The organism is Azospirillum agricola, from assembly GCF_017876095.1.
Taxonomy (GTDB): domain Bacteria; phylum Pseudomonadota; class Alphaproteobacteria; order Azospirillales; family Azospirillaceae; genus Azospirillum; species Azospirillum agricola.
Genome location: NZ_JAGINM010000001.1, coordinates 395,104 through 451,022, shown reverse-complemented (window position 1 = coordinate 451,022; position 55,919 = coordinate 395,104). Strand labels below are relative to the sequence as shown.

Sequence of the window (55,919 nt, the reverse complement as noted above, 5' to 3'; positions counted from 1 at the left end):
CTGGGGCTGATCGGCACGACCTTCCACGACAACCTCGTCAGCCTCGGCGTGCTGGGCGCGCTGGTCGTGATCGCCCGGGGATTGCCGGCGGCGCCAGCCGGCACCGGAGGAAATCTGCTCGACGGGCCGGCGCCGTCCTCCTTCGGGCGGGTGGCGCTCGCCGGGCTGATGGCGGGGGCGGCGATGGGAGCCAAGAACCCGACGGTGATCTACGCGGTCGGGCTCTGCCTCGCCTTCCTGGCGCTGCCGGCGCGGCCGTGGCGGCGGCTGTGGCTGGCCTTCTTCTTCGGCGTCGGCGTGCTGGGCGGGCTGGCGCTGGCCGGCGGCTTCTGGATGGCGCATCTGTGGATCGAGTATGGGAACCCGGTCTTCCCGCACATGAACCATGTCTTCAAGTCGCCCTTCGCCGCCATCTCCGACTATGTGAACGTCAGCTTCTTCCCGCCGTCGAAGATCGCGCGGATCCTCTTCCCCTTCGTCTTCACGTTCCAGCCGCTGACGGTGGGCGAGGTGCCGTGGTTCGACGCGCGGGTGCTGGCGCTGTTCGTGCTGGTGCCGCTGGGCGCCGCCGCCGCCCTGGCGACGCGCTCCCGGCCACGGGACTGGCTGACCCAAGCCCCGGCGACGCGCTTCCTGCTGGTCGCCCTGACGATCACCTACACGCTGTGGGTGGTCATGTTCTGCATCTACCGCTACCTCGTGCCGGTGGAGATGCTGGCCCCGCTGGCGCTGGTCATGGCGGTCGGGCTGCTGCCGCTGGCCCGGCGGCTGCGCGTCGGGCTGGCCGCCGCGCTGCTGGCCGCGCTGCAACTGACCGTCCAGCCGGCCGACTGGGGCCGGGTCGCCTGGGCCGACCGCTGGGTGAGCGCCGAGGTGCCGCCGATCGCCGATCCGGACAACAGCATGGTGCTGATGGCCGGCTACTGGGCGATCGCCCACGTCATCCCGTCCTTTCCGAAGCGCGTCTCCTTCGTCCGCATCCAGTCCAACTTCCTTCAGCCGGATTCGGTCGGCAACGGCTATCTCGCCATCCTCAAGGACAAGGTCGCCACCCATCGCGGCCCGTATCTGATGCTCAGCACCATTCCCGACACGCCGGGTGCGGCGAAGGCGGCCGCGCTGCTCGGGCTGCGGCTGGACACCGCCTCCTGCCGGCCGATTCCCAACAATCTGGGGGAAACCCTGAACCTGTGCGCGGTCGAGCGCGCGGCGATGGAATAAGCCTCGGCTTTGTGCTGTTTATCCACACATCGCCACACGCGCAAAGCACACGCCCATGACCGTCACGACCTTGGACCGCCCCGTCACCGACACGGCCGCCAGCACCGCGGCCACGCCGGCGGTGGCCGTGCTGATCCCCTGCTACAACGAGGAGGCGGCCATCGCCTCGGTGGTGCGCGACTTCCGCGCGGCGCTGCCCGACGCGACGGTCTATGTCTACGACAACAACTCGTCGGACCGCACGGTCGAGGTGGCGCGCGCCGCCGGCGCCATCGTCCGCCACGAGCCGCTTCAGGGCAAGGGCAACGTCATGCGCCGGATGTTCTCGGACATCGAGGCCGACGTCTATGTGCTGGTCGACGGCGACGACACCTACCACGCCCCCTCCGCCCCGCTGCTGGTCAAGCGGCTGTGGGAGGACCAGCTCGACATGGTCAACGGCGCGCGGGTGACCGACATCGTCGCCGCCTACCGGCCCGGCCACCGCTTCGGCAACCTGCTGCTGACCGGCATGGTCGCCAACATCTTTGGCAACCGCATCGGCGACATGCTGTCGGGCTACCGGGTGTTCTCGCGGCGCTTCGTGAAGTCCTTCCCGGCGCTGGCCAGCGGCTTCGAGACGGAGACCGAGCTGACCGTCCACGCGCTGGAGCTGCGCATGCCGATCGCCGAGATCAAGACCCCCTACAAGGACCGGCCGCCCGGCTCGCACAGCAAGCTCAACACCATCCGCGACGGCGTCCGCATCCTGAAGACCATCCTGATCCTGGTGAAGGAGGAGCGCCCCCTGCCCTTCTTCTTCGCCATCTTCACGGCGCTGGCGGCGGCGGCCCTGATCCTCGCCTGGCCGGTGCTGGCGACCTACATGCAGACCGGGCTGGTGCCGCGCTTCCCCACCGCCCTGCTGTCCACCGGGCTGATGCTGCTGGGCTTCCTCAGCCTGACCTGCGGGCTGATCCTCGACACCGTCACCCACGGGCGGCGGGAGATGAAGCGGCTGCGCTACCTCGCCATACCGGCGCCGGGCAACCACCCGCCGCTGGCCGGCGGTCGCCCGTGAGCACGCCGGGGACCACGCCGGTCAAGACCCTGCTGGACGGCCCGCTCGGGCGGCTGGCGGTCCAGTTCGGCAAGTTCGGCGTGGTCGGCATCGTCGGGCTGCTCGTCGACACCATCGTGCTCTACGGCGGGCTGGCGCTCGGACTCGAGTTCTTCGCCGCCCGCATCCCCTCCTTCCTCGCCGCCGCGACGACGACCTGGGCGCTGAACCGCGCCTTCACCTTCCGTGGCGCGGCCGACGAGCCGCTGCACCGGCAATGGGCCAAGTTCATCGCCGCCAACGCCGTCGGCGGGGTGGTGAACTACGCCGTCTCGGTCGGGCTGGAAGCCAACGTCGCGATGGTCGAGGCGCATCCCGTGCTGGCCGTTGCAGCCGGCTCGCTGGCTGGCATGCTGTTCAACTTCGCGGCCTCCAAGCATCTGGTGTTCAAGGACGCCTGAGAGGACGCGCGAGGGCCGGACGATCGCATCTGGTCTGCGCGCCGGCCTTATGGACTTGCGTGGCCGTCTCGCCATATAACGGCGATCATGACCCGCGAATTCCTGAAGATGCACGGGCTCGGCAACGACTTCGTCGTGATCGACGCCCGCTCCACGCCGTACCGCCCGGCCGCGGCCGAGGTGCGCGCCATTTCCGGCCGCAAGACCGGCGTGGGCTGCGACCAGTTCATCGTGCTGGAGCCGACCGAGCGTTCCGGCGCCGCTGGCTTCATGCGCATCTACAACGCCGACGGAAGCGAAGCCGGCGCCTGCGGCAACGCCTCGCGCTGCATCGGCTGGCTGCTGATGGAAGAGGCCGGCGGCGACCGCGCCTCCTTCGAGACCGCCGCGGGCCTGCTGCACGCGTCCCGCGCCGACAACGGCCGGATCACCGTGGACATGGGACCGCCCCGGCTCGACTGGGCGGCGATCCCGCTGGCCGGGCCGGCCGACACCCTGCGGGTCGAGGCGGTGGAGCATGGCGGCTTCGCGGCCCCCGTCGCCGTCAACATGGGCAACCCGCACGCCGTCTTCTTCGTCGACGACGCCGAGGCGGTGCCGCTGACCGAGGTCGGCCCGGCGCTGGAGCACCACCCGGCCTTCCCCGAGCGCGCCAACATCGAATTCGCGCAGGTGCTGTCGCCCACATCCATCCGCATGCGGGTGTGGGAGCGCGGCGCCGGCATCACCCAGGCCTGCGGCACCGGCTCCTGCGCGACGCTGGTCGCGGCGGCGCGGCGCGGCCTGACCGGGCGCAAGGCCGACATCATCCTCGACGGCGGCACCCTGACCATCGAATGGACGGACGACGACCGCGTCCTGATGACCGGCCCGGTGGCCGTCGCCTTCAGCGGGCGGCTGTCGCCCGAACTGGTCGCGGAATGACCGACGCAGCGGACACGGCCATGATGGACGGGGGGGCCGCCGGACCCGAGATCGTCACCTTCGGCTGCCGGCTCAACACCTACGAATCCGAGGTGATGCGCAACCACGCCCGCAACGCCGGACTGGACGACGTCGTCATCGTCAACACCTGCGCCGTCACCTCCGAGGCCGAGCGGCAGGCTCGCCAGACCATCCGCAAGCTGCGGCGCGAGCGGCCCGGCGCGCGCATCGTCGTCACCGGCTGCGCCGCCCAGATCGACCCGCAGCGCTTCGCCGCGATGCCCGAGGTCGACCAGGTGCTCGGCAACCAGGAGAAGCTGCAACCGGAAAGCTGGGGCCTCGCCCCGGCCGAGAAGGTGCTGGTCAACGACATCATGTCGATCAAGGAGACCGCCGGCCACCTGATCGGCGGCTTCGAGGACCGCGCCCGCGCCTTCGTTCAGGTCCAGCAAGGCTGCGACCATCGCTGCACCTTCTGCATCATCCCCTACGGGCGCGGGCCGTCGCGCTCCGTGCCGATCGGGGGAATCGTCGAGCAGGTCCAGGCACTGGTCAAGGCCGGCTACAACGAGGTCGTGCTGTCGGGCGTCGACATCACCAGCTTCGGCCCCGACCTGCCGGGCTCGCCGACGCTGGGCCAGATGGTGCGCCGCCTGCTGGCGCTGGTGCCCGACCTGCCGCGCCTGCGCCTGTCGTCGCTCGACTGCATCGAGATGGACGAGGATCTCTGGCGCCTGATCGAGACCGAGCCGCGCCTGATGCCGCACCTGCATCTGTCGCTCCAGGCCGGCGACGACATGGTGCTGAAGCGGATGAAGCGCCGCCACGGCCGCGCCGACGCCGTCGCCTTCTGCGAGCGCGTGCGCTCGGTCCGCCCCGACGTCGTGTTCGGCGCCGACTTCATCGCCGGTTTCCCGACCGAGACCGAGGAGATGTTCGAGAACACCCTGCGGCTGGTCGAGGAGTGCGGCCTGACCTGGCTGCACGTCTTCCCCTACAGCCCGCGCCCCGGCACGCCGGCCGCCCGCATGCCGCAGGTCGACGGCGCCGTCCGCAAGGAGCGCGCCGCCCGCCTTCGCGCCGTCGGCGCCGCGGCCGAGACGCGCAAGCTGGCCTCGCTGGTCGGCGGCACCGCGTCGGTGCTGGTCGAGAAGGACGATCTCGGCCGCACCGAGCATTTCGCCGAAATCCGTCTGGGCACGGCCCTTCCCCCCGGTTCGCTGGTCCGCGCCGCCATCACCGGCGTGGCCGATGGCAAGCTTGTCGGCACCCCCCTTTAAAACATCGGACATCCCATGATCCTGCGTTGGTTCGGCCGCAAGAAGCCCGAAGAGGAAGCCCGCCAGGACGAGGCGCCGGTTCCGCCTCCCGCCTCCCCGGAATTGGAAACGGCACCCCCCGCGCCGGAATCGGAACCGGAAGCACCGGCCGTCGAGCCCCCTGCCCCGCAGGCGGTGGAGCCGTCACCCGCTCCAGCGCGGGAGGAGGCGCCTCAGGCCAAGCCGGGCTGGTTCGCCCGCCTGACCGGTGCCGCGCCGAAGGCCGAGGAGACCGCCCCGCCGCCGCCCGCGCCGGAGCCGGAGCCCCCGGTCGCGCCAGAGCCGCAGCCGGTTGCCGAGCCGGTTGCCGCGCCGCGCCCCGAACCGGCGCCTGAGCCCGTTGCCGAACCGGTCGCCACGCTCGAACCGCCGCCCGCGCCCCAGCCGCCCGAACCCCAGCCAGCGGAGCCCCAGTTCGTTCCGGAACCGCTTCCCTCGCTGGAGGAGGCGCCGCCGACCAGGAAGGGCTGGTTCTCCCGCCTGAAGGAAGGCCTGGCCAAGTCCTCCTCCAAGCTGACCGACGGCATCACCGGCATCTTCACCAAGCGCAAGCTCGACGACGAGGCGCTGGAGGAGCTGGAGGAGCTGCTGATCACCGCCGACCTCGGCCCGGTCACCGCCGCCAAGGTCACGGCGGAACTGGCCCGCACCCGCTTCGGCAAGGAGGTCACGCCGGAGGAGGTCAAGACGACGCTCGCCGCCGAGGTGGCGAAGATCGTCGGCCCGGTCGCCAAGCCGCTGGTCATCGACCCGGCGCTGAAACCGCACGTCATCCTCGTGGTCGGCGTCAACGGCACCGGCAAGACCACCACCATCGGCAAGCTGGCCCGCCAGTTCCGCGCCGAGGGCAAGAGCGTCATGCTGGCCGCCGGCGACACCTTCCGCGCCGCCGCCGTCAGCCAGCTCAAGATCTGGGGCGAGCGCACCGGCTGCCCGGTCGTCGCCCGCGAGACCGGGGCCGACGCCGCCGGGCTGGCCTACGACGCGGTGGAGCGCGCGCGGGCCGAGGGCGTCGACGTGCTGCTGATCGACACCGCCGGCCGGCTCCAGAACAAGTCCGGTCTGATGGACGAGCTGCGCAAGATCGTCCGCGTCATCAAGAAGGTGGACGAGACCGCCCCCCACACCACCCTGCTGACGCTCGACGCCACCACCGGCCAGAACGCCCATTCGCAGGTCGAGATCTTCCGCGACATGGTCAACGTCAACGGGCTGATCCTGACCAAGCTGGACGGCTCGGCGCGCGGCGGCGTGCTGGTCTCGCTGGCCGAGAAGTTCAAGCTGCCGGTCCACGCCATCGGCGTCGGCGAGGGCGTCTACGACCTGCGCCCCTTCGACGCCGACGCCTTCGCCAAGTCGTTGATGGGGCTGGAAACGAACTGAGGGCGGCGTTGCCGCCCTCTTCCACGCCCCTCATCGCGCCTGGATGCAAAATGGCCCTTTCAACCGGGTCGTTCGCATGCCATGTGTGATTCCATGACCGATACAGCCCCGCTCCAGCCCGGTTCGGCCGGGCGCTTCACCGATGCCAAAGCCGCCCTGGCCTGTGTGCGCGACATCTACGAGCGCAACACCGCCTATCTGCGGCAGCGCTTCGCCGCCTACACCCAGGGCGACGAGAGCGGCGGCCGCAACCGGGCCTATTATCCCTATGTCCGGCTGACCACCCATTCGGGCGCGGTGGTCGACACCCGGCTGGCCTACGGCTTCGTCGAGGGCACCGGCACCCACGCCACCACGGTGACGCGGCCGGACCTGTTCGAGCGCTACCTGCTGGAGCAGTTCTCGCTGCTGCTGCGCAACCACGGCGTCCCGCTGGAGGTCGGCGTCAGCGAGGAGGCGATCCCCATCCATTTCGCCTTTCCCCAGGGCATGTATGTGGAGGGCGACCTGCCGCCCGACCGGCTGACCCGGCTGCCCGACCTGTTCGACCTGCCCGACCTCGCCCGGATGGACGACACCATCGTCAACGGCACCGGCGACGCCGGCCCCGACGCGGTCAAGCCGCTGGCGCTGTTCACCGGGCCGCGCGTCGATTTCTCGCTGCACCGGCTGCGCCACTACACGGCGACGGCTCCGGAGAGTTTTCAGAACTTCGTCCTGTTCACCAACTACCAGTTCTACGTCGACGAGTTCATCCGCCTGTCGCGCGAGATCATGGAGCCGACCGACGATCCCGATCTCGCCGCCTACCGGCGCCAGTACGACAGCTTCGTCGAACCCGGCGACGTCGTCACATGGAACCGCAACCTCGATTACTCGATCGAGGACGGCGGCGGCGTGAAGCTGGCGCGCATGCCGCAGATGCCGGCCTACCACCTGACGCGGGCGGACGGCAACGGCATCACGCTGGTCAACATCGGCGTCGGCCCGTCCAACGCCAAGACCATCACCGACCACATCGCCGTGCTGCGCCCGCACGCCTGGCTGATGCTGGGCCACTGCGCCGGGCTGCGCCACACCCAGCGGCTGGGCGATTACGTGCTGGCCCACGGCTATGTCCGCGAGGACCATGTGCTCGACGCCGATCTGCCGCTGTGGGTGCCGGTCCCGGCACTGGCCGAGGTGCAGCGCGCCCTCGAGACGGCCGTCGAGCGGGTCACCGGCCTGTCCGGCTACGACCTGAAGAGCATCATGCGCACCGGCACCGTGGCGACCATCGACAACCGCAACTGGGAGCTGCGCGACCACCGCGAGCCGCTGATGCGCTTCAGCCAGAGCCGCGCCATCGCGCTGGACATGGAGAGCGCCACCATCGCCGCCAACGGGTTCCGCTTCCGCGTTCCCTACGGCACGCTGCTCTGCGTGTCGGACAAGCCGATGCATGGCCAGTTGAAGCTGCCCGGCATGGCCGACCGCTTCTACCGCGAGCGGGTCGACCAGCATCTCAAGATCGGCGTGCTGGCCATGGAACTGCTGCGCGAGCACGGCATGGAAACCCTGCATTCCCGCAAGCTGCGCAGTCTGGCGGAGGCGGCGTTCCAGTAACGGAACGGCCCTCCGCTTCCACCACGGGAGCAAGGGGGCGAGACAGCCGTCCGCCACGACAGCGGCCGCCACCGGATTCCCCGCCCGAGTTCCAAAGCGGCCACTCAAGATCGGCGGGGAATGTTTCCTCCTACGGTATGACAGAAGCAATCAAATTTACGATGCACTCAACAAAAAGAAGAACAGGCTTTGAAAAACTTACAATGACCGATGAGAAAATCTGAAAGCATGCTCCACACAGAATGAAAGCAAACCCAACCCTACGGAACTCGGCGCGGGTTCTGCTGCCGTCGATCACCCCTCCGGATTCCAGTATCTCCGTCTGATTTCTGTCTATTCTTACCTGCACATCATACATGAACCCTTTCAATTTCTTGTATGAATAAAAATAAATTGCGTAGCACATGACGACAGAGAAAATCGCAACCCCGCGAAGCACCCAGATTTTCACGCCGGTGTCCGAAGCGGGCGCCCTGTACGTCATGGAACTGACAACTGCCACCGCCAGGACAAAGACAAGAAGCCCCAGGAAGGCCCAGCGCTCTGTCGGGGTCAAATTCCTACGATCCGTCAAATTCCGAAAATGCTCAATCAGAAGAAGATGGTCGTTGTTGGATTCGGCAAAAAGTATATAGGCGCCGACAGCCTGCAAATACACACCAATCGCAGAAACAGAACCCAAGGATTGATCGGCCGAGAAAGCCACGATCACCAAAAGGCCGAGAGCTTTCATCGCTCCGGAAGCGGTCCACACAGCGTATCTCCAGATGCCATCGTTATTGGATTGAAACGGATTTCACATGAAGGGCAGCGGCACCGCCAAGGTCATGCCATCCACCGCCAGCATCAGCCCGACCAACGCCAGTCCCCGGCTGGCCCACAGGATCAGGCCCATGTTCGTGATGGCGAAGACCGAGGCCAGCACGATCGCCAGCTGCAGGAGCCCTTCGGCGAAGTCGAAGTAGGGATCCTGGGCGGCGGCGTGGTCGCGCCGGTCCTCCGCCGCCTTGGCCTTCGCCAGCAGATCCTTGCGGCTGTTCCTGCCGTCGTCGGCCTCCATCCGGTCGGCGGACAGGCGGTATTCGGCGGCGCGCTTCAGCGCCTGTTCCCTCGCCTCGGCCGGCATCCCGGCGCCGAGCAGATCCAGCTGGTCGGCGGCCAGCCGCAGGCTGATCTGGCGCTGCGTCTTGGCCTGATAATAGGCGTAGCCGTCCGAGGCCTCGATGGCGTTGGCCATCAGCTCCTTGCCGGCGTTGGAACCGGCGACGCTGACGATGGCGAGCGCCGCCGCCAGCACCGCGATGTAGATGGCCGTCGAGGTCTTCACCCCGCTGCCTCCCTCGTGGCCGCCATGCTGGTCGCCATCTTGGCCGCCACCATGCCGCCGGCGTTCCCGCTCGTGTGATTCGTCGATCAGATCCTTGACCTCGGTCGCTTCCATCGCCGCCTCCCTTGCCGGTACGCCCCGCCCGTCCGGACGAGCCCGAAAGGGGTAAACGAGCAACGGGTGGAAGAAAAGACCCCGGATACGCGACCACACGAAGTCCACGGCCCGCCCGCTTTCGCCCCTTTCACGACGGCGCGGTTCGGGCTATGTCAGTGGAATGAACCAGTTCACCCGTCTCGCCATCGAGGCCGGCCCGCTCGCCGCCTTCTTCATCGCCAACTCGCAGGCCGGCATCATGACCGGCACCGCGGTGTTCATGGTCGCCATCTCCATCGCCGTGGCGGTGTCGTGGCACCTGGAGCGCAGGGTGCCGATCATGCCGGTGGTCGGCGCCGGCTTCGTGCTGCTGTTCGGCGGGCTGACCCTGTGGCTCCAGGACGACCTGTTCATCAAGATCAAGCCGACCCTGGTCAACCTGCTGTTCGCCACCGTGCTGTTCGTCGCCCACCTGATGCGCCGCAACGTGCTGAAGCGGCTGCTCGGCACCGTGCTGGCGATGACGGACGAGGGCTGGCGGACGCTGGGCATCCGCTGGGCGTGGTTCTTCCTGCTGCTGGCGGTGGTCAACGAAATCGTCTGGCGCAGCATGACCACCGACGCCTGGGTGAACTTCAAGGTCTTCGGCATCATGCCTCTGACGCTGCTGTTCAGCGCCTTCCAGGCGCCGCTCATCATGCGTCACCAGGTTCCGGAAGGGCCGGCGGAAAGCGGCCCGGCCGCGTGACCGCCCCGTCTTCGCCCATCCTGCCACCCGCCCCCTTGTCCGCTCCGGCCGACACCCTCACATAGGGGCGTCGCCCTACCTCCATCGTTCCATCCGACCCGACCACAGAGGTTCTCACGCTCATGGGCAGTTTCAGCATCTGGCATTGGATCATCGTCCTGGTGATCGTCCTGCTCCTGTTCGGCGCCGGCAAGCTGCCTTCGGTGATGGGCGACATCGCCAAGGGCGTGAAGGCCTTCAAGGCCGGCATGAAGGACGAGGACGAGACGCCCGCCGCGCCCCCGCCGGTCGCCGCCACCCAGCCGCGCCCGACAGTGTCCCCGGCGGCATCCGCCACCGCCCCGCAGCAGCCGGCGGCGCTCGACCCGGCCCACGTCAAGCCGGCCCCGGCGACGGACCCGACCAAGCCCAACCAGGGCTGAGGTCCCTTCTTTCTCACCGGTTGCGTTCGCGCAATGGTTTGATCGCGCCGAAAAATACGATAAAAAGGAGGGGTAATCCGGCAGTCCGCGTCCGCGCGGGCGGTTGGGTTGCCCCCGCCTCTTTCGGGATGCTCCGCTCGCCGTGACGTTCAAGGATCAAATGAAGGCCGCCGACAAGCCCGGAAACGCGCCGAATCCGGAGAGCGAGGATATCGCCAAGCTCTTGCGCGCGTTGAACGAGGATTTGAAGGCCGACCCCATCGACGTCGCCGAACTCGACGAGGATGACGAGGACGCGCAGCCGTCCCGCGGCCTGCCGCTGGGCAAGATCGCCGCCGCCCTGCTCGCCGCCGCCGGCATCGGCGTCGCCGTGGTGATGCTGGATCCGGGCGGCGATGCCCCGCCCGCCGACACGGCGACCGCCGCGCTGGCGCCGCCGGCCCCGGCCATCACCCGTGCCCCGCCACCGACCAGCCCGGCCCAGCCGGCACCCGAATCCATGATCGCCCGCGCCCCGGCTCCCGCCGCCGCGCTGCCGTCCAATGCGCCCCCGCCGCCACCGGCGGTCGCCGCTCCGCTCACCCCGCCGCCGGCGCTGCGGGTTCCGGAACCGCCGGCCCTGCCGCCGACCGCATCGGCAACCCGCCCGGCCGCAACCGCCAGAGCCCCCGAAGCGCCGCCGCCCGCCCCGGCTCCGCAAGCCGCGGCCCCCGCGGCGGAAGCCGTCGTCCCGCCGCCACCCGCGGCACCGAGGGCGGCCGATCCCGGTGAACTCCAGGCCATGCTGGCTCCGCCGAAGGAGCCGCGCGAGGCCAGGCGCGCTCCAACCAAGCCCGCGGAAGCCAAACCCGTGGAGGCCAAGCCGGCGGAAGCCAAGGCGGCCGGCTCGAAGCTGGCCGGCGCCGCTCCTCCCCGGCCGGCCGGCGCGTCCCCGACGCCCGCGACCCCCGGTGGGCGCTACGCGGTGCAGATCGGCACCTTCAAGGTCGCCGAGAACGCCGAGAGCCTGACCCGCCGCCTTCAAGGCGGCGGCTTTCCGGCCTACACGCTGGAATGGACCGACCAGTCCAATCAATCCTGGCGCGCGGTGCGTGTCGGCGGCTACGCCGACGCCGAGGCGGCCAAGCGCGCCGCCGGTCAGTTGAAGGCGAAGATGGGCGTCAACTCGGTCGTCGTCACCACCCGCTGATCCGTCGCCGGCATCCCGGCGGCTCCGGGATGCGGTTCGCGGCCTCCCGTCCCTGCGGCATACTGTCCTCCCCTGCCCGCCTTCACGCGAAATCCCCGCTTTGTCTTGGTCGCGCGCCCCCTCTCTTTGGTCGGGGGTGGCTGGGCGGCGGCTTGATCCGGCCTTATGCTTGCTCGTACCCTGGACATTCCAGGGGGCAAGCAACAAGCAAGCCGGCGCCAGACCGGCAAGCCGGAGGACGCTCCACCATGAAGCCGACCATCCTGGTCGCCGACGACGAGCCCAGCATCGTCCTGTCGCTCCAGGTTCTCCTGCAACGCGCCGGATTCGAGGTGCGGATCGCCCGCGACGGCGAGGACGCGCTCCGCTCGGTCGAGGCCTACACCCCCGACCTGATCCTGCTCGACGCCATGATGCCGAAGCGCGACGGCTTCGACGTCTGCCAGACCCTGCGGGCCAACCCGGCCTGGCGCGACCTGCCGATCATCATGCTGACGGCGAAGAGCCGCGACGTCGAACGGCAGAAGGGCATCGCGCTCGGCGCCACCGACTACATCACCAAGCCCTTCTCGACCCGCGATCTGGTGAGCTCCGTCCGCCGCCATCTCGGCATCACGGCCGAACCCGCCGCGGCCGGGGGCGACCGATGACCTCGCCCACCGCCGGCGTCGGACTGTCCGACTGCCCCGGCTCCAGGGGAACCCTGCCGGGCGGAAACGGCACCGCGCCGGCGGCGGCGCCACCCCGGCGGATGATCCCCTTCGCCTTCCGCGTGGTCGGCGGCGGACTGGTCGCCCTGGCGGTCGGGCTGGCGGTCGCCGTCCGCTCCTCCAGCGCCGCCGACCCGCTGCTGACCTACGCCGTGGTCATGACCGGCGCCATCGCCGCCGGGGTCTGGCTGCTGTGGCTGGCGGTCGACCGCTGGCTGCTGCGCGCCGCCGAGACGCTGAGCCGCGAGGCCGGGCTGATCGCCCACGGCAACGCCGAGGGCACCGTCGGCGGGCGGGTGCCGCTGGCCCGCTACGGCGACCTCGTGCCGATCGCCCGCGCGGTCAACGACCTTTCCGACAAGCTGGCCCTGGTCCGCCGCGACATCGCCCGCACCGTCGCCGAGTCGACCGCCAGGGCGGAGGAGCAGAAGACCCGACTTGCCGCGGTGCTGCGCGACCTCCACGAGGGCGTGCTGGTCTGCAACACCCGGCACCAGATCCTGCTCTACAACCAGACCGCCCTCGACATCCTGCACCTGACCGGCGAGCTGGGGCTCGGCCGCTCGCTGCTGCACGTCGTGGTGGCCGAACCGGTCGTCCACACGCTGGAACGGTTGACGCTGCGCGTGCGCGAGGGCCGGCACCGCAACCATGAGCACGGCACCACCGCCCAGTTCATCGGCTCCACAACGGACGGACGCATCCTGCTGCAAGGCCGCATGAGCGCCATCCTCCAGGATCCCGAAGATGGCGCGGATGGGCCGCCGGTCATCACCGGCTACGTCGTCACCCTGTCGGACGCGACGGGGGAACTGGCGGCGCTCGGCCAGCGCGACGCCCTGCTGCGCGAGGCGACCGAGGGGTTCCGCGCGCCCATCGCCAACCTGCGCGCGGCGGTGGAGACGCTGTACGACAACCCCGACATCGGCCCCGGCGAGCGCGCCGCGTTCGAGAGCGCCATGCTGGAATCGACCGACGCCCTGTCCCAGCGGCTGGAGCGGGTCGCCGTCGCCTATCGCGACGTGGTCACCGGCAGCTGGCCGATGAGCGACATCCACTCCAACAACCTGATCAATCTGGTCCGCCACCGGGTGGAAAGCGAGACTGCGGGCGGAGCCGCCGAATCCGGCATCACGGTGACGTTGACCGGCCTGCCGCAATGGGTGCATGGCGACAGCCACAGCCTCGTCCTGCTGCTCGGCCATCTGATCGATTCGGTGCGGGCCCTGACCGGAACCTCCAGCTTCGATATCGGAGCCGAGAGTGGCGACCGCTGGATCTATCTCGATCTCGTCTGGCTGGGAACGGCGGTGCCCAGCGCCACGCTGGACGGCTGGCTCGACCGCCCGCTGCCCGACGCGCCGGGCGGCCTGACCGTCGGCGACGTGCTGCAACACCACCGCAGCACCGCCTGGAGCGAGCCGGTCCCCGGCCGTCCGGGCTTCGCCCGGCTGCGCGTGCCGGTGCCACCGGCCCTGTCGCCCCCCTCGGCCCACACCCACGCAGCCCAGAGCCACGCCAGGGCCGGCGCCCGACCGGAGTTTTTCGACTTCGACCTGCTGCACCAGCCGCTCGCCACCAGCGAGCTGGGGCGGACTCCGCTCGACCGGCTGCATTACGTGGTGTTCGACACCGAGACCACCGGCCTGTCGCCCAGCAGCGGCGACGAGATCATCCAGATCGCCGCGGTGCGTGTCGTCGGCGGCCGCATCCTGACCGGCGAGACCTTCAACGCGCTGGTCGATCCGAAACGGGCGATCCCGCCCGAATCGATCCCCTTCCACGGCATCACCGACGCCATGGTCGCCGGGAAACCAACGGCGGAGACGGTGCTGCCCCAGTTCCGCGCCTTCGTGTCGGGCGCGGTGATGGTGGCGCACAACGCGGCCTTCGACCTGAAATTCCTCAAGATGAAGGAGCGGGCATCGGGCACCGCCTTCGACGGGCCGGTGCTCGACACCATGCTGCTGTCGCGGATGCTGCTGGGCAACGACGGCGACCACACGCTGGACGGCATCGCCGAGCGGCTGGGAATCGCGGTGGTCGACCGCCACACCGCCCTGGGCGACAGCCTCGTCACCGCGGCGATCTTCCTGCGCATGGTGGAGATGCTGCGCGAGCGCGGGGTGACGACGCTGGACGACGCCATCCGCAGCGCCAACATCCTGGTCGAGCTGGCGGCGCGGGAGCGCGCCTTCTGATGGCCCGGCGTGGGGAGAACGGCCGCTCTCCGCGCCGCGACCGCATGGTCGCGCTGTTCCTGCTCGGGCTGCTGCTGTTCAACCCGCCGCTGCTTCGGCTGTTCGGGGTGGAGGGGACGCTGTTTGGCGTGCCGCTGCTCTACGCCTACATCATGGGCGCCTGGGCGGTGGTGATCGCGCTGGCGGCGGTCGCGGCGGAGCGCCGGTGAGCGCCATGCCCTGGACCACCGTCCTCCTCGCCTCGCTCGTCTACCTGTCGGCGCTGTTCGCCATCGCCCATTGGGCCGACCGGCGGGCGGCGGCGGGGCGCAGCGTGATCGCGTCGCCCACGGTCTACGCCCTGTCGCTGGCGGTCTATTGCACGACCTGGACCTTCTACGGCTCGGTCGGGCGGGCGGCCTCGCTCGGCATCGGCTTCCTGCCGATCTATCTCGGCCCCACCCTGCTGATGCTGCTGGCCCCGCTGCCGCTCGCCAAGATCCTGCGCATCGCCAGAACCCAGGGCATCACCTCCATCGCCGACTTCATCGCCAGCCGCTACGGGCGCAGCCCGCTGCTGGGCGGGCTGGTGGCGCTGACCGCCGCGATCGGCGTCACCCCCTACATCGCCCTGCAACTGAAGGCGGTCGCCGTCAGCTTCGACGCGCTGACCGGCGGCGCGCAGGGCAACGCCGCGCTGCTCGACAAGGGCCTGCTGACCGCCGCGATCATGGCGCTGTTCGCCATCCTGTTCGGCACCCGCCGGATCGACACCGCCGAGCATCACCCCGGCATGGTCGCCGCCGTCGCCTTCGAATCGGTGGTCAAGCTGGTCGCCTTCCTGGCCGTCGGGATCTTTGTCGTCTGGGGCCTGCACGACGGGCTCGCCGCCCTGTTCGCCGAATCCGCCCTCCGCCCCGACCTGCAACGCCTGTTCACCGCCGGCCCGGCGCTCGACCAGGGCGGCTGGCTGGCCTCGACCCTGCTGGCGGCGGCGGCGATGCTGTGCCTGCCCCGCCAGTTCCAGGTCATGGTGATCGAGAATGTCGAGGAGCGGCACCTGAACCGGGCGCTGTGGCTGTTCCCGCTCTATCTGCTGCTGATCAACCTGTTCGTGCTGCCGGTGGCGCTGTCGGGACTGCTGCGCTTCGGCGACTCCACCGACCCCGACCTGTTCGTGGTCGCCCTGCCGCTGGCCGGCGGGATGGAGGCGCTGGCGCTGCTTGCCTTCCTCGGCGGGCTGTCGGCGGCGGCCGGGATGATCGTCGTCGAGTCGGTGGCGCTCTCCACCATGCTCTGCAACGACCTGGTGATGCCGGCGCTGCTGCGGCTGCACCCGGCGATGCTGCGGCGCTCGACCGATCTGGCGCCGCTGCTGCTGGCGATCCGCCGGATCGCCATCGCGGCGATCCTGCTGCTCGGCTACCTGTATTTCCGCATCGCCGGCTCGGCCTACGCGCTGGTGTCGATCGGGCTGATCTCCTTCGCGGCGGTCGCGCAGTTCGCCCCCGCGCTGATCGGCGGGCTCTACTGGCGGGGCGCCACCCGCTCCGGCGCGCTGGCCGGGATCGCCGGCGGCACGCTGGTGTGGGCCTACACGCTGCTGCTCCCCAGCTTCGCCCGCTCGGGCTGGCTGCCGCTCTCCTTCATCGAGTCCGGCCCCTGGGGAATCGCCACGCTGCGCCCTTACGCGCTGTTCGGGCTCGAGGGGTTCGACCCGCTGACCCACGCGCTGTTCTGGAGCGCGCTCGCCAACATCGGCCTCTACATCGCCCTGTCGCTGGCCGACCGCCCCGATTCGGCGGAGCGGTCGCAGGCCGCCGCCTTCGTCGACCTGTTCGGGGAATCCGCAGCGCCCGCCCCCTCGCCCGCACCCTCGGCCGACTGGCGCGGCGCCGCCAGCGTCGGCGACCTGACCCGCACCGTCGCCCGTTTCCTCGGGCCACAGCGCGCCGAGCGGGCCTTCGCCGGGGCCGACCCGTCCGAACCGGCCGGGCCGGAGCGGCTGCGGGTCGCCGAACGGCTGCTCGCCGGAGCCATCGGCGGCGCCTCGGCCCGCGTGGCGCTCGCCTCCTCGGTGCCCGGCGGCGCGGTCGAAACGGCGGAACTCCTGCGCATGCTGGACGAGACCAGCCACGTCATCGCCCACAGCCGGCAACTGGAGCTGAAGACCGGCGAACTGGAGCGGGCCGGCGACGCCCTGCGCGCCGCCAACCTGCGGCTGACCGAACTCGACCGGCTGAAGGACGAGTTCCTGTCCACCGTGACGCACGAACTGCGGACCCCGCTGACCTCGATCCGCGCCTTGACCGAGATCCTGCACGACGACCCCGGCATCGACGCCGAGCAGCGCCACGAGTTCCTCGGCGTCATCATCACCGAGAGCGAGCGGCTCACCCGCCTGATCAACCAGGTCCTCGACATGGCGAAGATCGAGGCCGGCGAGGTGCAATGGGACATCGCCGCGATGGATCCGGCAGCCGCGCTGGAGCAGGCCGCCGCCGCCACCTCGGCGCTGTTCCACGACCGCGGCGTCGCGCTGGAGGTGGCGCTGGACGATCCGCTGCCGCCGGTGCTGGGCGACCGCGACCGGCTGGTGCAGGTCGCCGTCAACCTGCTGTCGAACGCCGCCAAATTCACGCCCGCCGGCGGCCGGGTGACGCTGTCGGCGACGGTCGCCGACGGCGAACTGCGGGTCGGCGTCGCCGACGACGGCCCCGGCATCGCCCCCGAGCATCACGAGGCGGTGTTCGACCGCTTCCGGCAGGTCGGCGACCCGATGACCGACAAGCCGGCCGGCACCGGCTTGGGGCTTGCCATCTGCAAACGCATCGTCGAGCATCTGGGCGGCCGCATCGGCGTGGTCAGCGCGGCCGGCGCCGGCGCCACCTTCTGGTTCACCGTGCCCCTGGTCCGCTCCGCGCCGCGTTCGGCCAGCCTCGTCTGAGCGCGTTTCGGTGGCATGGCCGTCTTCCTCCGGCGCGATCCCGTGCTATCATGGTGGGCTTGTGTCGCAAGGGACGGTCTGAAAGGAAGGATTTTGCGGTTTCCCGACGCTTCCCGACCTTTGATGTCTGCAACTCCGGCGGATGGGTGTGCTACGACTTTCTCCATTCGCGCGGTCCGGAGCCGGGATCGGGCCGCGGGTCGCGTGGAACGGCGTTAGGAAGGCGGGATGGGCAAGATTCTGGTGGTCGACGACGAGCGGGACGTCGAAACGCTGATCACGCAGCGCTTCCGCCGTGCCGTCCGCTCGGGCGAGCTGGAGTTCCTGTTCGCCCATGACGGGCAGGAGGCGCTGGCGACCCTGCGTGCCGAGCCCGACATCGACATGGTGCTGAGCGACATCAACATGCCCGGCATGGACGGCCTGACGCTGCTCGACCATCTGCCGCAGGTCAACACCGACATCCGGGCGGTGATGGTCTCGGCCTACGGCGATCTCGGCAACATCCGCGCGGCGATGAACCGGGGTGCCTTCGACTTCATCGTCAAGCCCATCGACTTCGCCGACCTGGAAGCCACCATCCACAAGACACTGGAGGCCTGCCGGACGGTGCGCAAGCTGCGCGCCGCCCTCCAGGAGACCCGCACGGCCGAGGCCGCGTCCCGCGCCCAGGCCGAGCGCCTGCGCCGGGTGCTCGACACCAGCCCGATCGGCGTGTCGATCCTCACCGAGGAGGGCGAACTTCTCTACTGCAACCAGCGTTGCCTCGACCTGTTCGGCACGACCCCCGACGCCATGCGCGAGCATGGCGCGGTGGCCCTGCACCGCCATGTTGAGGCGCGCGGACTCGATCCGGCCGGGTCGGCCGTGGTTCCGGAGAAGGAGCGGGGCGACCTCGAAACGGTCCGCAACGACGAGATCCAGTTCGTCCGCGACGACGGCCGGGCCGTCTGGATGATCGTCTCCTTCGACCACACGGTCTATGAGGGGCGCGCCGTCTACATCGTCTGGCTCCACGACATCACCGAGCGCAAGGTCCAGGCGGAGGCGCTGCGGCGGGCCAAGGATTCGGCGGAAAAGGCCCTGAGCGATCTGGAGCGGATGCAGGGCGACCTGATCCGGGCGGAGAAGATGGCGGTGATCGGCCAGCTCATCGCCGCCGTCGCGCACGAGATCAACACGCCGGTCGGCATCGCGCTGACCGCCGCCACCCACCTCCAGAACGCCTCGGAATCCATCATCCTGACCTTTCAGGGCGGCCTGCTGCGCAAGAGTGATTTCCAGGAGTATGTCGGCACCGCCAGCGAGGTGTCGTCCCTGCTGGTCACCAACATCGAGCGCGCCGCCGCCCTGATCCAGAGCCTGAAGCTGGTGACGGAGGGCAAGGCGTCCTCCCCGCGCAGCCGATTCGACCTGCGCGAGTATCTTGCCGACATCATCCTGGCCGTGCGGGTCCAGCCCGCCGCCGCCGGGCACGAGCTTCGGCTCGACTGCCCGGAGGGGCTGCTGCTCGACACTTATCCGGGCGCCCTGACCGAGGTGTTGATCGCTCTGCTGACCAACGCCTTCGCCCACGCTTTCGACGCCGGGCGCGGGGGCCGGGTGACGGTCACGGCCCGCCTGCTGGACGAGGAGCGGGTGGAGCTCCGTGTTGCCGACGACGGGCGCGGCATTCCGCCGGAGATCCTGCCCCGCCTGTTCCAGCCCTTCGCCACCACCCGGCGCGGCGCCGGCAGCATGGGGCTCGGCCTCTACGCCGTGTTCAATCTGGTCACCGGCAAGCTGGCGGGGGAGATCGACGTCGAGAGCGTGCCCGGCTGCGGAACCGGATTCATCCTGCGGCTGCCGCTCGACGTTCCCTGAGAACCACCCTCCAGGAAAACCCTTCGTTTCCTATCGTATCGATTGCATCGGCGGTTTCCCTGCACGACAATGCCGCGACGCCAACGACAGGTGGATGCGCAACGGTCATGAGCGGCCCGGACGACACCGGCATCAACAGCGGCACCCACAGCGGCGACGGCGTGGCCGTCGACGAGCTGGCGGCCCCGGCGTCGGTGCAGGGCACCATCGACCGGGCCCGCCGCTACCGCGAGCAGGTGCTGTCGGTCATGCCCGGGGTGATCATCCACCAGGGCGGGCAGCAGGGCGGAAAGATCCTGCATTGCACCGAACCGGCGGCGCTCCTTCTCGGCTACGGGTCGGCCGGCGACGTGCTGGCCCTGCCCGGCATCCTGGCGCTGATCCCCGAGGACACCGCCTTCGCCGACCGCCACGCCTACGAGCAGTGCCTGGCCGGCGTCGTGCGCGCCGATGTCCGCCGCATCAAGCGCCGACACGCCGACGGCAGCGTGCAATGGTTCGACCAGCTTCTGGAGCCGGTGGACTGGGGCGGCGCACCGGCGGTGCTGGAAACGCTGGCCCAAGTCCGGCCGCACACCAGCTACGCCCAGATGCCGCATCAGTGGCAACTGCTCCAGGCCGCCATCGACGCGATGCCGAACGGCGTGCTGATGCTCGACCGCGACCGTCGGATGGAGGGGGCAAACAGCGAGTTCCTGCGGCTGTGGGACTATCCGCCCGGCCTGTTCCCGCCCGGCACGCCGATGGACGTGATGCTGCGCTACAACCACGAGCGCGGCGATTACGGCGATGTCCCCGCCGAACCGGTCATCGCCGAGCTGGCCAGCCGCTTCCTGGTCCGCTGCGTCATCAACGCCGAGCGTCAGGTACCGAGCGGACGAATCCTTGACATCCGGACGGCACCGCGCGCCGATGGCGGCTATGTCGTCACCCACGTCGACATCACCGACCGCAAGCGGATCGAAAGCGAACTGCGCGAGGCCAAGGAGCGCGCCGAAGCCATCCTGAAGGAGCTGCGCGACACCCAGCAGCAGCTCATCGTGCAGGAGAAGATGGCGTCGCTCGGCCAGCTCACCGCCGGCATCGCCCACGAGCTGAAGAATCCCCTGAACTTCGTCAACAACTTCGCCGAGCTGTCCAGCGAGCTGCTGACCGAGCTGCTGGCGCTGCTCGCCCCCCTGAACGGCCATCTGGATGCCGACGCGCGCACCGACGCCGACGACCTCGTTGCCAGCCTGACCAGCAACCTGCACAAGATCGCCGACCATGGCCGGCGGGCTGACAACATCGTCAAGAGCATGCTGGCCCATTCGCGGGGCGGCGGCGGGGAATGGCAATCCACCGACCTGAACGCGCTGGTGGACGAGGCGCTGTCACTCTCCTACCACGCCGTCCGCGCCCAGGACCGCGACTTCAACACCGAGCTGGAGCGCCGGTTCGATCCGGCCGTGGCGTCGCTGAACCTCGTGCCCCAGGACATCTCGCGCGTCCTGGTGAATCTGTTCACCAACGCCTTCTACGCGCTGCGCAAACGGCAGCAGGCGGAAACCAGACCCGACTACCATCCAAGGCTGATCGTTTCGACCGTCGATTGCGGATGGAAAGTCGAGGTCAAGATCCGGGACAATGGCACCGGCATGCCCCAAGCGGTGATTGCAAAACTCTTCACGCCCTTCTTTACAACCAAGCCGACGGGCGAAGGCACCGGCTTGGGGCTTTCGCTTAGCTACGACATCGTGGTACATCAGCACAGAGGGCGATTCGACGTGACCAGCGCCGAAAACGACCACACCGAATTCACGATCACGCTGCCACGCGCCGTACCGGCGGTGTCGCTAGGGGAGCGCCGCAAACCATGACCCTGGGTATCCTTGTCGTTGATGACGAGCCGGACGTCGCGGATCTGTTCCGGCAGCGCTTCCGCGCCGAACTGCGCACCGGGCAGTTGGCGCTGCATTTCGCCGCCTCGGCGGAGCAGGCCCTGGCGTCTCTGGCCGCCGGCCTTCAACCGGAAGCGGTGCTTGTGCTCAGCGACATCAACATGCCGGGCATGAGCGGTCTGGCCCTGCTGGAGCGCCTGCGGGCGGAATTGCCCACCGTGCCGGTGGTGATGGTGACGGCCTACGGCGATGACGAGAACCGGCAGCGCGCGCTCGACAGCGGCGCCACCGATCTGGTGACCAAGCCGGTGGATTTCGCCGCGCTGAAGAAGCTGGTCAACTCGGTCCTCGCCGAGAAAACGGCGGCGTAGCGCTCCGTCACCGGCCACCCGCCACACGCTCATCCGCCGCACACCGCCGCGATGTCGGACAGCACCGCCGTGACCCCGTTCGAGCAGGACGGGCAGTCCGGGTCGGCGGGCACCGCGATCTCGTTGAACTCCCCGCGCAGGCCGTCATAGAGCATCAGCCGGCCGGCCAACGGCTCGCCCAGCCCAAGCAGCAGCTTGATGGTTTCCGCCGCCATGATCGTGCCGATCACGCCGGGCAGCACGCCCAGCACGCCGGCCTCGGCGCAGGAAGGCGCGTATTCCGCCGGCGGCGGCTCCGGAAACAGGCAACGGTAGCAAGGCCGCAGGCCGGGTGCCGCCCCACCGAACACCGCGACCTGCCCCTCGAAGCGGAAGATCGCGCCGTAGACGTTCGGCACGCCGAGCCGCAGGCAGGCGTCGTTCACCAGATAGCGCGTCGGCAGATTGTCCGAGCCGTCGACCACCACGTCGTGGCCGCCGAGCAGTTCCAGAACGTTGCCGGCTTCCAGCCGGGTGTCATGGGCCACCACTTCGATGGTCGGGTTGAGATCGAGCAGAGCCGTCCGCCCGCTCTCGACCTTGCGCTGGCCGAGCCGGCTCTCGGCGTGCAGGATCTGGCGCTGCAAATTGCTGCGCTCGACCCGGTCGTCGTCGATCAGGGTCAGCCGCCCCACCCCGGCGGCGGCGAGATAGAGCGCGATCGGCGAGCCGAGCCCGCCCGCCCCGATCAGGGCGACGCGGCTGCGCAGCAGACGGTGCTGACCGGCCTCCCCCACCTCCGGCATGGTCAGATGGCGTCGGTAGCGCTCGCGCTGGGCGGCGTCGAGCTGCGGCGGCACCTCCACCGGCAGGCCCGCCGCCTTCCAGGCCGAGAAGCCGCCGGCGACCGACCGGACGTCGGCGTAGCCGAGCCGGGCCAGATCCTCCGCCGCGAACAGCGAGCGGGTGCCGCCGGCGCACAGCAGCAGCACGGTCCGCGCCGCATCCGGCGCCTTGTCCTCGATTCGCAGCTCCAGGAAGCCGCGCGGCAGGCGCAGCGCCCCGGCCGGGCTGCCGGAAGCGGTCTCCTCGTCCTCGCGGACATCGACCAGCAGGGCTCCGCCGCTCTGCAAGGCCAGGGCATCGGCGGGGCCGACCTCCGGAATGCGGGCGCGCAGCTCGGCCAGACGGCGGTCCTTCAGGCTCATGACGCTCTCCTCAACCGCAGGGCCTCAACCGCCCGCCAGGGCGACCATCAGGGTCAGGGTGGCGCCGGCCGGCAGCGTCGCGTCCAGACCGCCCAGCCGGCGCACGTCGTCGCGGCCGAGATAGACGTTCACGAAACGACGCAGTTCGCCCTCGGCGGTGAACAGCCGGTCATGGAAGCTCTCCTGCCCGGCGGTCAGCGCGGCCAGCGCCTCCCGCACCGTGGCGCCGGGCACCGCCACCTGATCGCGCCCGCCGACGAAGCCGCGCAGCGGCGTGGGGATGCGGATCGTCGTCTCGCTCAAATCGTCTCCTCCTCGGCCTGCTCCGCGGGGCCAAGCGCCGCCTCGGCCTCCCCGGCCAGCTGGCGGAACAGGTCGCGCACCTGCTTGGCGCGCATCAGGTCGATGCGCAGATCATGCACGTCCTTGAAGCCGGCTTCAAACGACCAGACATCGGCCGGCGCGTCCATCAGCGCCTCGCTGTTGGCGAGGTGGTCGGCGATCAGCTCTTCCAGCGTGTCCTTGGGCTGCTGGCCGGCGTCGCCGAAATGCAGCTCCATCACCCGCTCGATCAGCGCCGCCTCCTCGGCGGTCTTCTCGTAGAGGCCGCGCAGGCGCAGTTCGTTCAGCACCGGCTTGGTGGTGCGGGTCAGGAAACGACGCGGGATCAGCCACTGCCGCATCGCCCGCTCGATCGCCAGTTCGGTCGCCAGCGCGGTGAACTCGGCGTCGGTCAGGTCGTTGCGCCGGCACCAGTCGGCCAGTCCGGCAGCGTCGGGAATGCCGCGCGCCGCGCAGAAGCGGCGGATCTCGGCGGCGACCGCCTCCTGGTCCACCGTGACTCCGAGCGTGTCGGCAAGCTGCACCACCAGCAGCCGGCCGAGCGCCGCCGCGTTGATCTCGGCGAAGTCGCGACGGTGCAGCGCCGCGTGGCTGGCGATCTCCGACAGCGGGACGCTGTGCCCGCCATGGGCGACGCGGCGGTCGCGCTCGTACAGCGCCTCGAAATAGTGCGAGGCGTTGAAGGTGAAGGGCGCCGGTCGCGGCGGAGTGATCAGGCTGCGCAGATGGACCAGCAGCGCCTCGGCGTCGAGCCGCTTCTGATCGACCGCTCCGGTCGCCAGGAAGGCGTCGAGCCCGGCCGCCTCCGATTCGCCCAGCCCGGCCCCGGCCCACACGCGGTCGCGGGTGCGCTCGGTGAAGTAGAGCGCCTTGGCGGCGGCGATCAGCCGGTCGTGGCGCTCCCTGTCGATCGCCCCGGCGGCCACTGCGGCGGCAAGGCTGGCGCGCAGGTTGACCAGCGGCTCCGACAGGGGGAAATAGCCGTCCTCCGGCCCGGCATGGGCCAGCGCCACCTCGTCGTCGCCGCTCAGGCGGCCGTCGATGTACTGCCGCGCCACCTCGCCGACCGGCACCATGCCGAAGGGGTGGCATTCGGCGGCGCGCAACGCCCCCATGCTGGAGGCGCCGTAGACGGCGACGCCGCTGTGGAGGGCGAACAGGATCTCCTTGTGCCAGACCGACAGCGACTGGCCGAACACCCCGTCGATCAGGGCGATCACATCCGGCCGGTGGATGGTCATGGCGCTGAGGATGTCGGCCTGGGCGGCGGGCGGCAGATAGACCGCGCCGGGCAGCAGGGCGCGGGCGTCGGCCACCGGCATGGTCGGCCCGAGAAAGACGCAGATTCTCATGACGCCGCTCCCGCCATCTGGCTCCGCAGCGCGTTGGCGAAGGCCACCGGCCGGGCGCCCGGCGCGTAGAAGTCGAAGTTGTAGCCCTCCAGGCCGGGCACCACCACCCGCACCACCGGGATGTCCATCTCCGGTTGGGTCAGGTCGAAGACCAGCGCCTGCTCGACGCCGGTCTGGCGCAGAATGCCGAGCAGCAGGGCAATGTCGCCCTCGAAGGTCGGCGTCGCGCGGTTGACGAAGCGCCGCCCGTCCACCGTCGCCGGCTGGCTCTCCAGCGCGGCGACCTCCGCGGCGCCGTCGGCGTTCTGGTTGCGGATCAGGTCGCGGCGGAAGAAGTCGTCGCGCGACCCGGCGATCAGCACCAGACGTGACTGCACCGCCTCGGTCAGGGCGCGCGCCATGGCGACCGCCGGCTCCAGATGGGTGCCGTAGCCGCGGTGCATGCCGGTCTTGCGCAGGTCGCGGTCGTAGACCATCGCCATGTAAGTCGGCACCCCCATGTCGGAGGTCACGTCGAACAGCAGCGGCCGGATGCCCGCCTCGTCGAAACGGCCCAGCAGATCCCGGATCACCGGACTGTCGATGGTCTCCAGCGCGACGCGCGGGGTGGGCCAGCGCAGCGCCTCGGCGGCGTAGCGCCAGCAGGCGACCGAATCGCGCTCGATCACCTCGTAGAGGCCGGCGGCGACCGCCTCCAGTATATGGTTGCCGCTGGCCAGCCCGTTGGTGCCCATCGCGTAGAAGCTGCGCAGCCCCGGCCGCGCCACCGGGTTGCCCAGCAGGGCCACCGAGGTCCAGGGGGCGGCGATGCTGCGCCCGCCCATCAGATCCCAGCCCCAGGCCCAGAACTCCGGCCGGTCCGGGCGGAAGGAGCCGTTCTTGGTGCCGGGCAGCCGGTCCACCGGGATGCGAGCGGCGGCGGGAAGCTCGTTCCAGCTCGCCTCGATGTAGGGCAGCCGGAGCGTCTCGGCGTGATGGAACTCGATCGCCTCCATCGCTGCCGAGACGGTGGCGGCGGCGAGGCTGAAGCCCTTGCCGGCGCTCCCCGACAGGGTCGGGCTGTTCGGCCGGTGGCCGAGCACCGTGTGGATGCCGAGCCGGTCGAGGCCGGTCACGTCGGCCAGCCGCGTGATGCCGCAGCGGCCGAGATGCGGAGTGATGCGCGCCAGCGTCTCCTCGGGCGTCGCGGTGCGGTGCGTGCCGATGAAGAAGCGCTTGGCGGCGCGGTGGACGGCATCGCCGAGCCGGATTCCCGGCTCGGCATGCCGCGAGGATGCGCTGTCGGTCATGGACAGGATCAGGCCATCCGCGTTCCGCCCGTTCAGGACTGCGAGGGGCCGGTCGTGGTGTTGCCCGTTGCCGGAGTGGCCGCCGCCGGATTCGCCGTCGCAGGCATCGCGGCGGCGGGCAGCGCCGCCGCCGGGTTCGCCGTCGCAGGCATCGCGGCAGCGGGCAGCGCCGCCGCCGGGTTCGCCGTCGCGGGCATCGCGGCGGCGGGCAGCGCCGCCGCCGGGTTCGCCGTCGCGGGCATCGCGGCAGCGGGCAGCGCCGCCGCCGGGTTCGCCGTCGCGGGCATCGCGGCGGCGGGCGTCGCGACGGCGGCAACCGAGGCGGCGGTCGCGATGGATTCGACGGTCACGCCGGCATCGATGCCGTCCTTCTTGCCGGACAGGCTTCCGAACGCCTCGGCGGCGGCCCCACGCACATCGTCGGCGGACACCCCGCCAAATCCATTCTGCTCAAGCAGCGCCTGCTTTCCGGCGGCATCCAGCGCGTTGAGCTGGTCCCGGAACTCGCCGTCGGTGGCGAGACGCTTGATGAGATCGAGTGCGCGTTCGTTGGCCATGGTGCCCCCCTAGGTCAGGCTTCGCCGGATGGATTGCCGCAATCGGACGTGACGCCTAAACCAATAGCATAGGCACTTTTGAAAAATACCACTCAAAAAACGTAGTACCCGCCCCGGCTGATCGAAATCCGATTCCCGCCCGCGCACCGGCCGACCGATGACGCACTCCCGCCGGAAGGTTCGACCAGGGCGCGGCCTCCAACCGGCTGACCGACCGGAAAGAGGCCGCGACTCGAGACATGATGCCCCTTGTGCCAGCGTGGCGGCGTGGGCGATCAGGCGACCGCCGTGCCACCGGCCGCGCTGGCACCGAAAGCCGACGAGCCAAAGGCCGAGGAAGCGAACGCCGAACCGGCGAAAGCGGAGGCCCCGAAGGCCGACGCGCCAAAAGCCGACGCGCCAAAAGCCGATGCGCCGAAGGCGGCGGCGGAGGTGACGGACCCGAACGCGGCGGTGCCGCACACCGCCTCACCGGTCGCCCACGCCTTGTTGCCCTTGGCCGCTCCGGCGCTCCTCGGGACATTGCGCAGGGCGGCACCGGCAGCCCGCAGGTCGTCGACTCCAACCTCACCGAAACCGCTGCGGTCGAGAAGCTCGCGCTTCCCGGCGGCTTCCGTCTGCTTCAAACGGCTGCGGAACTCACCATCGGTGGCGAGACGCCTGATGAGATCGAACGCACGCTCCTTGCTCATGACCGGCCCCTGTCTGTTCGTGTTCGAAAAATCCCACGCAACGGGATCGCCGTGGATATTATTACGCAGATTTTTCGCCATCAATTCCCTCAATCATCCAAAAAAGATATTTTTCTTCGCAGTATTTCTCTAATTTCGCGATCGACGCCGTGCCGACGCCGCCGACACGGCACCGCATGCCGTTGAAAAGCACACATCCCGTGACACGCCATGCGCCGATCGTCTATGACCGTCCTACGAACAACTCCAGCCCGTTGGGCACGGCATCGGCAAATCGACATCCACCCGATGCCAATCGAGCCACCCTTCATCGTCCAATATTCTCTTTTGTCGGGCTTCGCCGGCGCTGCTAGATTGCCCGGGTTCGGGGCAGAGCGGGACCTTCGTGTCTTGGCCATCCCCGGCATCGACGACAGCAGGATTGAGGAAACATGATGGCTCGTTTTGGGATCGCATCGCTGGCCCTCGCCGCCGCCCTGGCCGGCGGCTGGCTGACGCAGGCCGCACCGGCGGCGGCGCAGAGCACGAAGCCCCAGGGCCAGCAGCCGGAATGGTCCGAAGGCCACAACCAACGCCCGACCAAGCGCGGCGACGAAGCCCTGCCGGCCGGGACGCTGACCGTCCGCACCGCCGCCACCGCGCCCGGCGCGCTGGGTGTCTATGTCCGCAACGGCTTCCCCTTCGACGTGGTGCTGACTCGGGTCGACGCGACCGAATGCGTCAACATCGTGCCGACCGACTGCGGCCCGATCGGCCAGAACATCCGGGTCGCCACAGGGGCCGAAACCCTCGTGCGCACGCTGCACCAGGCCGACCCCGCCCGCAGCTTCGGCGCGACGCCGACCTACAGCTGGCAGCCCGCCGTCGCGGCGAAGTAAGCCGCCCGGCCGGCACTCCGGCCTTGACATCGGGCCGGGCGCGGGCTGAATGCCTGAACACCGGCGCCGTTCCCCGGCGGCTTCCCGACAAGGGGCCTCGGCGGGAGCACGGCGCCGGTTTCCACCAGCGGCCGGCACGATGCTCTCCTTTTCCAAGCTTCTCCTTCTGGCACTGATCGTCGGCGCCGTCTGGTTCGGCTGGCGCTGGGTAAGCCGCGTCAACGCCATCGGCCGAGACCGCGTCGCCGCCAAACGCCGCGATTCGGACGCGGCAACACGGCGCGCCTCGGCCTCCCGCGCCGCGCCGCGGGCCGACCCGCAAGGCGCCGAGGCCGAGGACATGGAGAAATGTCCGGAATGCGGTGCCTACGTCGCCCCGCGCTCGGCCGTGTCCTGCGGCCGTCCGGCCTGCCCCTACGGACGCTGACGGCTTGATTCCGCAGGCACGCCCGCCTATCGTGCGGCGCGTTTCAACACTTTTCATTGTGGACCGTCCATGGCCTCCCAGAGCGGGAACTCCGCCGACAGCCGCGGCCTGTCGTTCCAGGCCCTGATCCTCAAGCTCCACCAGTTCTGGTCGGAGCGGGGCTGCGTCATTCTCCAGCCCTACGACATGGAGGTGGGGGCCGGCACCTTCCACCCGGCGACGACGCTGCGCGCGCTCGGCCCCGATCCCTGGAAGGCGGCCTACGTCCAGCCCTCGCGACGCCCCAAGGACGGCCGTTACGGTGAGAACCCGAACCGGCTCCAGCATTATTACCAGTACCAGGTCATCATGAAGCCCTCGCCGGCCAACCCGCAGGAGCTTTACCTGGACAGCCTGCGGGCCATCGGCATCGACCCGTCGCTGCACGACATCCGCTTCGTCGAGGACGACTGGGAAAGCCCGACGCTGGGCGCCTGGGGCCTCGGCTGGGAGGTGTGGTGCGACGGCATGGAGGTCACGCAATACACCTATTTCCAGCAGGTCGGCGGCATCGAGTGCGATCCGGTCGCGGTCGAGCTGACCTACGGGCTGGAGCGTCTGGCCATGTATGTCCAGGGGGTCGAGAACGTCTACGACCTCGACTTCAACGGCCAGGGCGTGAAGTACGGCGACGTCTTCAAGCGCGCCGAGGTCGAATACTCGAAGCACAATTTCGAGTTCGCCAACACCGACATGCTGCTCCAGCATTTCAAGGACGCCGAGGGCGAGTGCCAGGCGCTGGTCGGCCAGGGACTCGCCCTGCCCGCCTACGACCAGTGCATCAAGGCGTCCCATCTGTTCAACCTGCTGGACGCGCGCGGCGTGATCAGCGTCGTCGAGCGCGCCGCCTACATCGGCCGCGTCCGCGCGCTGGCCAAGGCCTGCTGCGAAGCCTGGACGGGGGCCAAGTAAGACCATGACCGAATTCCTCGTTGAGTTCTTTTCCGAAGAAATTCCCGCCCGCATGCAGGCGCGGGCCGCCGACGACCTGAAGCGCCTCGTCACCGAGAAGCTCGCCACCAACGGCCTGAGCTTCACGACCGCCGCCGCCCATTCCACCCCGCGCCGGCTGGCGCTGGTGGTCGACGGGCTGCCGGAGCGCACCGCCGACGTGCGCGAGGAAAAGAAGGGCCCGCGCGTCGGTTCGCCGGAGCAGGCGGTCGCCGGCTTCCTGAAGTCCGCCGGCCTGACCAGCCTCGACCAGTGCGAGCAGCGCGACACCGGCAAGGGCGTCTTCTACTTCGCCGTCGCCGAGAAGAAGGGCCGCGCCACCGCCGAGGTGCTGGCCGAGATCATCCCGGCCGTGATGGCCGAGTTGCCCTGGCCGAAATCGATGCGCTGGGGCACCGGAACGGTGCGCTGGGTGCGCCCGCTGCATTCGATCATCGCGCTGTTCGGCGGCCGAGTGCTCGACGGCGGCTTCGATCTGGGCGGCACGCTGGGCCGCGTCGACTTCGGCAACAGCACGCGCGGCCACCGCTTCCTGGCGCCCGACTCCTTCACGGTCGAGAGCTTCGCCGACTACCGGGAGAAGCTGCGCGCCGCCAAGGTCGTGCTCGACCGCGAGGAGCGCAAGGCCAAGATCAAGGCTGACGCCGAGGCCGTCGCCGGTGGGCAGGGGCTGACGCTCTCCCCCGACGACGCGCTGCTGGAGGAGGTCGCCGGGCTGGTCGAATGGCCGGTCGTGCTGATGGGCTCGATCGACGAAAGCTTCATGGACGTGCCGTCGGAGGTGCTGATCACCTCGATGCGCACCCACCAGAAATACTTCGCGGCGCTGGATTCGGCAGGCCGGATGGCCCCGCGCTTCATCGTCGTCGCCAACACCGAGACGGTGGACGGCGGCAAGGCGGTGGTCGCCGGCAACGAGCGCGTGCTGCGCGCCCGCCTGTCCGACGCCAAGTTCTTCTGGGACCAGGACCGCAAGACCAAGCTGGAGGCCCGCCTCCCGGCACTGGAGAAGATCACCTTCCACGCCAAGCTCGGCACCGTCGCCGAGAAGGTGGCGCGCGTGCAGGCGCTGTCCGCCGAGATCGCGCGGCGCATCGGTGCCGATGCCGGCGCCGCCGGCCGCGCGGCTCTGCTGTCCAAGGCCGATCTGGTGTCGGAGGTGGTCGGCGAATTCCCCGAGGTCCAGGGGATCATGGGCCGCTACTACGCGCTGGGCCAGGGCGAGAGCGCCGAGGTGGCCGACGCCATCGCCGCGCATTACAAGCCGCTGGGGCCGTCGGATTCCTGCCCGAACGCGCCGGTCTCGGTCGCGGTGGCGCTGGCCGACAAGATCGACACGCTGGTCGGCTTCTTCGCCATCGACGAGAAGCCGACGGGCTCCAAGGATCCCTACGCGCTGCGCCGCGCCGCGCTGGGCGTGATCCGTCTGGTGCTGGAGAATGGCTTGCGGCTGCCGCTGTCGGCGGTCTTCGCCGCCGCGCACGGCGCCTACACGGTCGGCGGCTTCGCCCCGGCCGACACGGTGTCGGCTGACCTCACCGCCTTCATCGCCGACCGCCTGAAGGTGGTGCTGCGCGAGCAGGGCGTGCGGCACGATCTGGTCGATTCGGTGTTCGCGCTCGGCGGCGGCGACGACCTCGTCCGGCTGCTGGCGCGGGTCAAGGCGTTGCAGACCTTCGTCGGTTCCGAGGAGGGGGCGAACCTGCTGGCCGCCTACAAGCGCGCCTCCAACATCGTCCGCATCGAGGAGAAGAAGGACGGCGCCAGCTTCGACCAACCGGTCGACGCCGCCCGCCTCGCCCAGCCCGAGGAGCAGGCGCTCTCCGCCGCGCTCAACGAGGCGTCGGCGACCGCCAAGCCGCTGCTCGACGCCGAGGACTTCACCGGCACCATGGCGGCACTCGCCCGCCTGCGCGGCCCGGTGGACGCCTTCTTCGACAAGGTGACGGTGAACGCCGAGGACAAGGACCTGCGCGCCAACCGCCTGCGCCTGCTGACGCAGATCCGCACGACGCTGAACGCGGTCGCCGACTTCTCGAAGATCGAGGGGTAAGAGGCTGCCCATCCCCGGCTCTCCGCACGCGCGGGGCGGCCGGGGATGGGCACGGCTCTCAGCCTGCCCCCTCCTGGGGGGCGACGGCAACAGGGGACCGGCGTCCCCATCCTTCCAAACCCTTCCCCAGACGCACCATCGGCTCCTCCACGAGCCGGTGCAGCAGCGCTCCCAACGCCACCGACAGCACCAACGCCACCGCCATCCAGGGCAGGTCGGCCACGACATCCTCGCTGCGCCCGAACAGGTGATGCAGCACCATCCCCACCACCGGATGGAACAGGTAAGTGCTGTAGGAGGTCCGCCCGAGGAACTCCAGGAACCGCCCCCGCAGCCCCAACCGCAGAGCGCCGATGAACAGCGCGGTATCGAGGATCAGCAGCAGGCCGGACCCGGCGAAATGCGGGTCGGCGAACAGCGTCAGGCTGGCGGTCAGGGCGGCGATCACACCCGCCACCAGCGCCATCGACCGCCCGGTCCAGCCGGCCCGCTCGGCGCGGTGGATGGCGACGCCGACGTAGAAGGCGGGAAAGAAGACGATCAGCGCGCTGCCATGACCGCGCAGCCCCCAGGACAGCCCGTTCAGGGCGATCAGCCCAAGCACCACCAGCGGCAGCCCACGCCCGCCGAGCAGCCGGTGGTAGAGCGCGATGAACACGTAGAATCGCACCTCGATCAGCAGGGTCCAGAACACCCCGCTGACCGCCTCCACCCCCAGCAGGTCGGTGACCATGAAGGCGCTGGCGACGTAGGAGATTGCGGGAAAGCCGCCCTCCCCCGTCTCCGGCCCGACACCCAGCGTGTCGAGCGCCAGGATCGCCGCGATGTTCAGCCAATAGGCCGGCAAAATCTTGAACAGCCGGCGCGACAGGAAGACCGGCAGCGGCTGGCGCTCCAGGTTGCCCTGGATCAGATAGCCGCTGAGCAGGAAGAACAGCAGCACCCCCGCCGTTCCCAGCCCGTTGTTGCCGAGGTCGATCCCGATCGACACCAGATGCGGCCCGGCGACGTGCGACAGGACGACCATGGCGATCGCCAGCCCGCGCAGCGCGTCGAGCGGCGCCAGCCGCGCCATTGCCGGACCGGCTCCGCTCATCGGGCGCCCAGGCGCGACGCCGCCAGCCGCAGATCGGCCTGGAAGGTCGGCAGGTCCACCAACTGGCCGCGCAACAGATAGCTGGGGTGGAAGGTCGGCACCACCTCCACCCCCTCGACCAGCCGGCAGGGCAGCAGCTTGCCGCGCAGGGAGAGGATGCCGTTCTCGCCGGTCAGCGCCCAGGTCGGCGTGCGGCCGAGCGCGACGATGACGGTCGGCGCATAGGCGGCGAGCGTCGCGCGCAGATGCTCGATCTCGCCGGTGTAATCGGCCAGCAGCCGGTCCGACGTGCCGAAGGCGCCCCAGCGTTCATCGATCGCCCGACCCTCCTTCTTGGCGCGGGCGCGCGAAGCGAAGAAATGCCCGACCTTGTTGCCCGGCGGCTGGTAGCGGAAGACGTTGGCGACCAGGCATTCCGCCCGCTCGATCCCGACCGCCGCCAGCGATTCGTCGAGCAGCTTGCCGCTGCGCCCGACGAAGGGCCGGCCGAGACGCGCCTCCTCCGCACCGGGGGCCTCGCCGACGATCGCCATGCGGGGGCCGTCCACCGGCTTGGCCGGGAAGGTGTAATCGGCGAAGGGCAGAGCGTCGGGCGAGGGGATGGGCGGGGTGTCGGTCATCGGAACGTCCGGTGCTGGTGAAACGGGAAAGCGGGTGGCGGGCTTGCCGAACCGGCGCCGCAACCCCAGAGTTCTGCTCCGGACGTTCTAGCGCAGTCCGATCGAGTCGACCAACATGGGAGAACAGGGATGGCAGCACAGGATCTCGCCGGCCGGCATTGCGTGCCCTGCCGGGGCGGCGTCCCGCCGATGGACCGGGCGATGGCCGAGGAGCATCTGGTGCAGGTCCCCGGCTGGTCGCTGAAGGAGGATCCGGAGCGGATCGAGCGCGATTTCCGCTTCCCGGATTTCGCCCAGGCCCAGGCCTTCGCGGTGCGGGTCGGCGATCTGTGCGAGGCCGAAGGCCACCACGCCGAGATCCATTACGGATGGGGCCATTGCTCCGTGACCTTCTGGACCCACAAGATCCGGGGGCTGCACGAGAACGACTTCATCATGGCCGCCAAGGTCGACGGCGTCGCCGACGCGCCCTACGTCGATCCCGAGGTCGGGACGGAACCGCCGCCCTACGTGCATGGCGACGGCCATCCGGCCAAGGCTTGACCGCTCCCCTCAGCCCCACAGCTCCGGCCGGGGCGGCTGGATGGTCGCCCCGTCATAGACCAGCCCCGGCTCACGGTCGCGCGCCAGCAGCAGCGGCCCGTCGAGATCGACGTAGCGCGCCCCCTGCCCCACCAGCATCGCCGGCGCCATGGCGAGCGACGTGGCGACCATGCAGCCGACCATCACTTCGAAGCCCATCGCCTCGGCGGCGCGCTTCATCGCCAGCGCGCCGGTCAGGCCGCCGGTCTTGTCCAGCTTGACGTTCACCACCGCGTAGAGGCCGCGCAGCCGCTCCAGCGACTCGGGCCCATGGCAGGATTCGTCGGCGCCGAGCGGCACCGGGCTGCGCACGCCGCGCAGCGCCTCGTCCTGCCCGGCGGGAAGCGGCTGCTCGATCATCTCGACGCCGAGCCCGGCAAGAACCGGAGCGAAGCGGTCGAGCTGCTCCAGCGTCCAGCCCTCGTTGGCGTCCACCACCAGCCGCGCCGCCGGAGCCGCCGCCCGCACCGCGCGCGCACGGTCGAGGTCGCCCTCCCCGGTCAGCTTCATCTTCAGCAGCGGGTGGCGCGCCGCCCGCTCGCGCGCGGCGTCGCCCATCGCCGCCGGCTCGTCGACGCTCAGCGTGTAGCAGGTGGTCAGCGGACCGGGAGGCGCCGCCAGACCAGCCGCGCGCCAGACTGGAATGCCGGACCGCTTGGCCTCCAGGTCCCACAGGGCGCAATCGAGCGCGTTGCGCGCCGCGCCGGCGGGCATCGCCGCCGCCAGCCCGGCCCGGTCGAGCCCGCCGGCGACCGCATCGGCCATCGTCTCCAGCGCGGCGACGACGCCCTCGACGCTCTCGCCGTAACGGGCATACGGCACGCACTCTCCCCAGCCGCGGTGGTTGCCGTCGCCGACCTCGGCGACGACGACGGCCGCCTCGGTCTTGGCGCCGCGCGAGATGCGGAAGGAGCCGCGAATCGGAAAGCTCTCGCGGCGGACGGTCAGGCGGGGAGCGGACATGGTTGAGCGACCCTGGAAAGCGGAAGCCGGAAACGAAGGCCGGCAATGAACGCCGGACATGGCAAGGGCCGGGAGTGTATCCCGGCCCCGTTCGGCGATCGACTCCGCTTCGCGCGCGGCGTTCAGCGATCCTGGACGATGACCCCGTACCAGCCGAGGCCCTTGTAGGTCTCGTAGCCCGGCGTCAGGGCGTAGCCGACCAGCTTGCCCTGGGCATCGACGTAGTGGCCCATGGTGCCGGCGCCGCGCTTCAACGGCACCGTCTCCGCCAGGATGCCGCGCCCGTCCGAGGAGGCGATCACCCGGTGGCGGGCGTCGAGCAGCAGGCAGCGCGAGCGCTCCCGCTCGGCCTCCTCCAGCCGCACCCCCTGGACCACCGCCGCCGCCTGCGGCTCCCAGTCGAAGAAGATGCCGAGCACGCCGACCGGCTCGCCGCTGGCCTCGCCGCCACGGCGGATCGCCGTCGCGTAGGTCGCCACCACCCGGTCGTCCAGCGTCCGGTTGCGGGCGACGTCGCCCACCGTGAACTCGCCGCCGTCGCGCGTCGCCAGCGCTTGGCGGAACCACGGCTCGTCCGACACGTTGGCGCCGACGGCGTTGCGGTAGCGGTCGGGGCGGCCGTTGGCGATGACGGTGCCGTTGCGGTCGGCGATCCACAGGTCGAGGTAGACGGTGTAGGATTCCAGGATGACGCCCAGCCGGTGCGCGGCGTGGCGGCGCGCCTCCTCGGACGGGGCGGCTGCGCAATCGACCACGGCGCTGTCGGTCGCCCACCAGCGCACGTCGCAGGAGCGTTCGTACAGGTTGCGGTCGATGATCTCGATCATGTTCAAGGACAGGTCGGCCAGCCGCTTGCCGTGCATCTCCTGCACCATGGCGCTGCCGGTGGTGGTCAGGTGATCGACGCGGGCGACGATCTCCGAACGCAGTTCCCTGGTGATGCTGTTGACCTGGGTCGAGATCTCCGAGACCTCGTTGGCCACCACGGCGAAGCCGCGCCCGGCGTCGCCCGCGCGGGCCGCTTCGATCAGCGCGTTCATCGCCAGCATCTTGGTGCGGCGCGTGATGTCCTCGATCAGGGACACCTTCTTCGACGCCACATCCAGCACGCCGCGCGACAACTCGAACAGGTCGGTGCCCGCCATGCTCATCTTCGTGTCCCCCGTCATGACCGTCTCTTCATCCCTGCCAATCAAAAGACGTGCCAACCGTGCCGGACCGTCGGCAACCCGCCCTCAACACAGCAGCTTCCGCCGCGTCCCGACGCGGAAGACCCTGGTGAGCGCATTGTTCTTGTTGGATCGCCGCCGGTTAAGATGCTGAAACAAAGTGCAACTGGTATCCCGGCGGACAATGGCCAGCGAACGGCTGTTCACATTGCTGGCATGTAACACAATTGCCTGGCAAAATCGCAAGAAAAATACGTCAGTCCACGAAACAACGCCACAATCACAACGGGATCATCAAAACACGCCACGCGCGCGTGCCCATTCGCCGGGCAGTTGCCCGGGATCAGGCCACGCGGTGCATCTCGTCCAGAAACTGCTGGACCTCGCGGGTCATCCGGTCGGCCTCGGCGGCCATCCGCTCGGAGGCGGCGAACACCTCGTGGGCGGCGCCGCTGGTGCGGGTGGCGGCGTCGGTGACGTCGCGGATGTCGTCGGAAACGGCGCGGGTGCCGGCGGCGGCCTGCTCCATGTTGGCGACGATCTCGTGGACGGTGGCGCCCTGCTGGGCGATGCCGCTGCTGATGCCGCCGGCGATCTGGTTGATCGACTGGATGGTGCGGCCGATGCCGACGATGGCGCCGACCGCCTCGTCGGTGGAGGACTGGATGCCGGCGATCTGGCCGGCGATGTCGCCGGTCGCCTTCGCCGTCTGGTCGGCCAGCCGCTTGACCTCCTGCGCCACCACCGCGAAGCCCTTGCCGGCCTCCCCGGCCCGCGCCGCCTCGATGGTCGCGTTCAACGCCAGCAGGTTGGTCTGGCTGGCGATGTCGTTGATCAGGGTGACGACGTCGCCCACCGTGCGGGCGGCGCCCGACAGTTCGGCGACCAGGGCGTTGGAGCGCTCGGCCTCGCCGGCCGCCGCCTCGGCCACCGTGGCGACCTGCCGGATCTGGCGGGCGATCTCGGCGATGGAGGTCGACAGCTCCTCGGTCGCCGCCGCGACGCTGCCGACGTTGGAGCCGGTCTGCGCCGCCGACGCCGCCACCGACGACGCCTTGCCGGTGGCGCGGTCGGCGTCGGTCTCCATGGCGCGGGCCGACACCTCAAGCTGATGCGCGGTGCCGGCGACCTCGGTGCAGACCTGCCGGATCTGGCCTTCGAAGCGGACGGTCACGTCGGCGAAGCCGGTGACCTTCTGGGAGATGCTGTCGGTCGCCGCGTTGATGGTGCGGCTGGCGTGCAGGAATCCACCCTGCATGCCGCGCAGGATGATGCGGCGGAAATATTTGTGCTCCGAGACGACGTGCATCGAGGCGGTGGCCTCGCGCACGAAGGCGTCGGTGCGGTCGATGGCGTCGTTGACGGCGTGCATCGCCTCGCCCAGCACCCCGCCCTCGCGGATGCCGATGACGCGGGCCTCGAAATCGCCGCGCGCGACGGCGCGGTTGACCGCCGCGAGCTGCTCGACGGCCGCCGTGGCCCGGCGCAGACAGACGCCCGCCCCGGCGAGCGCCGCGAGAGTCGCGGCACCGAGCCCCAGACGCAGCGCGGTGCCGGCAAGCCCGGCCGCCTCGGCCCCCAGCAGGGCGAGCGTCGCCGCCGCGGCGGCGGCGGCCAGCAGCGTCGCCCTAGAGAGAGAAGACGAATTCGTCATACCCGATCCCCTTCGCGGTCAGCAGGCCGACGACCGTCGCGAACCCCGCCTCCATGCCCTGCTTGCGGTCGGCGTGGCTGTTCTCGATGTCCAGGAGCTGGCGGTAGAGCGGCACGACCTTGTCCACCGCCGACCGTTCCGGCACCCGGCGCGACGAATGGTAGCCGATCACCCGGCCGTTCGCGTCGTAGCTCGGTGTGACATGGGCGAAAACCCAATAATGGTCACCGTTGCGCGCCCGGTTCACCACATAGGCGAAGATTTCCTGGCGGGCGGCCAGCGTGTCCCACAGCAGCTTGAAAACACAGCGCGGCATGTCGGGATGGCGGACGATCGAATGGGGGGCGCCCATCAGATCCGCCTCGCTGTAGCCGGCGACGCGCTGGAAGACCCGGTTGGCGTAGGTGATCCGCCCCTTCAGGTCGGTCTTGGAGACGATGACCTCGTCCGGATCGAAGAACCGCTCCACCCCTGTCAGGGAAACATCGCGTCGTGACATGCTGCCTGCTGGTCCCGGCGGGCGCCGGTCGGCGCTGGTCCGACGGGGCCGTCTGCTGATGTCGGACGGCGGGAGCCGAAGGCGCCGCGCCCTCATCCCCCGCCCGCGCCCCCCGCTTAGCCGGCGGCGCAAGAAACATCAACCTAAAGAGAGCCGCAGACTCAGAAAAGCAAAATGTGTTGCGGCGCTGAAATGTCCCCGCAACGGACTGATGTCCGGTCCGTCATTCGGACCGCCACGCTTATTCCGGCGGATAGGGAACCGTCAGCAGGCGGCCGGCCGGCGGCGACTCCACCACCACCACGGTGCCATCGGGCCAGCGCACCTCGACCTGATCGACCGTCTGCACGGCGCCCAGCCCGAAATGCGCCACCGGCTCACCCTGGCAGAGATAGCCCGAGCCGGCGCAGATCGCCCGGCGCTGCCGCCGCCCGCCGGCGATGCAGCTCACCACCGCGCCGCGCGCCGGGGCGCCGAAGGGGGTGAGCGGCAGGACGCGCAGCCAGCCGTTGTGGTTGGCCGCCGTGCGGTAGACCGACAGCGGCTGGGCCGCGCCGTCGCCATGGGCCAGGACCAGCTCCAGCCGGCCGTCGCCGTCGATGTCCATCGCCACGGCGCCGGTGCCCGAGCCCTTCGGCTCAGCGGCGTCGCCCAGATCGATCTCCTGCCACTGGTCGTGGCGCCAGCCGAACAGGCGGTTGGGCTCGCCCTGGGTGTGGAAGAACAATTCCTCGTAGCCGTCGTTGTCGAAATCGGCGACGACCACGGTGAAGACCCGGCCGGGCATCGACAGGTCGGCGGTGGCCGACTCGACGAAGCCGCCGCCGGAACGCTGCTGGAACAGCCGCTGCGCCCCGTCCCAGGTGCCGACCAGCAGGTCGAACAGCCCGTCGCCGTCATGGTCGAAGGCCGCGACCGCCCGGCCAGAGGGCCGCGAATCGACGATGCCGCGCTCCTCGGCGATCTCCTCGAAGTTGCCGTCGCCGAGGTTGCGGAAAAGCTGGTTGGGGCCGCAGTCGTTGATCGCCACCAGATCCATGCGGTCCGAGACGATCGGCAGCGCGGTCAGGCCGCGCGCGGCGGCGATGACGTCGAGCCCGGCCTCCTCCGCCGCGTCCTCCAGCCGGCCGCGCCGGCTCAGCTCGTACAGGCGCAGCGGCGCGCCGTCGGTCGCCACCACGAAGCCGTAGCGGCCATGCCCCCAGCGGTCGAGCGCCGCCACCGAGCGCGCCGCCATCCGGTTGGCGATCCCGATGTTCTCCGATTGGGCCAGCAGGTCGAGCCAGCGGTCGCCGAAGCAGGCGAACAGCCGGTCGGCCATGTCCTTCGGGCCGCTGGCGCGGTCGGAGTTGACGACATACAGCTCCTCGCGCCCGTCGCCGTCGACGTCGGCGGCGGCCAGCCCGACCGCGTGCCCGGCCGGATCGGCGAGCAGAGGGTCGGCGATGTCGACCAGCCGGCCGTCCCGCCATTTCAGCACGAGGTTGTTGCTGCCATGGCCGGCGACCACCAGTTCGAAGGCGCCGTCCCCGTCGATGTCGGTGACCGCGATCCCGTTCGACTGGCGCGGGGGATTGTCGGCGATCAGCGACGAGCAATCGAGGAACATCGGCACCCTCTCTTCCCGTTGACGGTGCGCCGCGATGCAGCGCCTTGTCGGGATTGGCCTTTCGCGGAGCGTTCCTCCGTTGATACCCCGTCGCGGGCCGGGCGTAAACCCGGACGGAGGGGGAGGATGTCCTATGCCCGCGGGCGGACGGGCGGAGCGCGCCCGCGCCCAAGGGACGTTTCCGCACAAAAAACCCCGCGTCCCTCGACGCCGGGGCGCGGGGATCGCGGGGCCTTCGAACTCATGGCGGTGGACGCTTCGCCGTTCCCTTCGTCATGACCGGGCTTGTCCCGGTCATCCAGGCGGAACCTTGAGGTCTGCTTGTGGATGCCCGTGTCAAGCACGGGCATGACGCGCTGTGTGGACGATGGCGACGCGGTCGCCTCCGCACGCCCTCAGTGACGCTTTTTCACGCCACCGTTGGTCAGCGGACCGTTGGCGGCCAGCTTGCCGTCCTCGCCCTCGCCGGACGCGGCCTTCGGTTCCGGCTTGGCCTGCTTGACCGCGGCCATCGCCGACTTGAGCTGCTCGCGCGCCGGAAGCTCGATGTTCAGCTCCAGGGTCGAGCAGTCGCCGCCACGGTCCAGCTTCACCTCGACCTTGTTCTGGTCGATGTCGATGTACTTGGCGATGACGGCCAGCAGCTCCTGCTGGAGCATCGGCAGGTAATCGGGGCCGGTGCGCCCGGCGCGCTCGTGCGCCATGACGATCTGCAACCGCTCCTTGGCCTGCACCGCCGACGGCCGGGGGGCCGAGCGGAAGAAGCTGAAGATGCTCATGCGCTCCTCCGCAGGAGCCGGCTGAACAGGCCCTTCTTCTGGGGATTGACGAAACGGTGCTCGATCTCCTCGCCGAGGAAGCGGCCGACCGCGTCGGTGTAGGCCTGGCCGGCGTTCGACGCCTCGTCGAGGATCACCGGCATGCCGACGTTCGACGCGCGCAGCACCGCCTGGCTTTCCGGGATGACGCCGAGCAGCGGGATCGCCAGGATCTCCAGCACGTCGTCGACCTTCAGCATCTCGCCCTTCTCGACCCGCTCCGGGTCGTAGCGGGTCAGCAGGAGCTGCTGGGAAACCGGCTCCAGCCCCTGCTCCGCCCGGCGCGAGCGCGAGTTCAGCACGCCCAGGATGCGGTCGCTGTCGCGCACCGACGAGACTTCCGGGTTGGTGACGATGATCGCGTGGTCGGCGAAGTAGAGCGACATCAGCGCGCCGCGCTCGATGCCCGCCGGGCTGTCGCACAGGATGTAGTCGAATTCCTTCGACAGGTCGTTCAGCACCCGCTCCACCCCCTCGCGGGTCAGCGCGTCCTTGTCGCGCGTCTGCGAGGTCGGCAGGATGTAGAGGTTGTCGATCCGCTTGTCCTTGATCAGCGCCTGGCTCAGCTTGGCTTCGCCGTTGATGACGTTGATGAAGTCGAAGACGACGCGCCGCTCGCAGCCCATCACGAGGTCGAGGTTGCGCAGGCCGACGTCGAAGTCGATGACGACCGTCTTGAAACCGCGCAACGCCAGCCCGGTCGCGAACGCGGCGGATGAGGTCGTCTTGCCGACACCGCCCTTGCCGGAGGTCATGACGATGATCTTGCTCAACGGAGCCTCTCCCATAATCCCAAAGTTGCCGTCAACGAAACCCGCGAACCCCGCGCGCTCAACTCCTTAAGCCGTCTTCAGCGGCTCCATGCGCAGGACCCCGTCGCGCAGGAAAACCTGCACCGGCTTCTTGAAAAAGTCACTGCCGATGTCTTCGCTGACGCGGTAGACGCCTGCGACCGAAACGACCTCGGCCTCCAGGCTGTGGCAGAAGATGCGGGCCGTCGCGTCCCCCGACACCCCGGCCAGCGCCCGGCCGCGCAGGGCGCCGTAGACGTGGATGTTGCCGTCGGCCAGCAGCTCCGCCCCCGGCGACACCGAGGCGGTGATGATCAGGTCGGACTTCTCGGCATAGATCTGGGTGCCGGAGCGCACCGGCTCGGTCACCACCATGGCCGGGCGGTGGACCACCTCGACCATGATCTGCGGCGCCGCCGCGCTGGCGGCGCGCGGGTCGGGACCCTTCACCACCTCCTCCAGCTTGGCGACGCGGCCGGTCGGCATCGGCGTCAGCCCGACGGCGAGCGCCGCCTCCTGAACCGGGCGCGGCCCGCCCTGGAAACCGACGGGCAGCAGGTGATGCGCCCGCACCTGGGCGACGAAGGCCCCGAGGTCGAAGACCACCGATTCGGGCAGGTCGTCGAAATCCAGCACGACCGGCGCGTTGCGGAAGAAGTTCGGGGCCTGCCGGACCTTGATGTTCAGCTGAGTGAAGAAATCCGGCGAGGCGGGGGCGTGGACCTTCAACACCATCATGGTGAAGGAATTGCCCCGCAACTGGAACGGCACATCCCGTTCGGCGACCTGACTGGCGCTGCTCACCGTTGCCTTCCCGTTCGTTCCTGCCGGCCCATGCCCGCTCCCCCCGCGATCCGCCCGGCCACCCGGAGCGGCGGCGCGGTGTCGGGCGCCGGTCGATCCGCGCCTTCTAGCCGTCCGCGCCCCTGCGATTCAAGCGAATCCCATGCCGGTGGAAAGTGACATCCGAAGGCCACGGGCCGCAGTGCCGGACCGGTTGCGACACCGGACCGCCCGACAAGGCAACGTGTTGCGTCGGCAATCTCCCCCACCACAGGATATAGTAACCAAAGCCTCAGCTTGCGGCAAAGCCTTTCGCCGGTCCTACGACCTTCGCCGGAGAGGCCGCCCACCGGCCTTTCCGCAAGGACACGCGCATCGGGTTACTCTGTCCGGGCGGCCGGCTCTCCTGCGGCAACCACACCACATCTTGTATGAATATTTTGTTCCGGTCGCAATTTCTCCTGACGCCGGGCGTTGCAGACGATACTGTCGACGTGCGTGGCTTCCACCGACGACGAGGTTCTCTTGCACCTTGTTCCGCCCTTCGCGAACCGCCGACCCGGCCCCTCCGCAGGGGCGTCCGGCGGTGGGCGTCCCGCACCGGCAAATCTGCCCCCGGCAGAGCCGAGCATGGCACACAGCCAGGCCTCCGCCCCGATCCACATCCAGGCGCGCGACCGTTCGAGCCTCCCCCCTGCGGGAGGCTTTTTTGTGTGCGCATTCGGTGCCACCCCACCCTTCGAGGAGATGCGTCATGGCCAAGCGTTCGAGCAAAAGCATCGTCGCCGCAGCGTCCGACTCCACGGTGCACCCGCTGTTCCCCGCCGCGACCGGCTGGGATCCGCTGGGGCGCGAGGAGCGTCGCGACCAGAGCTATCTCCGCAAGGTCAAGCCGCAGAACGCCAACCAGAAGCTGCTGATGGACGCCATCAAGACGCACAATCTGGTGATGGCGCTGGGGCCGGCCGGCACCGGCAAGACCTATCTGGCGATCTCCGCCGCCGTGGAGGCGCTGGAGGAGGGCAGCGTCGACCGCATCGTGCTGTCCCGCCCGGCGCTTGAGGCCGGCGAGAGCATCGGCTACCTGCCCGGCGACATGCACGAGAAGATGGCGCCCTTCCTGCGCCCGCTCTACGACGCGCTGACCGACCGCATGGGGGCCAAGCGGCTGCGCGCCCTGATGGCCGACGGCACCATCGAGATCGCGCCGGTCGGCTTCATGCGCGGCCGCACCCTGAACAACGCCTTCGTGGTGATCGACGAGGCGCAGAACTGCACCTACGCCCAGATCAAGATGCTGCTGACCCGGCTGGGCTGGCATTCCACCATGGTGCTGACCGGCGACCCGGACCAGACCGACCTTCTGGACAATCTGTCGGGGCTGGCCGACATCGCCAACCGGCTCGAAGCCGTCGAGGGAATCGCCGTCGCCCGCCTGACCGAGAAGGACATCGTCCGCCACCCGCTGGTCGCCAGCATGCTGACGGTGCTGTGACCGGAGTCCGTCCGGACTGTGGCGGACGCACGCGGCGGTGACGGAACCCCCCATCGCCGCGTGCGTCCTATGGTCGCATCGCGGATGACCAGCCTGACGGAAGGTTCGCTCAAGAGATATTAAGCTTGACCAATGATTGCGTCCGGGCGAGAAGTCACGAAAATTTTATGGAAATAGAGTTTTCGTGACAGGAGGACTGTCCGCCGTGTTCGAGCGCATCAGCATCAAGGGCAAGATCGGGTTGATTCTCGCCGCCTCCGGGGCCGGGCTGCTCCTGGTGGCGGCCGTCAGCCTGATCGGGCTGCGGGCGGAGATGATGGCAGACCGTCAGGACAAGACCCGCAGCGTGGTCGAGGTCGCCCACACGCTGGTCGCCCATTACGAGGCGCGCGAGCGCGCCGGCGCCCTGACCCGCGACGCCGCCCAGGCGGCGGCCAAGGACGCGCTGCGGGCGCTGCGCCACGACCGGACGGAGTATTTCTTCGTCACCGACCTGTCGCCCCGCATGATCATGCACCCGATCCGTCCGGAGCTGGACGGCCAGGACCTGTCCGGGAACGCCGACCCCAACGGCAAGCGGCTGTTCATGGAGTTCGTCCGTGTCGTCAAGGCCGACGGCGCCGGATTCGTCGATTACCTGTGGCCCAAGCCCGGCTCGGCGGCCCCGGTGGCGAAGCTGTCCTACGTCGCCGGCTTCGCGCCCTGGGGCTGGCTGATCGGCTCCGGCATCTACATCGACGACGTCGACACCGCCTTCCGCGCCGCCGCCCTGCGGCTGGGGGCGACCGGCCTGCTGATCGGCCTTGCCGCCGCGCTGGTGGCGCTGCTGGTCAGCCGCGCCATCGTGCGCCCGCTCGACGGCATGGCGCGGGCGATGCAGGCGCTGGCCGGCGGCGACAGCGCGGTGACGGTGCCCGGCACCGCCCGCACCGACGAGATCGGCGCCATGGCCCGCACGGTCGAGATCTTCCGCGTCCAGCAGATCGACCTCGCCCATCACTGGGAGCGCCAGCGGATCGAGCAGCGGGTCGCCGAGCAGCGTGCCGGCGCGCTCAAGCGGCTGACCGACCGCTTCGACGCGACGGTGGCCGAGACCATCCGCACGATGGGCGGCGCCGTCGGCACGCTGGAGACCACCGCGCGCAGCCTGTCCTCCACCGCCGACCGCAACCGGCAGGAGGCGACCTCCGTCGCCGGCGCCTCGCAGCACGCCTCGCACAGCGTGCAGACGGTGGCGGCGGCGGCCGAGCAGCTCACCGGCTCCATCGCCCTGATCGGCGAGCGGGTGGTCACCTCATCGGCCATCTCGACGCAGGCGGTCGAGGCGTCCAGGCGGGCCGGCGCCGAGGTCGACGGGCTGGGCAACGCGGCGCACCGGATCGGCGAGGTCGCCGGCCTGATCGCCGGCATCGCCAGCCAGACCAACCTGCTGGCGCTCAACGCCACCATCGAGGCGGCCCGGGCCGGCGAGATGGGCAAGGGCTTCGCCGTCGTCGCCGGCGAGGTCAAATCGCTGGCCGGCCAGACGGCGAAAGCCACCGAGGAGATCGCCCACCACATCGCCCAGGTGCAGGACGCGACCCAGACCGCCGTCACCGCCATCCGCGAGATCGGCGCCATCGTGGCGCGCAGCGACGAGATCGGCACCACCATCGCCGACGCCGTCCAGCAGCAGGGGGCGGCGACCGGCGAGATCGCCCGCAGCGCCTGCGAGGCGGCGGCGGACACCCGGCAGGTCTCGACCAGCATCGACGCCGTGTCGGCGGCGGCGCTGGAGACCGAGCGCTCGGCCACCGGCCTGCTCGACGCGGCGGGCGGCCTGTCGCGGCAGGCCGACGCCCTGCGCGGGATGGTCGACGCCTTCCTGGTCAACGTCGAGGCGATCAACGCCGCCCCGCTCACCGCGCTGCACGCGGCGGAGCCGGCGGGCGGCGCCGTCTTCATGGCCTGGACCGACGCGCTGGCGGTCGGCGACGAGGGCATCGACACCGACCACATGATCCTGATCGCGTTGCTGAACGAGGCCGCCGCCCACACCCGCGACCGCGCCGACCGGGCGACGCTCGCCGCCGCCGTCGGCCGCCTGCTCGCCTACACCGTCCTGCATTTCGAACAGGAGGAACGGCTGATGGAAAGCAGCGGATACCCCGATCTGGCCGCCCACAAGGCCGAGCACGACGCGCTGCGCGAGCGCACGGCGGGGTTGAAGCGCCGGCTGGAGGCGGGCGAGGCGGTCGGCGACGATCTGCTGGCGCTGGTCCGCGACTGGCTGTTCGAGCACATCCAGCATTCCGACGAGCGGATCGGCCGGCATCTCGCCGGGCGGCAGCAGGCGGCCTGACCCACGCCAGGACTGCCTCGACCATCGCGGCGAGGAGATCGCCGCGTGGCCAGCCTCCGCGAGACCGGCAGATGGCGGTGCCCACGTCACGTCGCTCGCGGGAGCACCGCTCCCTCGGCCATCGCGATCCCGTCCGGTCCGGCGGCATGGGGCAATCGGTCCTCCCCCGTGCGCGCCGGCCCCCTTGACCTTCGCCGCGTCCGGGCCCATTCCTGAAGCATCATGAAGGCCCGAATCATCCGCATCGCCGTTGCCTCCGTCCTGGCCATCGCCGTGTCCGCCGGCATCGCCTGGTGGCAGGTCCAGAACGCCTCCAGCACGGTGGCGGGCGCCACCAGGAGCGCCGTGCCGATCGGCGGCCCCTTCACCATGACCGACAGCGACGGCAAAACGGTCACCGACGCCGACTATCGCGGCAAGTACCTGCTGGTCTATTTCGGCTACACCTACTGCCCGGACGTCTGCCCCACCGAACTCGGCGCCATGACCCAGGCGCTCGACCAGCTCGGCCGGCAGGCCGACAAGGTGCAGCCGCTCTTCGTCTCCGTCGACCCGGAGCGCGACACGGTGGCGCACCTGAAGGACTATGTCGGGCTGTTCCATCCCCGGCTGATCGGGCTGACCGGAACCGCGGAACAGGTCCGAGACACCGCCCGCGCCTACCGGGTCTACTACGCCAAGGCGCCGCAGAAGGACGGCAAGCCCGACGAATACTTGATGGACCATTCCAGCTTCATCTATCTGATGGGTCCGGACGGCGGTTTTCTTGGCGTCTACCCGGCCGGCACCAGCGCCGACCGCATCGCCCAGGATCTCGGCACCCGCATCGCGGGCTGACCCCGGCGTCACAAAAGCGTCCCAGACAGCCGCAACAGGCGGTTGCCCGCGCTCCGGGCAGCCGCTTTTTTTGCAAGCCGAGACGGGACAACGCGCCGCAGCGCGGCAAAAACCGGGTTATTTCCTTTCTTTCTCAGTCTTTCCAATGACTTAGCAAGAGGGTTTTGCGACTTGACAGGGTTGTCCCCCAAACGTATGGTCTCGCCGCTTTCGCGTGGCGGCGAGCCAAACGGAGATCGGAGGGCGGCATGAACGACAAACCGCCTTCGGACCCTTTGGAAGAGCTCGAAGCCCGTTTGCGCAAGGCGCGTGAAGAACAACGCGGCTGGTCGGGCGGACCCGGTAGCAAATACCACCGTCCTCCCCAGGGAGTGTTGGGCACCGCGCTGCGCATCGGGACCGAGCTGGTCGCGGCCATGATCGTCGGAGTCGGCGGCGGGTATCTGCTCGATCGCTGGCTCGGCACGGCGCCCTGGGGACTGATCGTCATGTTCTTCCTCGGGTCGGCGGCGGGAGTGCTGAATGTCTACCGGGCCGTCAACGGCCTCGGCATCGCCGCCGGCTACAGCCGGCCCACTGGGGACAACGAGCGCCAAGACGGCGACGCACACTGAGCGAGGACGACCTTGGATCCGCTGCACCAGTTTCAAATCAGTTCGTGGTTCCAGATCATCCTCGGCGGCTACGACGTGTCGTTCACGAAGTCGGCCTTCTTCATGGTCGTGGCCGTCGCGGCGATCTATTCGCTGCTGGTCGTCGGCATGGCGAACAGGTCGATGGTGCCCGGCCGTCTGCAATCGGCCGCCGAGATGTTCTACGAGTTCGTCGCCAACCTCGTTCGCGACAACGCCGGCCACGACGCCAAGCCCTACTTCCCGTTCGTGTTCGCCATCTTCATGTTCGTCCTGTTCGGCAACATGATCGGCATGATCCCCTACACCTTCACCTTCACCAGCCACATCATCGTGACCTTCACGCTGGCCGCCGTGGTGTTCGTGTTCGTGACGGTGCTGGCGCTGATCAAGCACGGGCTGCACTTCTTCACCTTCTTCATGCCGCACGGCGCCCCGGTGGCGCTCGCCCCGATCCTCATCCCGATCGAGGTGATCTCCTACGTGATGCGCCCCGTCAGCCTCTCGATCCGACTGTTCGCCAACATGATGGCCGGTCACACGATGCTGAAGGTCTTCGCCGGCTTCACGGTCATGATGATCAGCGGTCTCGGCGCGCTCGGCTTCGTCACCGGTCTGGTTCCGCTCGCCATCAACGTCGCGTTGACCGGCTTCGAGTTCCTGGTCGCGTTCCTGCAAGCCTACGTCTTCTCGATCCTGACCTGCCTGTACATCCGCGACGCGCTGGAACTGCACTGAGCAGAGCCCGCCTTCCGGACCCTCGTTTACCCCGTTCCATCGCGTTCAATACTTACCTAGAGGAATGAGTACCATGGAAGCTGAAGCCGCAAAGTTCATCGGTGCCGGTCTGGCCGTTATCGCCCTCGCCGGCGTCGGCATGGGTATCGGCAACATCTTCTCGACGCTCATCGGCTCGATCGCCCGCAACCCGGCCGTGCAGCCGAAGGTCTTCCCGATCGGCATTCTGGGCTTCGCGCTGACGGAAGCCGTCGCGCTGTTCGCCCTGCTGATCGCCTTCCTGATCCTGTTCGCCTAAGGCCAGAGCGGCTTTCAACAAGAACAGCTCTGACGACGCGGCGCCGGGCTTCTTCGGGAAGTTTCGGCGCCGCTCCTTTGCCTAGGGGGACCGATCATGCCGAACCTGTTGGCCAAAGGCCGGCTGGCCCGCTGGTCGGGTGTGGCGGGCGCTTCGCTCGTCACCCTCACCACGATGGCCGGCACCGTCCTGGCGGCTGCGGCGGAGCACGCTCCGGACGCGGCGCATGGCGGCGAGCACGCTTCCGGCGGCCTGCCGCAGCTCAATCCCGCCAATTTCCCGACCCAGATCTTCTGGCTGGCTCTGACCTTCGGCGTTCTCTACTACCTGCTGTCCAAGAAGGCGCTCCCGCGCGTGGCGGAGGTGCTGGAGGCGCGGCAGGAGCGCATCTCGCGCGACCTCGCCAAGGCCGCCCAGTTGAAGGATGAGGCCGAAGCCGTCCTGGCCCAGGTCGAAGCGTCCCTCGCCGGCGCCCGCGCCGAGGCCCTGACCCTGATCGGTCAGGCCAGCGCGGACATCGAGGCGAACAACCAGGCCCGCCAGGCCGCGCTGAGCGCCGACATCGCCGAGCGTCTGCGCACCGCCGAGGCGTCCATCGCCGCGGCCAAGGAACAGGCTCTCGCCAACGTCCGCACCGCGTCGGCCGACATCGCCCGCGACATCGCCGGCCGCCTGGCCGGTGTCGACGTCGATCAGGCCCAGGCCGACGCCGCGGTGGCGGCAGTGATCGAGGAGCGCCGGGGATGAACACGGCTGAATTCTGGGTTCTCGTCTCCTTCGTCATCTTCGTGGCCCTGGTCTGGAAGAAGGCGGGTGCGGCCATCGCCTCCGCCCTCGACGGCCGCGCCGAGAAGATCCGCGCCGAGCTGGACGAGGCCGAGCGTCTGCACAAGGACGCCCAGGCCCTGCTCAACGGCTACCAGCGCCGTCAGGCCGACGCGCTGAAGGAAGCCGAGGCCGTCCTTGCCCACGCCCGCGAGGAGGCCGCCCGCCTCCGCGCCCAGGCCGGCACCGACCTCGAATCGTCGCTGAAGCGCCGCGAGGCCCAGGCCATGGACCGCATCGCCCAGGCGGAAGCCGCGGCGGTGGCCGAGGTCCGCAACCTGACGGTGGACGTCGCCATCGGCGCCAGCCGCCGCATCCTGGCCGGCGGCGTGCAGGCGGTCCAGGCGGACCGGCTGATCGAGCAGTCGATCGCCGAGCTGCCCAAGCACCTGCACTGATACCCGCGCTTCCCCGCCTTTGTTGCGGGGACAGCAACGGAGTTTCGAGAAACCCCGGCCTTGGCGCCGGGGTTTTTCTTTGGTCGAATGGATCCAGGCCCCTCCTCTTCCGCCCGGCCGGAGTCCGCACCGCCCATGCCCGTCTTCCCGTCCGTTTTCGTCTCCCACGGCGCCCCGACCCTGGTCCTGGAAAACAGCGCCGGACGCGACTTCCTCGCCACCCTGGGCACGCGACTCGGCCGCCCCAGCGCCATCCTCGCCGTCTCGGCCCACTGGACCACCCGCGTCCCCGCCGTCAGCGGCGCTTCGAGGCCGGAGACGGTCCATGATTTCCACGGCTTTCCCGACGCGCTCTACCGCCTGCGCTACCCGGCGCCGGGCGCCCCGGCCCTGGCGGAGCGCGTCGCCGGGTTGACCGGCGCCGTGGTCGATCCCACCCAGGGGCTCGATCACGGCGCCTGGGTGCCGCTGATGCTGATGTACCCGGAGGCCGACATCCCGGTCGCCCAGTTCGCCGTGCAGCCGGGGCGCAGCGCCGCCGAGCACATCGCGCTCGGACACCGGCTCGCCGAGCTGCGGCAGGAGGGGGTGCTGGTCCTCGCCAGCGGCGGGGCTGTCCACAATCTGCGCGAGTTCGTCTATGGCGGCGGCCGCACCGCTCCCTGGGCGTCCGGCTTCGCCGATTGGCTCGACGCGACGCTGACCGCCGGAGACGGCGACGCCGTGGCCGACTGGCTGTCCCGCTGCCCCGACGCCCGGCGCGCCCACCCGACCGACGAGCATTTCCTGCCCTTGCCGGTGGCGCTGGGCGCCGCCGGAGAAAGATTCCGGGCCGAACGGCTGCACGCCGGCTTCGAGCATGGCAGCCTCGGCATGCAGGCCTACGCCTTCACCAACCCGGCGGACGGCGCGATGGAGGGCTTGGGACAAGAGGCCGCCCCCGCCGCCTGACCCACACTTGTCTGTTTGCTGCCCGGTCGCGCCAAGCTACAATCCGCGCCGCGCGGCCGGCCTTCCGCCGGCGCGGCGTTCGGATTGGACAGCGCGTGCGGGAGTTGGCGTGAAGCGGAGCGGCATTCTGTCCCGGACCGGCGGCCTGCCCCGATTCCGTGCAACAACCGTGGCGGGTCGGATTTCCGTCGGCTTCGCCGCCGCCTTGGCGCTCGTGCTGGTTTTGACGATGGTCGGGCTCGGCTGGCTCTACGCGGTGACGCGCGACGTCGGCGCCTTTTCCAGCAGCGCCGACATGTCCCAAGCGGCGGCCGATGCCGACATCGCCTTTCGCGACCTGGAGGTGTCGGTCCGCGACCATCTGGCCTTCGGCGACGACCAGAGCCTGCTCGACGCCACATGGCGGCACGACACGGTGCTGGAACGGCTGGAGGGGCTGGCCCGGAGCGCCACCGCCCCCGCCGACCAGCAGGCGGCGGCCAAGGGCCACGCCTCGCTGAACGAGTATTGGACGGCGGTCGAGCGGGTGATCGCGCTGCGCAACGACCGCTCCACGCGGACCATCACCGTGCTGGAGCCGGTGGTTGCGCAGACCCGCGAGAAGCTGGGGTTGCTGAAAAGCGCCGGTGGCGTCGATTCGACGGCGCTGGCCAGCGACGCCGCCATCGCCGTGCTGCTGATGCAGGAGCATCTCACCCGCTTCGTCGACCGCCGCGACCCGCAGGACGCCGAGGCGATGCGGGCGCAACTCGACACCGCGCGCGGCAAGCTGACCGAGATGAACCGTTACCTGTGGGTCCCCGGCACCCGCCAAGCCATCGGCGAGGTCGGCGATCTGCTGGCCAAGGCCGGCGACGCCGTCGAGAAGATCGAGGCGGCCGTGCTCGAGGAGGACGCGATCCGCGCCGAGACGATGGCGCCCAACGCCGCCGGCATCGCCGCCAACATCGGCGACATCCGCCGCCGGGCCGACGCCGAGGCCGGGGGGCTGCGCGGAACGCTGTCCGCCGGCATGGCCGGCTACACCAAGGTCGCGCTGTGGACCGGCGGCGGCGTGCTGCTGGTCGGGCTGCTGGCGGTCTGGCTGGTCCAGCGCAGCGTCGGCCGCCCGGTCCACGCGATGGCCGGCGCCGTCGCGGCGCTCGCCGCCGGGCGCACCGACGTGGCGCTGCCGGCGATCCGCGGCGAGGACGAGATCGCCGGCATGGCCCGCGCCGTCCACACGCTGCGCGCCAGCGTCGAGGACACCGAGCGCCAACGCCGGGAGGCGGAGGCGATGCATGGCCGCCTGCTGCGCGAGAAGGAGCGCGCCGAGGGCGCCAACGTCGCCAAGACGAATTTCCTGGTCAATCTGAGCCAGGAGCTGCACGGGCCGCTCAACGACATCATCAATTCCAGCCAGACTCTGATGAGCGACCTGCACCGGCTGGGCGTCGACGAGCTGGCGACCGACGTCGAGCACATCCAGTGGACCGGCGAGCAGCTCGCCGGGCTGGTCGACGCGCTGCTCGACTACGCCAAGATCGAGGCGGGGTCGATGGACGTCTGTTTGCAGGATTTCGACGTCAACCGGCTGCTGATCGAACTGCGCGAGCGCTCGCTGCCCGCCGCCGACCTGCACGGCGACACGCTTGAGCTGGCGGCGCCGGCCGGGCTGGGTGCCATGCATTCCGACTTCACCAAGGTGCGTCAGGCGCTGCTGAACCTGCTCGACAACGCCTGCAAGTTCACCGAGGGCGGAAGCGTCACGCTGACCGCCGCGAAGATCGAGCGGGACGGTGCCTCCTGGTTCCGCTTCACCGTCAGCGACACCGGCCGCGGCTTTCCCACGGCGCAGACCGGGCGGTTGTTCCAGCCCTTCGCCCAGGGCGGCGCCCCCAACGCCAAGGGCAAGCCGCGCGGCGCCGGGCTCGGGCTGACGCTGGTCGGGCATTACACCGCCATGCTCGGCGGCGACATCGAGGTGGCGAGCGAACCCGGCCAGGGCACGCGGATCACCCTGACCCTGCCGGCGGTGTACCAGCCCCCGGTGGAGGAGCGCCCGCTGAAGGTCGCCACCGCCGGCGACAGCCGCCCGCTGCTGCGAGTCGCCGATTACCGGCCGGTCGCGCAGCTCACCTCGTAACCTCAACGCGGGCGCGCCGTGTCCTCCGGCGCGTCGCCGTCGTCGAGCGGCTGGCCGTACTTCATCCGCCGCATCTTCTCCGCCACCCGCGCGATCTCGTCGGGCGGGAGGATCGCCGGCTCGCCAAGTTGCTGGGCGTGGAGATACTGGCGGGCCAGGGTCTCGACCTCGACCGCCAGCGCCAGCGCCGCCTTGACCGTCCTGCCCAGCACGATCATGCCGTGGTTGGCGAGCAGACAGGCGAGCCGGCCGTCCAGAGCTTCCAGCGCGTGGTCGGACAGGTCCTGGGTGCCGAAGGTCGCGTAGGGCGCGCAGCGGATCGAATCGCCGCCGGCCAGCGCCACCATGTAATGGAAACTCGGGATGCCGCGCCCATGCACCGCCAGCGCGGTGGCGAAGGTCGGGTGCGCGTGCAGCACCACCTCGACGTCGGGACGGGCGCGCAGGATGTCGCGGTGGATGCGCCATTCCGAGGATGGGCGGCGATCCCCGAGATAGGTGCCGTCGAATCCCATTGCGACGATGTCGACCGGAGTCGTCTCGTCGTAAGGGAGGCTGGTCGGGGTGACGAGGAAGCCGCCCTCGATCCGCATCGACAGGTTGCCGGAGGCCCCCTGGTTGATGCCGAGCCGGTTCATGGCGAGGCAGGCGTCGATGATGGCCCGGCGTTCGGCGAGGTGCGGCGGGTCGGTCATGGTCATCGCACGGCCCCCGACGCCAGCAGTCGTTCGGCCGTCGCCAGATCCTCGGGGCGGTTGGCGTTGAAGAAGGGATCCACCGGCTCGACCGGAAACTCGGCGACCGCCAGCCGATGGCGCGCGGTCCAGGCATCGACCTTGCGCATGTCCTCCTCCAGCATCGCCCGGCGCAGATCGCCGGCCAGCCGGACCGGCCACAGCCCGAAGACCGGATGGTGCCGGCCGCCCGAGCGTGCGCAGGCGAGATCGGCGCCCTCGCGCTCGACGGCGGCGGCCAGCCGGGCGACCAGATCGCCGGGAATGAAGGGCGCGTCGGTGGCGAAGCTGGCGACCCAGCGGACGGCGGGCGCATGGTCCCGCGCCCACTCCAGCCCGGTCAGCACGCCGGCCAGCGGCCCGGCATACCCCTCCACCACGTCGGCCGCCACCGGCAGGCCGAAGACGGCGAAGCGGGCCGGATCGCCGTTGGCGTTCAGCACCAGCGGCCCCACCTGCGGGCGCGCGGCGTCGAGGATGCGCTCCAGGATCGTCCGCCCGCCGAGAAGGCGAAGGTTCTTGTCGCCGCCGCCCATGCGGCGCGACAGCCCGCCGGCCAGCAGCACGCCGGCGACCGGCTCATTCATCGTCACCGCTCCCCTTGCGGGCGTGGCGCCGATCCTCGTCGGCGGCGCCGGCGGGGTCGGCGTCGAAGACCAGCCGGCCGGTGCCGGCCAGCGCCAGGAAGCGCCTGCCCTTGGCCCGCCCGACCAGCGTCAGGTCGGCCTGCCGCGCCAACTGCACGCCCCAGGCGGTAAAGCCCGAGCGCGACACCAGAATCGGAATTCCCATCTGCACCGTCTTGATGACCATCTCCGACGTCAGGCGCCCGGTGGTGTAGAAGATCTTGTCGTCGGCCGGGACTCCGTTCAGATGCATGTATCCGGCGATCTTGTCCACCGCGTTGTGACGGCCGACATCCTCCATGTAGACCAGCGGCCGGTCCTCCTGGCACAGCACGCAGCCATGAATCGCCCCGGCCTCCAGATAGAGGCTGGGCGTCAGGTTGATCGCCTTCGACAGCGCGTAGATCCACGAGGTGCGCAGCCGCGCCGTGTCGGACAGCCGGATCGTCCCGAACCCCTCCATCACGTCGCCGAAGGCGGTTCCCTGGGCGCAGCCGGAGGTCAGCGTCTTCTTCCGCAGCTTGGCCTCGTAATCGGTGGCCCGCCCGGTGCGGACAACCACCGTGTCGGTTTCCTCGTCCACGTCGATGCCGGTGATGCGGTCGTCGCGGCGCAGCATGTTCTGGTTCAACAGATAACCGACCGCCAGGCAATCCGGGTAGTCGCCGATCGTCATCATGGTGACGATCTCCTGCCCGTTCAGATAAAGGGTCAGCGGGCGCTCGACGGTGACCGAGGTCTCGACCGCGTGCCCGTCCTGGTCGAGCCCGGAGACGCGCTCGGTCAGCTTGGGGTTTGCCGGATCCGGCTGTATGGTGAGGGTGCGCAGGCTCATGGATCCGAGTGTGGGAATCCGCCGCCACCGCGACAAGTGCGCCAGTCGGCGGAACCACCAACGGAACCGGATGCACGACTTCACCCAGGCCCTGGCCATGGCCGTCCAGATGATCGTCACCCTCGACGCCGATCTGGCGCGCATCGTCGGGTTGTCGCTGCGGGTCAGCCTGACCGCCGTGCTGGCCGCCACCCTGATCGGTCTGCCGCTCGGCACCGCCGTCGCGGCGCTGCGTTTTCCGGGGCGGCGGGGGCTTTCGGTGGCGCTCAACACCCTGATGGGGCTGCCGCCGGTGGTGGTCGGGCTGGTGGTCTTCCTGCTGCTGTCGCGCTCCGGCCCGTTCGGCGTGCTGGGGCTGCTGTTCACGCCGGCCGCGATGATCGTCGCGCAGACGGTGCTGATCCTGCCGATCGTCGCCTCGCTGGCCCGCCAGACGGTCGAGGATCTGCTGGTCGAGTATGACGACCTGCTGCGCGTCACCGGCGCCGGCCCCTTTCACACGCTGACCACCCTGCTGTCGGAGGCGCGCTGGAGCCTCGTCACCGCCATCCTCGCCGGCTTCGGCCGCGCCTCGGCCGAGGTCGGAGCGGTGATGATCGTCGGCGGCAACATCGAGCACGCCACCCGCGTGATGACCACCGCCATCGCGCTGGAAACCAGCAAGGGCGATTTGCCGATGGCGCTCGGGCTGGGGGTGGTGCTGATGACGCTGTCGCTGGCGGTGAATCTCGCGGCGTCGCTGCTGCGCGAGGCGGCGCGCCGGTAGAATCAGCCCTTTGGCCGCCTTGGCAGGCTGGGCACGCTCCGCCCATAGTGCCTCACGCCGACGATGCGGCAACGCGTTTGGAGGGAACAGAGATGCTACGCCGGTCTTTCGCGATAGGGTGCGCCGCCGCCGCGGCGCTGTTCGGCCTGCTGCCGGGCACGGTGACGCAGGCCGGTGCCGCCGACCGCTTCATCACCGTTGCCTCCACCACCTCGACCGAGGATTCGGGGCTGTTCAAGGACCTGCTGCCGAAATTCACCGCGAAGACCGGCATCGGGGTGC

At 69.8% G+C, this 55,919-nt stretch carries 55 protein-coding genes (2 of these 55 only partly in view); 34 read left to right on the top strand and 21 right to left on the bottom strand.

Annotated features, from left to right (window positions below; translation table 11 throughout):
* From J2847_RS02135 to J2847_RS02105, 7 genes are all read left to right on the top strand, one after another.
* Positions 1–1,221: the 3' portion of a hypothetical protein gene (locus J2847_RS02135; RefSeq protein WP_209776629.1), read on the top strand. Its footprint begins 414 nt before the window's first position; the window shows 1,221 of its 1,635 coding nt (coding positions 415–1,635); the start codon falls outside the window, past its left edge; the stop codon is at positions 1,219–1,221.
* A gap of 55 nt (positions 1,222–1,276) precedes the next feature.
* Positions 1,277–2,281 carry a glycosyltransferase family 2 protein gene (locus J2847_RS02130; protein WP_209776628.1) on the top strand — a complete coding sequence of 335 codons (1,005 nt, stop codon included), beginning with the start codon at positions 1,277–1,279 and terminating at the stop codon, positions 2,279–2,281.
* The gene (locus J2847_RS02125) at positions 2,278–2,721 is read left to right on the top strand and encodes a GtrA family protein (RefSeq protein ID WP_209776626.1); all 444 of its coding nucleotides are present in this window, start codon (positions 2,278–2,280) and stop codon (positions 2,719–2,721) included. Before J2847_RS02130 ends, J2847_RS02125 begins: the two co-directional genes overlap by 4 nt.
* 87 nt (positions 2,722–2,808) lie before the next feature.
* A complete protein-coding gene (gene dapF, locus J2847_RS02120; RefSeq protein WP_209776625.1) occupies positions 2,809–3,645 on the top strand; it encodes a diaminopimelate epimerase in 837 nt (278 codons plus the stop codon).
* Complete coding sequence (mtaB, locus tag J2847_RS02115; protein WP_233474218.1) at positions 3,642–4,925, top strand: tRNA (N(6)-L-threonylcarbamoyladenosine(37)-C(2))-methylthiotransferase MtaB; 1,284 nt, start codon at positions 3,642–3,644, stop codon at positions 4,923–4,925. The genes dapF and mtaB overlap by 4 nt, the downstream gene beginning before the upstream one ends.
* Before the next feature lie 15 nt (positions 4,926–4,940).
* Positions 4,941–6,347, top strand: a complete 1,407-nt coding sequence (ftsY, locus tag J2847_RS02110; protein ID WP_411800554.1) for a signal recognition particle-docking protein FtsY — start codon at positions 4,941–4,943, stop codon at positions 6,345–6,347.
* A gap of 93 nt (positions 6,348–6,440) precedes the next feature.
* On the top strand, positions 6,441–7,952 hold the full coding sequence (locus J2847_RS02105; RefSeq protein ID WP_209776623.1) for an AMP nucleosidase: 1,512 nt from the start codon (positions 6,441–6,443) through the stop codon (positions 7,950–7,952).
* A 130-nt stretch (positions 7,953–8,082) separates the two neighbouring features.
* Here the strand turns inward: J2847_RS02105 and J2847_RS02100 are convergent, their stop codons facing one another.
* Both J2847_RS02100 and J2847_RS02095 read right to left on the bottom strand, forming a co-directional pair.
* The gene (locus J2847_RS02100) at positions 8,083–8,685 is read right to left on the bottom strand and encodes a hypothetical protein (protein WP_209776622.1); all 603 of its coding nucleotides are present in this window, start codon (positions 8,683–8,685) and stop codon (positions 8,083–8,085) included.
* Positions 8,686–8,748: 63 nt separating this feature from the next.
* A complete protein-coding gene (locus tag J2847_RS02095) occupies positions 8,749–9,393 on the bottom strand; it encodes a DUF4337 domain-containing protein (protein ID WP_209776620.1) in 645 nt (214 codons plus the stop codon).
* Positions 9,394–9,556: 163 nt separating this feature from the next.
* On the opposite strand from J2847_RS02095, the gene J2847_RS02090 reads away from it, so the two are divergent.
* From J2847_RS02090 to J2847_RS02045, 10 genes are all read left to right on the top strand, one after another.
* A complete protein-coding gene (locus tag J2847_RS02090; RefSeq protein WP_209776619.1) occupies positions 9,557–10,123 on the top strand; it encodes a septation protein A in 567 nt (188 codons plus the stop codon).
* A 122-nt stretch (positions 10,124–10,245) separates the two neighbouring features.
* The gene (locus J2847_RS02085) at positions 10,246–10,545 is read left to right on the top strand and encodes a twin-arginine translocase TatA/TatE family subunit (protein WP_209776617.1); all 300 of its coding nucleotides are present in this window, start codon (positions 10,246–10,248) and stop codon (positions 10,543–10,545) included.
* A gap of 160 nt (positions 10,546–10,705) precedes the next feature.
* Positions 10,706–11,734, top strand: a complete 1,029-nt coding sequence (locus J2847_RS02080; protein WP_209776615.1) for an SPOR domain-containing protein — start codon at positions 10,706–10,708, stop codon at positions 11,732–11,734.
* A 248-nt stretch (positions 11,735–11,982) separates the two neighbouring features.
* Positions 11,983–12,384, top strand: a complete 402-nt coding sequence (locus J2847_RS02075; RefSeq protein ID WP_209776614.1) for a response regulator transcription factor — start codon at positions 11,983–11,985, stop codon at positions 12,382–12,384.
* Positions 12,381–14,645, top strand: coding sequence for a 3'-5' exonuclease (locus J2847_RS02070; protein ID WP_233474217.1), 2,265 nt, complete (start codon positions 12,381–12,383; stop codon positions 14,643–14,645). The genes J2847_RS02075 and J2847_RS02070 overlap by 4 nt, the downstream gene beginning before the upstream one ends.
* Positions 14,645–14,854 (top strand): hypothetical protein, encoded by a 210-nt coding sequence (locus J2847_RS02065; protein WP_209776612.1) that lies wholly within the window; start codon positions 14,645–14,647, stop codon positions 14,852–14,854. The genes J2847_RS02070 and J2847_RS02065 overlap by 1 nt, the downstream gene beginning before the upstream one ends.
* 5 nt (positions 14,855–14,859) lie before the next feature.
* Positions 14,860–17,571, top strand: a complete 2,712-nt coding sequence (locus J2847_RS02060) for an ATP-binding protein (RefSeq protein WP_209776738.1) — start codon at positions 14,860–14,862, stop codon at positions 17,569–17,571.
* 228 nt (positions 17,572–17,799) lie between these two features.
* On the top strand, positions 17,800–19,434 hold the full coding sequence (locus J2847_RS02055) for a hybrid sensor histidine kinase/response regulator (protein ID WP_209776610.1): 1,635 nt from the start codon (positions 17,800–17,802) through the stop codon (positions 19,432–19,434).
* A 107-nt stretch (positions 19,435–19,541) separates the two neighbouring features.
* Positions 19,542–21,293 carry a PAS domain-containing sensor histidine kinase gene (locus tag J2847_RS02050; RefSeq protein WP_209776609.1) on the top strand — a complete coding sequence of 584 codons (1,752 nt, stop codon included), beginning with the start codon at positions 19,542–19,544 and terminating at the stop codon, positions 21,291–21,293.
* Complete coding sequence (locus J2847_RS02045) at positions 21,290–21,685, top strand: response regulator (RefSeq protein ID WP_085556436.1); 396 nt, start codon at positions 21,290–21,292, stop codon at positions 21,683–21,685. Before J2847_RS02050 ends, J2847_RS02045 begins: the two co-directional genes overlap by 4 nt.
* Before the next feature lie 29 nt (positions 21,686–21,714).
* Here the strand turns inward: J2847_RS02045 and moeB are convergent, their stop codons facing one another.
* The 6 genes from moeB to J2847_RS02015 form a co-directional block, all read right to left on the bottom strand.
* The gene (moeB, locus tag J2847_RS02040; protein ID WP_209776607.1) at positions 21,715–22,872 is read right to left on the bottom strand and encodes a molybdopterin-synthase adenylyltransferase MoeB; all 1,158 of its coding nucleotides are present in this window, start codon (positions 22,870–22,872) and stop codon (positions 21,715–21,717) included.
* A gap of 24 nt (positions 22,873–22,896) precedes the next feature.
* Positions 22,897–23,175 carry a MoaD/ThiS family protein gene (locus tag J2847_RS02035; RefSeq protein ID WP_209776606.1) on the bottom strand — a complete coding sequence of 93 codons (279 nt, stop codon included), beginning with the start codon at positions 23,173–23,175 and terminating at the stop codon, positions 22,897–22,899.
* The gene (locus tag J2847_RS02030; RefSeq protein WP_209776604.1) at positions 23,172–24,566 is read right to left on the bottom strand and encodes a TfuA-like protein; all 1,395 of its coding nucleotides are present in this window, start codon (positions 24,564–24,566) and stop codon (positions 23,172–23,174) included. Before J2847_RS02030 ends, J2847_RS02035 begins: the two co-directional genes overlap by 4 nt.
* Entirely contained in the window at positions 24,563–25,855 is a 1,293-nt protein-coding gene (locus J2847_RS02025) for a YcaO-like family protein (RefSeq protein ID WP_209776602.1), read from the bottom strand. The genes J2847_RS02030 and J2847_RS02025 overlap by 4 nt, the downstream gene beginning before the upstream one ends.
* Before the next feature lie 32 nt (positions 25,856–25,887).
* Positions 25,888–26,412: a hypothetical protein gene (locus J2847_RS02020; protein WP_209776601.1), complete on the bottom strand. Its 525-nt coding sequence runs from the start codon at positions 26,410–26,412 to the stop codon at positions 25,888–25,890.
* Positions 26,413–26,687: 275 nt separating this feature from the next.
* The gene (locus J2847_RS02015; protein ID WP_209776599.1) at positions 26,688–27,185 is read right to left on the bottom strand and encodes a hypothetical protein; all 498 of its coding nucleotides are present in this window, start codon (positions 27,183–27,185) and stop codon (positions 26,688–26,690) included.
* Positions 27,186–27,535: 350 nt separating this feature from the next.
* On the opposite strand from J2847_RS02015, the gene J2847_RS02010 reads away from it, so the two are divergent.
* The 4 genes from J2847_RS02010 (at position 27,536) to glyS (ending at position 31,452) form a co-directional block, all read left to right on the top strand.
* Positions 27,536–27,982 (top strand): hypothetical protein, encoded by a 447-nt coding sequence (locus J2847_RS02010; RefSeq protein WP_223677874.1) that lies wholly within the window; start codon positions 27,536–27,538, stop codon positions 27,980–27,982.
* 139 nt (positions 27,983–28,121) lie between these two features.
* Positions 28,122–28,409: a hypothetical protein gene (locus J2847_RS02005; RefSeq protein WP_209776598.1), complete on the top strand. Its 288-nt coding sequence runs from the start codon at positions 28,122–28,124 to the stop codon at positions 28,407–28,409.
* A gap of 69 nt (positions 28,410–28,478) precedes the next feature.
* Positions 28,479–29,360: a glycine--tRNA ligase subunit alpha gene (locus J2847_RS02000; RefSeq protein ID WP_209776596.1), complete on the top strand. Its 882-nt coding sequence runs from the start codon at positions 28,479–28,481 to the stop codon at positions 29,358–29,360.
* Between the two features lie 4 nt (positions 29,361–29,364).
* Entirely contained in the window at positions 29,365–31,452 is a 2,088-nt protein-coding gene (gene glyS / locus J2847_RS01995; RefSeq protein ID WP_209776595.1) for a glycine--tRNA ligase subunit beta, read from the top strand.
* A gap of 58 nt (positions 31,453–31,510) precedes the next feature.
* Here the strand turns inward: glyS and J2847_RS01990 are convergent, their stop codons facing one another.
* On the bottom strand, positions 31,511–32,548 hold the full coding sequence (locus tag J2847_RS01990; RefSeq protein ID WP_209776593.1) for an acyltransferase family protein: 1,038 nt from the start codon (positions 32,546–32,548) through the stop codon (positions 31,511–31,513).
* Complete coding sequence (locus J2847_RS01985; protein ID WP_209776592.1) at positions 32,545–33,168, bottom strand: uracil-DNA glycosylase; 624 nt, start codon at positions 33,166–33,168, stop codon at positions 32,545–32,547. The genes J2847_RS01990 and J2847_RS01985 overlap by 4 nt, the downstream gene beginning before the upstream one ends.
* Before the next feature lie 129 nt (positions 33,169–33,297).
* Here J2847_RS01985 and J2847_RS01980 point away from each other — a divergent pair, with 129 nt between their 5' ends.
* Positions 33,298–33,711 (top strand): 4a-hydroxytetrahydrobiopterin dehydratase, encoded by a 414-nt coding sequence (locus J2847_RS01980; RefSeq protein ID WP_209776590.1) that lies wholly within the window; start codon positions 33,298–33,300, stop codon positions 33,709–33,711.
* Between the two features lie 9 nt (positions 33,712–33,720).
* On the opposite strand, the gene dgcA is transcribed toward J2847_RS01980, so the two are convergent.
* The 8 genes from dgcA to minC form a co-directional block, all read right to left on the bottom strand.
* Entirely contained in the window at positions 33,721–34,713 is a 993-nt protein-coding gene (gene dgcA, locus J2847_RS01975) for an N-acetyl-D-Glu racemase DgcA (protein WP_209776589.1), read from the bottom strand.
* A gap of 122 nt (positions 34,714–34,835) precedes the next feature.
* Entirely contained in the window at positions 34,836–35,882 is a 1,047-nt protein-coding gene (locus tag J2847_RS01970; RefSeq protein ID WP_233474216.1) for a methyl-accepting chemotaxis protein, read from the bottom strand.
* 343 nt (positions 35,883–36,225) lie between these two features.
* Positions 36,226–37,536: a methyl-accepting chemotaxis protein gene (locus J2847_RS34760; protein WP_209776587.1), complete on the bottom strand. Its 1,311-nt coding sequence runs from the start codon at positions 37,534–37,536 to the stop codon at positions 36,226–36,228.
* The gene (locus J2847_RS01960; RefSeq protein ID WP_209776585.1) at positions 37,511–38,035 is read right to left on the bottom strand and encodes a PAS domain-containing protein; all 525 of its coding nucleotides are present in this window, start codon (positions 38,033–38,035) and stop codon (positions 37,511–37,513) included. Before J2847_RS01960 ends, J2847_RS34760 begins: the two co-directional genes overlap by 26 nt.
* 241 nt (positions 38,036–38,276) lie before the next feature.
* Positions 38,277–39,644 (bottom strand): CRTAC1 family protein, encoded by a 1,368-nt coding sequence (locus tag J2847_RS01955; protein ID WP_209776584.1) that lies wholly within the window; start codon positions 39,642–39,644, stop codon positions 38,277–38,279.
* A gap of 395 nt (positions 39,645–40,039) precedes the next feature.
* Complete coding sequence (gene minE, locus J2847_RS35030) at positions 40,040–40,423, bottom strand: cell division topological specificity factor MinE (RefSeq protein ID WP_209776582.1); 384 nt, start codon at positions 40,421–40,423, stop codon at positions 40,040–40,042.
* Positions 40,420–41,235, bottom strand: coding sequence for a septum site-determining protein MinD (gene minD / locus J2847_RS01945; protein ID WP_209776581.1), 816 nt, complete (start codon positions 41,233–41,235; stop codon positions 40,420–40,422). Before minD ends, minE begins: the two co-directional genes overlap by 4 nt.
* Positions 41,236–41,301: 66 nt before the next feature.
* Positions 41,302–42,057: a septum site-determining protein MinC gene (minC, locus tag J2847_RS01940; protein WP_209776580.1), complete on the bottom strand. Its 756-nt coding sequence runs from the start codon at positions 42,055–42,057 to the stop codon at positions 41,302–41,304.
* Positions 42,058–42,790: 733 nt separating this feature from the next.
* Here minC and J2847_RS01935 point away from each other — a divergent pair.
* From J2847_RS01935 to J2847_RS01890, 10 genes are all read left to right on the top strand, one after another.
* Entirely contained in the window at positions 42,791–43,531 is a 741-nt protein-coding gene (locus J2847_RS01935) for a PhoH family protein (RefSeq protein ID WP_209776578.1), read from the top strand.
* A gap of 205 nt (positions 43,532–43,736) precedes the next feature.
* Positions 43,737–45,872, top strand: coding sequence for a bacteriohemerythrin (locus J2847_RS01930; protein ID WP_209776577.1), 2,136 nt, complete (start codon positions 43,737–43,739; stop codon positions 45,870–45,872).
* A gap of 222 nt (positions 45,873–46,094) precedes the next feature.
* On the top strand, positions 46,095–46,709 hold the full coding sequence (locus J2847_RS01925; RefSeq protein ID WP_209776576.1) for an SCO family protein: 615 nt from the start codon (positions 46,095–46,097) through the stop codon (positions 46,707–46,709).
* 248 nt (positions 46,710–46,957) lie between these two features.
* Positions 46,958–47,323 (top strand): AtpZ/AtpI family protein, encoded by a 366-nt coding sequence (locus J2847_RS01920; protein ID WP_209776575.1) that lies wholly within the window; start codon positions 46,958–46,960, stop codon positions 47,321–47,323.
* A gap of 12 nt (positions 47,324–47,335) precedes the next feature.
* The gene (locus J2847_RS01915) at positions 47,336–48,079 is read left to right on the top strand and encodes a F0F1 ATP synthase subunit A (protein ID WP_085556414.1); all 744 of its coding nucleotides are present in this window, start codon (positions 47,336–47,338) and stop codon (positions 48,077–48,079) included.
* Between the two features lie 73 nt (positions 48,080–48,152).
* On the top strand, positions 48,153–48,377 hold the full coding sequence (locus J2847_RS01910) for an ATP synthase subunit C family protein (RefSeq protein ID WP_085556413.1): 225 nt from the start codon (positions 48,153–48,155) through the stop codon (positions 48,375–48,377).
* 96 nt (positions 48,378–48,473) lie between these two features.
* Positions 48,474–49,124, top strand: coding sequence for a F0F1 ATP synthase subunit B family protein (locus J2847_RS01905; protein ID WP_085556412.1), 651 nt, complete (start codon positions 48,474–48,476; stop codon positions 49,122–49,124).
* Entirely contained in the window at positions 49,121–49,600 is a 480-nt protein-coding gene (locus tag J2847_RS01900) for a F0F1 ATP synthase subunit B family protein (RefSeq protein WP_085556411.1), read from the top strand. The genes J2847_RS01905 and J2847_RS01900 overlap by 4 nt, the downstream gene beginning before the upstream one ends.
* Positions 49,601–49,735: 135 nt before the next feature.
* Entirely contained in the window at positions 49,736–50,551 is an 816-nt protein-coding gene (locus tag J2847_RS01895) for a DODA-type extradiol aromatic ring-opening family dioxygenase (RefSeq protein ID WP_209776573.1), read from the top strand.
* A gap of 169 nt (positions 50,552–50,720) precedes the next feature.
* Positions 50,721–52,676 carry a sensor histidine kinase gene (locus J2847_RS01890; RefSeq protein ID WP_325169304.1) on the top strand — a complete coding sequence of 652 codons (1,956 nt, stop codon included), beginning with the start codon at positions 50,721–50,723 and terminating at the stop codon, positions 52,674–52,676.
* Positions 52,677–52,678: 2 nt separating this feature from the next.
* Here the strand turns inward: J2847_RS01890 and J2847_RS01885 are convergent, their stop codons facing one another.
* The 3 genes from J2847_RS01885 to J2847_RS01875 are packed head-to-tail and all read right to left on the bottom strand — an operon-like array spanning position 52,679 to position 54,871.
* The gene (locus tag J2847_RS01885) at positions 52,679–53,377 is read right to left on the bottom strand and encodes a class II aldolase/adducin family protein (protein WP_209776570.1); all 699 of its coding nucleotides are present in this window, start codon (positions 53,375–53,377) and stop codon (positions 52,679–52,681) included.
* Positions 53,374–53,997: a molybdenum cofactor guanylyltransferase MobA gene (gene mobA, locus J2847_RS01880; protein ID WP_209776569.1), complete on the bottom strand. Its 624-nt coding sequence runs from the start codon at positions 53,995–53,997 to the stop codon at positions 53,374–53,376. The genes J2847_RS01885 and mobA overlap by 4 nt, the downstream gene beginning before the upstream one ends.
* Positions 53,990–54,871, bottom strand: a complete 882-nt coding sequence (locus tag J2847_RS01875) for a formate dehydrogenase accessory sulfurtransferase FdhD (protein ID WP_209776567.1) — start codon at positions 54,869–54,871, stop codon at positions 53,990–53,992. The genes mobA and J2847_RS01875 overlap by 8 nt, the downstream gene beginning before the upstream one ends.
* 70 nt (positions 54,872–54,941) lie before the next feature.
* Here J2847_RS01875 and J2847_RS01870 point away from each other — a divergent pair, with 70 nt between their 5' ends.
* Entirely contained in the window at positions 54,942–55,637 is a 696-nt protein-coding gene (locus J2847_RS01870) for an ABC transporter permease (protein WP_209776566.1), read from the top strand.
* A 92-nt stretch (positions 55,638–55,729) separates the two neighbouring features.
* Positions 55,730–55,919, top strand: partial view of an ABC transporter substrate-binding protein gene (locus tag J2847_RS01865; protein ID WP_209776564.1) — the 5' end (the start) only. It continues 659 nt past the right edge of the window; only the first 190 of its 849 coding nucleotides appear in the window; it begins with the start codon at positions 55,730–55,732; the stop codon falls past the right edge of the window.

What these genes read in the sequence shown, in the direction of transcription:
- J2847_RS02060 (WP_209776738.1), top strand. Translation starts at nt 14,860, where the DNA reads ATGCCCTGGACCACCGTCCTCCTCGCCTCGCTCGTCTACCTGTCGGCG.
- J2847_RS01905 (WP_085556412.1), top strand. Translation starts at nt 48,474, where the DNA reads ATGCCGAACCTGTTGGCCAAAGGCCGGCTGGCCCGCTGGTCGGGTGTG.
- J2847_RS01910 (WP_085556413.1), top strand. Translation starts at nt 48,153, where the DNA reads ATGGAAGCTGAAGCCGCAAAGTTCATCGGTGCCGGTCTGGCCGTTATC.
- J2847_RS02055 (WP_209776610.1), top strand. Translation starts at nt 17,800, where the DNA reads ATGGGCAAGATTCTGGTGGTCGACGACGAGCGGGACGTCGAAACGCTG.
- J2847_RS01870 (WP_209776566.1), top strand. Translation starts at nt 54,942, where the DNA reads ATGCACGACTTCACCCAGGCCCTGGCCATGGCCGTCCAGATGATCGTC.
- J2847_RS02045 (WP_085556436.1), top strand. Translation starts at nt 21,290, where the DNA reads ATGACCCTGGGTATCCTTGTCGTTGATGACGAGCCGGACGTCGCGGAT.
- J2847_RS02065 (WP_209776612.1), top strand. Translation starts at nt 14,645, where the DNA reads ATGGCCCGGCGTGGGGAGAACGGCCGCTCTCCGCGCCGCGACCGCATG.
- J2847_RS02095 (WP_209776620.1), bottom strand. Translation starts at nt 9,393, where the DNA reads ATGGAAGCGACCGAGGTCAAGGATCTGATCGACGAATCACACGAGCGG.
- J2847_RS01980 (WP_209776590.1), top strand. Translation starts at nt 33,298, where the DNA reads ATGGCAGCACAGGATCTCGCCGGCCGGCATTGCGTGCCCTGCCGGGGC.
- J2847_RS02010 (WP_223677874.1), top strand. Translation starts at nt 27,536, where the DNA reads ATGATGGCTCGTTTTGGGATCGCATCGCTGGCCCTCGCCGCCGCCCTG.
- dapF (WP_209776625.1), top strand. Translation starts at nt 2,809, where the DNA reads ATGACCCGCGAATTCCTGAAGATGCACGGGCTCGGCAACGACTTCGTC.
- dgcA (WP_209776589.1), bottom strand. Translation starts at nt 34,713, where the DNA reads ATGTCCGCTCCCCGCCTGACCGTCCGCCGCGAGAGCTTTCCGATTCGC.
- J2847_RS01925 (WP_209776576.1), top strand. Translation starts at nt 46,095, where the DNA reads ATGAAGGCCCGAATCATCCGCATCGCCGTTGCCTCCGTCCTGGCCATC.
- J2847_RS01970 (WP_233474216.1), bottom strand. Translation starts at nt 35,882, where the DNA reads ATGACGGGGGACACGAAGATGAGCATGGCGGGCACCGACCTGTTCGAG.
- J2847_RS34760 (WP_209776587.1), bottom strand. Translation starts at nt 37,536, where the DNA reads ATGACGAATTCGTCTTCTCTCTCTAGGGCGACGCTGCTGGCCGCCGCC.
- J2847_RS01875 (WP_209776567.1), bottom strand. Translation starts at nt 54,871, where the DNA reads ATGAGCCTGCGCACCCTCACCATACAGCCGGATCCGGCAAACCCCAAG.
- J2847_RS01990 (WP_209776593.1), bottom strand. Translation starts at nt 32,548, where the DNA reads ATGAGCGGAGCCGGTCCGGCAATGGCGCGGCTGGCGCCGCTCGACGCG.
- J2847_RS02100 (WP_209776622.1), bottom strand. Translation starts at nt 8,685, where the DNA reads ATGAAAGCTCTCGGCCTTTTGGTGATCGTGGCTTTCTCGGCCGATCAA.
- J2847_RS02000 (WP_209776596.1), top strand. Translation starts at nt 28,479, where the DNA reads ATGGCCTCCCAGAGCGGGAACTCCGCCGACAGCCGCGGCCTGTCGTTC.
- J2847_RS02070 (WP_233474217.1), top strand. Translation starts at nt 12,381, where the DNA reads ATGACCTCGCCCACCGCCGGCGTCGGACTGTCCGACTGCCCCGGCTCC.
- J2847_RS01960 (WP_209776585.1), bottom strand. Translation starts at nt 38,035, where the DNA reads ATGTCACGACGCGATGTTTCCCTGACAGGGGTGGAGCGGTTCTTCGAT.
- J2847_RS01935 (WP_209776578.1), top strand. Translation starts at nt 42,791, where the DNA reads ATGGCCAAGCGTTCGAGCAAAAGCATCGTCGCCGCAGCGTCCGACTCC.
- J2847_RS02105 (WP_209776623.1), top strand. Translation starts at nt 6,441, where the DNA reads ATGACCGATACAGCCCCGCTCCAGCCCGGTTCGGCCGGGCGCTTCACC.
- J2847_RS02075 (WP_209776614.1), top strand. Translation starts at nt 11,983, where the DNA reads ATGAAGCCGACCATCCTGGTCGCCGACGACGAGCCCAGCATCGTCCTG.
- minE (WP_209776582.1), bottom strand. Translation starts at nt 40,423, where the DNA reads ATGAGCATCTTCAGCTTCTTCCGCTCGGCCCCCCGGCCGTCGGCGGTG.
- J2847_RS02025 (WP_209776602.1), bottom strand. Translation starts at nt 25,855, where the DNA reads ATGACCGACAGCGCATCCTCGCGGCATGCCGAGCCGGGAATCCGGCTC.
- J2847_RS01920 (WP_209776575.1), top strand. Translation starts at nt 46,958, where the DNA reads ATGAACGACAAACCGCCTTCGGACCCTTTGGAAGAGCTCGAAGCCCGT.
- ftsY (WP_411800554.1), top strand. Translation starts at nt 4,941, where the DNA reads ATGATCCTGCGTTGGTTCGGCCGCAAGAAGCCCGAAGAGGAAGCCCGC.
- J2847_RS01955 (WP_209776584.1), bottom strand. Translation starts at nt 39,644, where the DNA reads ATGTTCCTCGATTGCTCGTCGCTGATCGCCGACAATCCCCCGCGCCAG.
- J2847_RS02050 (WP_209776609.1), top strand. Translation starts at nt 19,542, where the DNA reads ATGAGCGGCCCGGACGACACCGGCATCAACAGCGGCACCCACAGCGGC.
- J2847_RS01985 (WP_209776592.1), bottom strand. Translation starts at nt 33,168, where the DNA reads ATGACCGACACCCCGCCCATCCCCTCGCCCGACGCTCTGCCCTTCGCC.
- moeB (WP_209776607.1), bottom strand. Translation starts at nt 22,872, where the DNA reads ATGAGCCTGAAGGACCGCCGTCTGGCCGAGCTGCGCGCCCGCATTCCG.
- J2847_RS02080 (WP_209776615.1), top strand. Translation starts at nt 10,706, where the DNA reads ATGAAGGCCGCCGACAAGCCCGGAAACGCGCCGAATCCGGAGAGCGAG.
- J2847_RS01885 (WP_209776570.1), bottom strand. Translation starts at nt 53,377, where the DNA reads ATGACCATGACCGACCCGCCGCACCTCGCCGAACGCCGGGCCATCATC.
- J2847_RS02085 (WP_209776617.1), top strand. Translation starts at nt 10,246, where the DNA reads ATGGGCAGTTTCAGCATCTGGCATTGGATCATCGTCCTGGTGATCGTC.
- glyS (WP_209776595.1), top strand. Translation starts at nt 29,365, where the DNA reads ATGACCGAATTCCTCGTTGAGTTCTTTTCCGAAGAAATTCCCGCCCGC.
- J2847_RS01895 (WP_209776573.1), top strand. Translation starts at nt 49,736, where the DNA reads ATGCCCGTCTTCCCGTCCGTTTTCGTCTCCCACGGCGCCCCGACCCTG.
- mobA (WP_209776569.1), bottom strand. Translation starts at nt 53,997, where the DNA reads ATGAATGAGCCGGTCGCCGGCGTGCTGCTGGCCGGCGGGCTGTCGCGC.
- J2847_RS02005 (WP_209776598.1), top strand. Translation starts at nt 28,122, where the DNA reads ATGCTCTCCTTTTCCAAGCTTCTCCTTCTGGCACTGATCGTCGGCGCC.
- J2847_RS01900 (WP_085556411.1), top strand. Translation starts at nt 49,121, where the DNA reads ATGAACACGGCTGAATTCTGGGTTCTCGTCTCCTTCGTCATCTTCGTG.
- mtaB (WP_233474218.1), top strand. Translation starts at nt 3,642, where the DNA reads ATGACCGACGCAGCGGACACGGCCATGATGGACGGGGGGGCCGCCGGA.
- J2847_RS02130 (WP_209776628.1), top strand. Translation starts at nt 1,277, where the DNA reads ATGACCGTCACGACCTTGGACCGCCCCGTCACCGACACGGCCGCCAGC.
- J2847_RS02015 (WP_209776599.1), bottom strand. Translation starts at nt 27,185, where the DNA reads ATGGCGAAAAATCTGCGTAATAATATCCACGGCGATCCCGTTGCGTGG.
- J2847_RS02020 (WP_209776601.1), bottom strand. Translation starts at nt 26,412, where the DNA reads ATGGCCAACGAACGCGCACTCGATCTCATCAAGCGTCTCGCCACCGAC.
- J2847_RS02090 (WP_209776619.1), top strand. Translation starts at nt 9,557, where the DNA reads ATGAACCAGTTCACCCGTCTCGCCATCGAGGCCGGCCCGCTCGCCGCC.
- J2847_RS02030 (WP_209776604.1), bottom strand. Translation starts at nt 24,566, where the DNA reads ATGAGAATCTGCGTCTTTCTCGGGCCGACCATGCCGGTGGCCGACGCC.